Annotated in this window: 37 protein-coding genes and 5 pseudogenes; 24 read left to right on the top strand and 18 right to left on the bottom strand. The window is 70.3% G+C overall.

Going from position 1 to position 42,313, the window contains the following annotated elements; all coding sequences use genetic code 11:
* Positions 1-98 precede the first annotated feature (98 nt).
* Entirely contained in the window at positions 99-980 is an 882-nt protein-coding gene (locus AB0947_RS39880; RefSeq protein WP_366755282.1) for a TauD/TfdA family dioxygenase, read from the bottom strand.
* Positions 981-1,449: 469 nt separating this feature from the next.
* On the opposite strand from AB0947_RS39880, the gene AB0947_RS39875 reads away from it, so the two are divergent.
* From AB0947_RS39875 to AB0947_RS39825, 11 genes are all read left to right on the top strand, one after another.
* Positions 1,450-3,336 (top strand): non-ribosomal peptide synthetase, encoded by a 1,887-nt coding sequence (locus tag AB0947_RS39875; RefSeq protein ID WP_366755281.1) that lies wholly within the window; start codon positions 1,450-1,452, stop codon positions 3,334-3,336.
* The gene (locus AB0947_RS39870) at positions 3,333-4,628 is read left to right on the top strand and encodes a cytochrome P450 (protein ID WP_366755280.1); all 1,296 of its coding nucleotides are present in this window, start codon (positions 3,333-3,335) and stop codon (positions 4,626-4,628) included. Before AB0947_RS39875 ends, AB0947_RS39870 begins: the two co-directional genes overlap by 4 nt.
* 67 nt (positions 4,629-4,695) lie before the next feature.
* Positions 4,696-5,478 carry a thioesterase domain-containing protein gene (locus AB0947_RS39865; protein WP_366755279.1) on the top strand — a complete coding sequence of 261 codons (783 nt, stop codon included), beginning with the start codon at positions 4,696-4,698 and terminating at the stop codon, positions 5,476-5,478.
* On the top strand, positions 5,472-7,046 hold the full coding sequence (locus tag AB0947_RS39860) for a carbamoyltransferase C-terminal domain-containing protein (protein WP_366755278.1): 1,575 nt from the start codon (positions 5,472-5,474) through the stop codon (positions 7,044-7,046). Before AB0947_RS39865 ends, AB0947_RS39860 begins: the two co-directional genes overlap by 7 nt.
* 72 nt (positions 7,047-7,118) lie before the next feature.
* A complete protein-coding gene (locus AB0947_RS39855) occupies positions 7,119-7,955 on the top strand; it encodes a hypothetical protein (protein WP_366755277.1) in 837 nt (278 codons plus the stop codon).
* A gap of 525 nt (positions 7,956-8,480) precedes the next feature.
* Positions 8,481-9,482 (top strand): cytochrome P450, encoded by a 1,002-nt coding sequence (locus tag AB0947_RS39850; protein WP_366755276.1) that lies wholly within the window; start codon positions 8,481-8,483, stop codon positions 9,480-9,482.
* 257 nt (positions 9,483-9,739) lie between these two features.
* Positions 9,740-10,024 carry a hypothetical protein gene (locus AB0947_RS39845; RefSeq protein WP_366755275.1) on the top strand — a complete coding sequence of 95 codons (285 nt, stop codon included), beginning with the start codon at positions 9,740-9,742 and terminating at the stop codon, positions 10,022-10,024.
* A complete protein-coding gene (locus AB0947_RS39840; protein ID WP_366755274.1) occupies positions 10,021-10,842 on the top strand; it encodes a thioesterase domain-containing protein in 822 nt (273 codons plus the stop codon). Before AB0947_RS39845 ends, AB0947_RS39840 begins: the two co-directional genes overlap by 4 nt.
* Positions 10,843-10,845: 3 nt before the next feature.
* Positions 10,846-11,538 (top strand): nucleotidyltransferase domain-containing protein, encoded by a 693-nt coding sequence (locus AB0947_RS39835; protein WP_366755273.1) that lies wholly within the window; start codon positions 10,846-10,848, stop codon positions 11,536-11,538.
* 254 nt (positions 11,539-11,792) lie between these two features.
* The gene (locus AB0947_RS39830; RefSeq protein ID WP_366755272.1) at positions 11,793-11,999 is read left to right on the top strand and encodes a hypothetical protein; all 207 of its coding nucleotides are present in this window, start codon (positions 11,793-11,795) and stop codon (positions 11,997-11,999) included.
* A 121-nt stretch (positions 12,000-12,120) separates the two neighbouring features.
* On the top strand, positions 12,121-13,494 hold the full coding sequence (locus AB0947_RS39825) for an ATP-binding protein (RefSeq protein ID WP_366755271.1): 1,374 nt from the start codon (positions 12,121-12,123) through the stop codon (positions 13,492-13,494).
* A gap of 43 nt (positions 13,495-13,537) precedes the next feature.
* On the opposite strand, the gene AB0947_RS39820 is transcribed toward AB0947_RS39825, so the two are convergent.
* From AB0947_RS39820 to AB0947_RS39795, 6 genes are all read right to left on the bottom strand, one after another.
* On the bottom strand, positions 13,538-13,855 hold the full coding sequence (locus AB0947_RS39820; RefSeq protein WP_366755270.1) for a hypothetical protein: 318 nt from the start codon (positions 13,853-13,855) through the stop codon (positions 13,538-13,540).
* Positions 13,856-14,121: 266 nt separating this feature from the next.
* Complete coding sequence (locus tag AB0947_RS39815; protein ID WP_366755269.1) at positions 14,122-14,715, bottom strand: hypothetical protein; 594 nt, start codon at positions 14,713-14,715, stop codon at positions 14,122-14,124.
* Between the two features lie 35 nt (positions 14,716-14,750).
* Positions 14,751-15,104, bottom strand: a complete 354-nt coding sequence (locus AB0947_RS39810) for a PadR family transcriptional regulator (protein ID WP_366755268.1) — start codon at positions 15,102-15,104, stop codon at positions 14,751-14,753.
* A gap of 1,067 nt (positions 15,105-16,171) precedes the next feature.
* The gene (locus tag AB0947_RS39805; protein WP_366755267.1) at positions 16,172-16,549 is read right to left on the bottom strand and encodes a GNAT family N-acetyltransferase; all 378 of its coding nucleotides are present in this window, start codon (positions 16,547-16,549) and stop codon (positions 16,172-16,174) included.
* Positions 16,550-16,646: 97 nt separating this feature from the next.
* Positions 16,647-17,141, bottom strand: coding sequence for a helicase associated domain-containing protein (locus tag AB0947_RS39800; protein ID WP_366755266.1), 495 nt, complete (start codon positions 17,139-17,141; stop codon positions 16,647-16,649).
* A gap of 284 nt (positions 17,142-17,425) precedes the next feature.
* The gene (locus tag AB0947_RS39795; RefSeq protein WP_051813750.1) at positions 17,426-17,905 is read right to left on the bottom strand and encodes a hypothetical protein; all 480 of its coding nucleotides are present in this window, start codon (positions 17,903-17,905) and stop codon (positions 17,426-17,428) included.
* 659 nt (positions 17,906-18,564) lie between these two features.
* Between AB0947_RS39795 and AB0947_RS39790 the strand changes: the two genes are divergently transcribed.
* Positions 18,565-19,215, top strand: coding sequence for an HAD family hydrolase (locus AB0947_RS39790; RefSeq protein WP_366755265.1), 651 nt, complete (start codon positions 18,565-18,567; stop codon positions 19,213-19,215).
* A gap of 95 nt (positions 19,216-19,310) precedes the next feature.
* Here the strand turns inward: AB0947_RS39790 and AB0947_RS39785 are convergent.
* A pseudogene (locus tag AB0947_RS39785) lies at positions 19,311-19,634 on the bottom strand (ATP-binding protein); the annotation flags it as partial.
* Positions 19,635-19,714: 80 nt separating this feature from the next.
* Between AB0947_RS39785 and AB0947_RS39780 the strand changes: the two are divergent.
* Both AB0947_RS39780 and AB0947_RS39775 read left to right on the top strand, forming a co-directional pair.
* Positions 19,715-20,263 carry an SMI1/KNR4 family protein gene (locus tag AB0947_RS39780; protein ID WP_366755264.1) on the top strand — a complete coding sequence of 183 codons (549 nt, stop codon included), beginning with the start codon at positions 19,715-19,717 and terminating at the stop codon, positions 20,261-20,263.
* Between the two features lie 207 nt (positions 20,264-20,470).
* On the top strand, positions 20,471-21,433 hold the full coding sequence (locus tag AB0947_RS39775) for a PIN domain-containing protein (protein ID WP_366755263.1): 963 nt from the start codon (positions 20,471-20,473) through the stop codon (positions 21,431-21,433).
* 2,931 nt (positions 21,434-24,364) lie between these two features.
* Here AB0947_RS39775 and AB0947_RS39770 read toward each other — a convergent pair.
* The 4 genes and pseudogenes from AB0947_RS39770 to AB0947_RS39755 all read right to left on the bottom strand — a co-directional run.
* Complete coding sequence (locus AB0947_RS39770) at positions 24,365-24,838, bottom strand: transposase family protein (protein WP_366755262.1); 474 nt, start codon at positions 24,836-24,838, stop codon at positions 24,365-24,367.
* Positions 24,839-24,882: 44 nt separating this feature from the next.
* Complete coding sequence (locus AB0947_RS39765; RefSeq protein ID WP_366755261.1) at positions 24,883-25,596, bottom strand: hypothetical protein; 714 nt, start codon at positions 25,594-25,596, stop codon at positions 24,883-24,885.
* Between the two features lie 188 nt (positions 25,597-25,784).
* Entirely contained in the window at positions 25,785-26,585 is an 801-nt protein-coding gene (locus tag AB0947_RS39760) for an alpha/beta hydrolase (RefSeq protein WP_366755260.1), read from the bottom strand.
* A gap of 30 nt (positions 26,586-26,615) precedes the next feature.
* Positions 26,616-26,819: pseudogene (locus tag AB0947_RS39755) on the bottom strand (IS256 family transposase); the annotation flags it as partial.
* Positions 26,820-27,311: 492 nt separating this feature from the next.
* On the opposite strand from AB0947_RS39755, the gene AB0947_RS39750 reads away from it, so the two are divergent.
* Positions 27,312-27,857 carry a lamin tail domain-containing protein gene (locus AB0947_RS39750; protein WP_366755284.1) on the top strand — a complete coding sequence of 182 codons (546 nt, stop codon included), beginning with the start codon at positions 27,312-27,314 and terminating at the stop codon, positions 27,855-27,857.
* A 471-nt stretch (positions 27,858-28,328) separates the two neighbouring features.
* On the opposite strand, the gene AB0947_RS39745 is transcribed toward AB0947_RS39750, so the two are convergent.
* Positions 28,329-28,775 carry a peptidase inhibitor family I36 protein gene (locus AB0947_RS39745; protein ID WP_366755259.1) on the bottom strand — a complete coding sequence of 149 codons (447 nt, stop codon included), beginning with the start codon at positions 28,773-28,775 and terminating at the stop codon, positions 28,329-28,331.
* Positions 28,776-29,279: 504 nt separating this feature from the next.
* Here AB0947_RS39745 and AB0947_RS39740 point away from each other — a divergent pair.
* Positions 29,280-30,173 carry an IS982 family transposase gene (locus AB0947_RS39740; RefSeq protein WP_366755258.1) on the top strand — a complete coding sequence of 298 codons (894 nt, stop codon included), beginning with the start codon at positions 29,280-29,282 and terminating at the stop codon, positions 30,171-30,173.
* Positions 30,174-30,197: 24 nt separating this feature from the next.
* Here AB0947_RS39740 and AB0947_RS39735 read toward each other — a convergent pair whose 3' ends face one another.
* The gene (locus AB0947_RS39735) at positions 30,198-30,998 is read right to left on the bottom strand and encodes an SDR family oxidoreductase (RefSeq protein ID WP_366755257.1); all 801 of its coding nucleotides are present in this window, start codon (positions 30,996-30,998) and stop codon (positions 30,198-30,200) included.
* 97 nt (positions 30,999-31,095) lie between these two features.
* On the opposite strand from AB0947_RS39735, the gene AB0947_RS39730 reads away from it, so the two are divergent.
* Positions 31,096-31,653, top strand: a complete 558-nt coding sequence (locus AB0947_RS39730) for a TetR/AcrR family transcriptional regulator (RefSeq protein WP_030399878.1) — start codon at positions 31,096-31,098, stop codon at positions 31,651-31,653.
* A gap of 620 nt (positions 31,654-32,273) precedes the next feature.
* Here the strand turns inward: AB0947_RS39730 and AB0947_RS39725 are convergent.
* Entirely contained in the window at positions 32,274-32,954 is a 681-nt protein-coding gene (locus tag AB0947_RS39725; RefSeq protein WP_366755256.1) for an SMI1/KNR4 family protein, read from the bottom strand.
* 361 nt (positions 32,955-33,315) lie between these two features.
* Positions 33,316-33,501 carry a hypothetical protein gene (locus AB0947_RS39720; RefSeq protein ID WP_366755255.1) on the bottom strand — a complete coding sequence of 62 codons (186 nt, stop codon included), beginning with the start codon at positions 33,499-33,501 and terminating at the stop codon, positions 33,316-33,318.
* Between the two features lie 73 nt (positions 33,502-33,574).
* On the opposite strand from AB0947_RS39720, the gene AB0947_RS39715 reads away from it, so the two are divergent.
* The 4 genes and pseudogenes from AB0947_RS39715 to AB0947_RS39700 form a co-directional block, all read left to right on the top strand.
* Positions 33,575-34,411: an ATP-dependent DNA ligase gene (locus tag AB0947_RS39715; protein WP_366755254.1), complete on the top strand. Its 837-nt coding sequence runs from the start codon at positions 33,575-33,577 to the stop codon at positions 34,409-34,411.
* A complete protein-coding gene (locus AB0947_RS39710) occupies positions 34,408-34,557 on the top strand; it encodes a hypothetical protein (protein WP_366755253.1) in 150 nt (49 codons plus the stop codon). Before AB0947_RS39715 ends, AB0947_RS39710 begins: the two co-directional genes overlap by 4 nt.
* Before the next feature lie 197 nt (positions 34,558-34,754).
* Positions 34,755-34,949: pseudogene (locus AB0947_RS39705) on the top strand (DciA family protein); the annotation flags it as partial.
* A 75-nt stretch (positions 34,950-35,024) separates the two neighbouring features.
* Positions 35,025-35,430 (top strand): annotated as a pseudogene (locus AB0947_RS39700) (hypothetical protein); the annotation flags it as partial.
* A gap of 2 nt (positions 35,431-35,432) precedes the next feature.
* Here the strand turns inward: AB0947_RS39700 and AB0947_RS39695 are convergent.
* On the bottom strand, positions 35,433-37,385 hold the full coding sequence (locus tag AB0947_RS39695; RefSeq protein ID WP_366755252.1) for an Ig-like domain repeat protein: 1,953 nt from the start codon (positions 37,383-37,385) through the stop codon (positions 35,433-35,435).
* A gap of 141 nt (positions 37,386-37,526) precedes the next feature.
* Positions 37,527-37,722: pseudogene (locus tag AB0947_RS39690) on the bottom strand (amidohydrolase); the annotation flags it as partial.
* Positions 37,723-38,575: 853 nt separating this feature from the next.
* On the opposite strand from AB0947_RS39690, the gene AB0947_RS39685 reads away from it, so the two are divergent.
* The 3 genes from AB0947_RS39685 to AB0947_RS39675 all read left to right on the top strand — a co-directional run bounded on the left by AB0947_RS39685 (position 38,576) and on the right by AB0947_RS39675 (position 42,073).
* Positions 38,576-40,132, top strand: coding sequence for a glycosyltransferase family 39 protein (locus tag AB0947_RS39685; RefSeq protein ID WP_366755283.1), 1,557 nt, complete (start codon positions 38,576-38,578; stop codon positions 40,130-40,132).
* Positions 40,133-40,601: 469 nt separating this feature from the next.
* Positions 40,602-41,249 (top strand): tetratricopeptide repeat protein, encoded by a 648-nt coding sequence (locus AB0947_RS39680; protein ID WP_366755251.1) that lies wholly within the window; start codon positions 40,602-40,604, stop codon positions 41,247-41,249.
* 56 nt (positions 41,250-41,305) lie between these two features.
* A complete protein-coding gene (locus AB0947_RS39675) occupies positions 41,306-42,073 on the top strand; it encodes a hypothetical protein (RefSeq protein WP_366755250.1) in 768 nt (255 codons plus the stop codon).
* Positions 42,074-42,313 lie beyond the last annotated feature (240 nt).

The raw sequence follows: 42,313 nt of genomic DNA, 5'->3' as shown, positions 1-42,313 counted from the left end.
ATCCAGCCCCTTCAACGAGAACGTGTGTCCGTGCAGGTGCATCGGGTGCCACATGCCCGTGGCCAGCTGTGCGGCCCCCGCCCCCGTCTCCCGCCTGGTCATATCGCGTGGGCGTCCACCCGTTCCTGGTCGTATCCGTGCTCCTGCCGCTCGCGGGCCGGGCGCGGCCGTGGTGAGCGCACCAGGACGCGTTTGAGCCAGCGGTCCGTGCCGTCGTACCGGGGCGTGAAGGCCAGCCTGCCGTGTACCACGGCGTCGTTGTCGATGATCAGCAGGTCGCCCGGTTCCAGCGGGACGACATGGCCGTTGGCCTCCAGAGCATGACCGAGCCGGTCGAAGGCGGCGTTGAAGGCCGGGTCGTCGGTGAGCCGATGGGTGTAAGAGGGGTCGTAGCGGATGCCGAGAGCGCCCTGCTCGCGGTGCCAGAGCGTGGCGATCCCGACCGGCGGGCGCAGCTCCGCGTCCCGGTCGCCGTAGCTGTCGTCGGGCAGCACGACGGCCAGGGGCCGCTGCAGCTGTTCGACGTCGGCTGCCGTCAGGGAGGCGGTGGTGGCGCTGGAGAGTCTGCTGCCGACGTCGTCCGGGTTGCGCACGCAGGCCAGGAGCAGGACGTCGGCCCGGTTCGGGTGGAAGGCGTCCTCGGTATGCCAGGCGAGCGGGACCACGCTGCCGGCGCCGACCTGGAGGCGCTCCTGACCGGGGGTGGGGAGGATGTTGTGGACGATCCGTCCGTCCTGCTGGTTGCGCCAGCCGAACACCCGCCCGAGACGGGAGGCGATCAGGGCGAGAGCGATGTCGAGGCCGGCGTTGCGCCGGGGGTCGCTCGCCCGCCAGTGCAGAGGCGTGGGACCCGGGTCACCGCAGTTCAGCAGTCCTTTGACGACACGGTGACCGATGTGCGGATCGGGAGACCGGACGAGTTCGTCGAGGCCTGCGGCCAGACTCTGCGGGAGCCGCCCCGCGTCAGGAGCGGACAGCACAGTGTCGCCTGTGGCGCCGCCGGCAGCCAGCGTCCGCGCCGCTCGTAGGAGGTCCTTCCCGAGCTCCCGGTCCGCACGATGTATTTCCTGCACCGGCATGCGGTCTACCTTTCAGGGACCTTTCAAGAATGGAGGTCGTTCCGGCAGGAACCGACCGGTCGGTGAATCGGTGACGAGGCCAGTTTGACCCTGCTCCAGGGATCAGCTTCAGGTCCCGGCGATACACCGGTCAAGGGATCCGAGGCTATTCCGCACTTTGTCATCACCACCCTCGCGACTTCAATGCGACGGCACCAACAGAATGCTGATGAGGGCTCAGCGGAAGATGTGTACCGGGTTCGATCGTTCCACGGATTACCAGGCCGCCGGCGGCACCTAGAGTCATTTCACGGAAGCCGATTCCGCCGGAACTGCACCGGGTCGACCCGCCGGCGGACCCGCTCTTCGGAGGGTGAAAGGTGGTCTGGAGTTGATCGACAGCACTGTGGCCGACACCACGGCGGAGTCACACTCCGTGTCCAGTCGCTCCGGCCCGCACGCGCCCGAGGCCCGCGAGGCGTTGCTCCACGAACGCATCGCCGCCCACGCGCACCGCCTGCCGGACGCGCCTGCGGTGACCTGTGAAGGACAGACGCTCACTTACGGAGAGCTGGATGCCCGCGCTGAGCGGCTCGCCGCCGGCCTGCGCACCCGGGTGCACGGCGAGGACGCCGTCATCGCCGTGCTGATGGACCGTTCGACGGACCTGATCGTCACCCTGCTCGGCGTGCTGAAGGCGGGCTGTGCGTATCTGGCGCTCAACACCGCCGACCCGGACCGGCGTCTGGCCGAGCTGGTCGCCGACGCCGGGGCACGTCTGGCCGTGGCGGCACCCGAGCACACCGGACGGCTGCCCGACACCGTTCAGACCCTGACACCGGCCACAGTGTCCTCACCCACCGGCCAGCCGGACGTGTCCCCGGCCGCCGCGCGGGGCGACCGCGCAGCCGCAGACCGGGCACGCACGGCCGACGACCTGGCCTACGTGTGCTACACGTCAGGCTCCACCGGCGCGCCCAAGGGCGTGGGTGTGACCCATCGCGGCGTGCTGCGTCTGGTGGTGTCGCAGGACTGGCTGCGTCTGACACCCGAGGACAGCGTGCTCCAGGTCTCCTCCGTGTCCTTCGACGCGTCGACGCTGGAGATCTTCGGAGCGCTCTGCGCGGGTTGTCGCCTGGTGGTGCACCCTGGCGGAGGACCGATCGACCTCGATGCTCTGACCGCCACCGTCACCGGCCACGGGGTGACCGTCGTCAACCTGGCCACCGGCCTGCTCCACCAGCTGATCGAGAGCCGGTTGTCCTTCTTCGCCGGTCTCCGGCACGTGGTGACGGGAGGCGACGTCGCCTCGCCCGCTCTCGTGGCCCGGCTCCTGGCCGCCTGGCCGGGCCTGACGTTCACCAACGGCTACGGCCCCACGGAGAACACCACCTTCACGACCTGCTGGACCACCAGCGGGCCGCCGCCGGACGCCGTTCCCATCGGTACGGCCGTCACCGGCACCGGGGTCGCCGTGCTCGACGACGCGATGCGCCCGGTGACGGTGGGTGGCGCCGGCGAGATATACACCTGGGGTGCGGGCCTGGCCCGCGGCTATCTGGGCCGGCCCGCGGCCACCGCGGAGCGCTTCCTGCCCTGCCCGTTCGGGCCGCCGGGGTCGCGCATGTACCGCACAGGCGACATGGCCCGGCTGCTGCCGGACGGCAACCTGGAGTTCGCCGGGCGCATCGACCGGCAGGTCAAGGTGCGCGGTCACCGGGTGGAGCCGGGTGCCGTCGAGGCGGCCTTGGCCCGGCAGGCCGGCGTCGACCGGGCGGTCGTCGTGGTCGAACAGGACGACGCCGGCCGTAGACGGCTGGTCGGCCATGTCGTTCCGAGCGGCGCCCCGGACGAGGGGCTGGGCGCACGGCTGCGCGCGTCGCTGGCCGCGGAACTGCCCGGCTACGCCGTGCCGGACACCATCCTGGTGCACACCACGCTGCCGGTCACCGCGCACGGCAAGGTGGACCGTTCCGCCCTCACGAACGCGGGCCCCCGACCGCGCGCAGTGGCCAACCCCTACGTTCCTCCCGCCACGCCGCTCCAGCGGCGCCTCACCGAACTGTGGAGCGCGCTGCTGGACATCGCGCCCGTCGGGATCGACGACGACTTCTTCGACCTGGGCGGCCACTCGCTGCTGGCCGCCGAACTGCTGGACCGCATGCACAAGGAGCTGGGCGTCGAGGTACCGGCCACCGCGCTGTATCTGCGCTCCACCGTCGCCGAACTGAGCGAGGCCGTGGACGAGACCCTGGCCGGAGGGGAGAGCCGATCGTGACCGTCTCACCGCACCACACGGCGCCCCCGTCCGTCACCTCCGGATGCCCGGCGCACCAGGACGCAGCCGGCCTGGGAGCCCTCGCCGACCTGGCCGATCCCGCGCTCTACCGCGACCGCGACCCCCATGAGACGTGGACCGAGCTGAGGCGCCGGGCACCCGTCGCCCGGCACGAGAAGGACGGCCACCCGTACTGGTCGGTGACCCGGTACGCGGACATCGACCGGGTGCTGCGCGACCACGCCACGTTCACCTCGCAACGCGGCACTTTGCTCTACCTTCTCGGCCGGGGCGACCCAGCGGGCGGCCACCAGATGGCGGCGACGGATCCACCGCGGCACACGTCGCTGCGCGAACCACTGCAACGGGCATTGGCCGTCAAGCCCACCATGGAGCGGCGGGAACAGATCCGCGCGGTGGTGACGGACCTGCTGGCACCGTTGGCCGACGGAGGCCCCTACGACCTCGCGGCCCACGCGAACCGGCTGCCGATGGCCGTGGCCGGCGTGCTGATGGGGCTGCCCGAGGAGGACTGGGACCGGCTGGTCGACCTCACCACCGCGTCCGTGGCACCTGAGGACCCGCGCTACCGCGACGAGCGCGGCATCGACCGGGTGCTCAACACGGCCCACCGCGGCCTGTTCGCCTACTTCCACGAGATCGTCCACGAGCGGCGCGCGCACCCGGGCGATGACCTGATCAGCCTGCTGCTGAGGATGGAGATCGACGGCCGCCCGCTCAACGCGGGCGAGGTCATCTCCAACTGCTACAGCCTGCTGCTCGGCGCCAACGTGACCACGGCCCAGGTCCCGGTGAGCACCCTCGCGGAACTCATGGGCACGCCGACCCTCCAGGCCTGGGCCGACCGGCCGGACCTGATCATCAGCGGAGTGGACGAGGCGCTGCGCTGGGCCACGCCCACCACCCACTTCATCCGCTACGCCACCAGGGACGTGCACCTGCGCGGCACCCGTGTGGCGGCGGGCGACGCGGTCGCCGTGTGGCTGCCGTCCGCCAACCGCGACGAGGACGTCTTCCCCGACCCGTTCACCTTCGACATCGCCCGTCGCCCCAACAAGCATCTGGCGTTCGGCATCGGCCCGCACTACTGCGTGGGCCACACCGTTGCCAAGGTGACCCTGCGGCTCTTCTTCTCCGAGCTGTTCAGCCGGTTCACCGACATCGTCCCGGTCGGCCCGGGCAAACGCCTGTACTCCAACACGATCTACGGCTGGACCGAGATGCCGATCACCGCCCGCACGCGGCCGCGGGCTCGCCCGGCCGCCTATTGACCAGTGGCCGCCCGCCGCCCGCCGCCGGGCGACCGTCAGCCGAACCGAAGGTGAGGTCCACCAGCCGATGCCGACCGCCGGCCGACCCCCACGCTGGTTTCTCAGAGAACCGCTTCCCGACACCCGAGCCCGGGTGTTCCTGCTGCCCTATTCGGGATGCGGCGCGTCCATGTACCGCCAGTGGCCGTCCGAGTACCAGGGCGTCGGCTTCGTGCCGGTACAGCTGCCGGGCCGCGAGAACAGGCTGCGGGAGCAGCCCTTCGAAACGTACCAGGAACTGGGCCGCGTCCTTTCCGAGGTCCTCGAACCCCATCTGAACGTCCCCTACGCCCTGTTCGGCCACTGCAGCGCGGCGCTCGCAGCATACGAGACCGCCGTGCAAGCGGTCGGCCGCGGCGCACGGCCGCCACAACGGCTGTTCGTCTCCTCCGAGGTGGCCCCGCAGGACGGTCCGTACGGCCGTCACCTCCAGATGGACGACGAGGAACTGGCCGAGGAGCTGCGCGGGCTGATCGTGCAGTTGGGCGGCACTCCGCTGCCCACGTTCGTCAGCATGACCCTGGGTGTGCTGCGGCGTGACATCGAGGTCAATCGCCGCTACCACCTGGCCGATCCGCCGAGACTGCCGTGCCCGATCACCGCGATCGGTTGGAGCGGCGACATCGGGATGGAGCCGGAGCGGATGACCGGCTGGGCGGCATGCGGCGACATGGACCAGGTCGTCTTCGACGGCGGCCACTACGGCTTCATCGAGGGCCCTGAGAGGCTGCTGCGGCTCTTGGCCGACGGCGTCACCGCAGACCGGCCGTCCACAGGACCAGCCGGCGGAAGGAGTGAAGAGGCATGTTGATCCTTTCGTTCAAGGAAGGACACGACAGCGCGGTCTCGGCGATCGACGACGGCCGCCTGCTGTTCTCGCTGGAGGCGGAGAAGGACTCCTTCCCGCGCTACGACTCGCTCACCGCGGAGGTGCTGCTGGCCGCTGCGGAGCGGCTTGACCGGCTCCCGGACGTGGTGGCCGTCGGCGGCTGGGTGAAGGGCACGTACTCCGATGAGCCGCCCTCGCTCACCGGCTACTTCGGCGTCGGCGAAGGGTCGGTGTCCGACCGGGCCGGCCGGTTCTTCGGCAAGGACGTGCGGGTCTTCTCCTCCACCCATGAGCGCTCGCACATCATGACCGCCTACGGGCTCTCGCCGTTCCCTGCGGGGCAGCCCTGCTACTGCCTGGTGTGGGAGGGCAACATCGGTTCCTTCTACCGCATCGACGAAACCGGTGGCGTCACCCACCTGCAGCACGTGATGTCCGACCCGGGCAACAAGTACGCCTACCTGTTCGCCCTGGCCGACCGGAAGTTCACCGCCAACAAGGGCGTCCTCCGGCTCCAGGACGCGGGCAAGCAGATGGCCCTCACGGGCTTCGCCCGGCGCACCGAGACAACCGCGGAGGAGCGGGAACTCATCGACTTCCTGCTCGCGCAGGAGCGGATCATCACGACCCTGGGCAAGGACGAGATGGACTGGACGCCGTTCCGGAACATCGGAGTCGAGTCGCAGGAGTACAAGGACCTGGCGGCCAAGTTCTCCGACGCCATCTTCGACCGCTTCCACGCCTACGCCGCGGAGCATCTCACCGAGGGACTGCCGCTGCTGATCTCCGGCGGCTGCGGGCTGAACTGCGAGTGGAACCGCCGCTGGGCCGAATGCGGCCTCTTCCCGCAGGTCTTCGTGCCACCGTGCCCGAACGACAGCGGCTCCTCGCTGGGCACTGCCGTCGACGCCCAACTGCACTACACGGGCATGGCGACCGTGGAGTGGGACGTCTACGCCGGCGACGACTTCGTGGAGGACACCGCCTTCGATCCGGAGCGCTACGAGACCCGGCCACTGGACTACGGGGAGGTGGCGCGGTTCATCGCCGACGGGGGCATCATCGGCTGGGCCCGCGGCCGGTGGGAGATGGGCCCCAGGGCGCTGGGCAACCGGTCGATCCTGGCGGCGCCGTTCAGCGCGGAGACCACCGCCCGGCTGAACAAGATCAAGCAGCGGGAAGGATACCGTCCCATCGCCCCGATCTGTCTGGAGGAGGACGCCGGGCAATGGTTCGAGGGCTCTGTCCCCGACCCCTATATGCTCTACTTCAGCACCGTCCGCTCCGAGGCGCTCAAGGCCGTGACACACGTCGACGGCACGGCGCGGGCCCAGACCGTGACCCGTGAGCAGAACCCGGCCATAGCCTCCTTGCTGGAGGCCTTCCGCGGCGTCACCGGGTTCAGCGTGCTGTGCAACACCTCGCTCAACTTCTCCGGCCGCGGCTTCATCAACCGCACCAGCGACCTCATCCGCTACGGCGAGCAGCACGACCTCGACGGCTACGTGGTCGGGGACACCTTCGTCACGCCGCGCGCCCCGCGGTCCTGAGCCGGCAACGCGCGTTCCCGGACCCCGCGCTCCCGTGGCAGCACTCGTGTACGTGTGAAAGAGGGAACACCCATGCAGCAGAGCAAGGCAAGGCTGAACGGACGACAGGCCGATCCGGAGTTCTTCCGCTTCGAGGAGCGCAGCGACCTCGACTACGGGCTCGTCCTGGACGTCCTGCACGGCCGCCGACTCGGAGTGATCTTCCGGGACGTCATACCTCCGGCCGCGCGCAAGGAACTGACCGAGCGGTTCTGGGCGAGTCCCGCACGTCAGCACCGGGAGGGCGAGCCGTCGCACTACGTCGGCGCCTACCACTGGAACAAGAGCGCCGACACGTACCTCAGGGAAGCCGCGGAGGTGGCCGACCACGTGCAGGAGGTGATCGACGCTCCCGGCTCGCCCTGGCACACCTTCCGGCAGGGTGTGAACGAGGCCCTGGGGCAGGAAGGCGCCTCGCTGAGAATCGCGGAGATGGGCGGCCGCTCGGCGTCCGCGGCCCTCATCCGCGCCTGGGACAAAGAGGGCGACTTCTCCCTCGACCCGCACGAGGACGAGGCACAGTGCAAGGATCCGCGCCAGGCGGGATTCGAGATCCAGCGTGTGCTGGAGCACGACATCTGCGCGGTGAACATGTGCATCGAGCACACCGCCGGAGGACGGCTGGTGATCTGGAACATCCGGCCCGACGACGCGACACGGCGCGCCCTGGGCATCGAGCTGACCGGCCTGCCCTACACGGCCGAGGCCCTGGCCGGCTTCGAGGAACTGCGCCTGGACATCCACGAGGGCGATGTCTACGCCTTCAACGGGGCCTTCGTGCACGCAGTGGACGCCAACAGCGGCAACCGCACCACGGTGTCCTTCATCATGGGCTTCACCGACGCCCAGACGGTGGTGAGCTGGACCTGAGGCCGGCACGGCCGACGGCCCCCAGCGGCCGTACCGGACGCCAGGGCCCGCCTTCCCGAGCGTGCGCCGACTCCGCGCGACGCCGTCGATGCCCCGACGGGGAGGGCGGACCCTGGCCGTGCCCGTGTCGCTGAGACCAAGGGGAGGCAGGAAGAGGTGAACGTGGACGACCAGCTCGAGTCGTACCGGCGTGACCGGCCGGGCCGGATTGCCGGTTCCGGCTCCAGCGTCGGAGGAGCGTACGCCAACGGGTGTCCGTACAGCGGCGCGCGGGCCGGGAGCATCGGCGGCGCCGGGCGCGCCGGCGGTGCGGACTCGGGCACCGAGGACTTCGACAGTCATGACCCGGCCTTGGCCGAAGACCCCTTTCCCTCCTATGCGCGCCTGCGATCGCGATGCCCTGTTTCCTGGAGCCGGGCCTGGGGTGGCTTCTGGGTCGTGGCACGGCATGCGGAGGTCTCGGAAGCAGGGCGCGACGGAGTGTTCCGCACCGGGCACGTGCTGGCCGACGGGACTCTTCAGGGCGTGACCATTCCGCCTCTGGGACAGACCGGCAGGCTGATTCCGCTGGAGGAGGACACACCGCGGAACCTCAAGTTCCGCAAGTTGCTGTCGTCGTTCTACTCCGCGGGCAGGGTGCGGGAACGGATGCCGGAACTTCGCCAGGTGGCCCGGGAGAGCGTGGACGCCGTCATCAGCGAGGGCGCCTGTGATCTGGTCACCGCGCTGACGCTGCGGGTGCCAGGCATCGTCACCATGCGCGATCTCGGACTACCGGACGACCGCTGGTTCGAGATCGACTCGCTGGTCCACCAGGCGCTGCTGGCCGCACCGCACGATCCCGCCGGGGCACGCGCCCACGCGCAGCGCATCACGATGGCTCTGGTGGAGGAGCTGGACGTACGCCGAGAACACGGCACCGACCCCGCGGACCGCAGTCTGTTCCCGCTTCTCCTGGCGGGCAGGGTGGACGGCGAACCCGTGTCCGACGAGGACATCCTGTCGATGCTGTACCTCATCCTGCTGGGCATCGACCCGGTGTCCTCCCTGACCGCGACGGCGCTTCTGCACCTTGAGGAGCATCCGTCGCTCAGGGCCCGCCTGATCGCGGAACCGGCCCTCATCCCGCGTGCCGCGGACGAATACCTCCGGTGGATGTCTCCGGTACAGGGCACCGGCCGCACCGTCGCCGAGGAGATCGAGCTCGGGGGCCGTACGCTGCGGGCGGGCGAGAGGGTCTTCGTCAGCTGGGCCTCGGCCAACCGCGACGAGACGGTCTTCGCCGACCCCGACACCGTCGACCTCGGCCGCGACACCTCGGGACACCTCGCCTTCGGCGCCGGCTCGCACTACTGTCTGGGCGCCTCCCTGGTGCGGGCCCTGTTCACCGTGATGCTGGAAGAGGTGCTCAGCCGGATCCCGGACTACCGGGTGAGCGACCGGGATGCCGTCACCTGGTTTCCCGACATCACGTCCTTCTACGGCGTCACCTCCCTCCCGGTCCGTTTCACCCGGCGGTCCGACTGAAACCAACAGACCGCTGACATGGAATGCGCTCAATTCCAGCGCTTCGGCTTCGGGGTGACCGACCCTCTTTCCGACGGCACCGCAGGACATGGACGGACAGGGGGACACGGGGCGGACTTCCGCTCTGCGGGTCTTCGGGTCCGCCGAAAGGTGCGGCGCATCCCGTTCCCGGGAAACGTCGGCGGCCGTGACGAACGGCACGACAGCCGCCTGGCCGGCGGCCGAGATCCCTGATCCCTCCCTCGACAAGGACGCCCATGACCGAACGCATGAGCCGGCGGGCCGTATCGCGGCGCGTGACGGCGTCGCTCGCCCTCGTTTCCTTCGCCGCTGCGGTCCACCGGGGCACCGGCCGGAACGACGTCACCGTCGACCGTCACGTCTCCGGCGACGGCACCGCGGGCGACGGCGCCGGCGACCGCACGCCGCAACCACCGCGCCGCATGCACCGACTGGTTGCCGAGCGGGCCGCCGCGCCCCTCGCGCCGCCCGCAGTGTCCTCGGCGGGTCTCCTGCCCCCGGCCACGGGGCACCCGCGGTGAGCGACACGGCTTCCACCGTCGCCCGTCAGGACCGCTGGGTGCGGCGGCTGAGTTCCGGCGACGATCCGCGCTGTCGGCTGTTCTGCCTGCACGCCGCGGGCAGCGGACCGGGCATGTTCCGAGACCTGCCGGTTCATCTGCCCGACTGTGTCTCCGTCGAAGCGGTGCTGCTGCCCGGCCGCGAGAACCGGATCGCAGAACGCCCCTACGACCGGATGGGACCCTTGGTGGAGGCGCTGGCCGAGGCGCTCTGCCGACGGCTCGACCTGCCCTATGCGTTCTTCGGCTACAGCATGGGCGCGCAGGTGTCGTTCAACCTCACGCACGCCCTGCGCGACCGCGGACTGCCGCTTCCCGTGGGCCTGTTCGTGGCCGCGAGCCCGGGACCCTACCTGCAACGCGAGGTGCCCGCCTGGAACGAGTCCGATGACCGGCTGGTCGAGTACCTCCGCGAACTCGGCGGCACGGCACCGCACGTCCTGGACGACCCCGACCTGCTGGACCTCCTGCTCCCCACCCTCCGAGCCGATCTCACCGTGATCGCGACCTGGCCCTACCGCACGCGGCCCACACTGCCGGTAGCCGTCCGGGCGTTCTCCGGAGCCGAGGACGGGCCCGCTTCTCCCGAACGGATGGGGGCGTGGCGGATGGAGACGCACGGGGTCTTCCGGCAGAGCGTCCTGCCCGGCGGCCACTTCTTCATCAACGACGCGCTGCCAACCGTCGCCGACGTCATCGCCACGGACCTGACGTCGATGCTCGGCCTTCCTGCCGCGAGCACCACCCGGACGGGCACGGGCAGACCACCCCACCCCTAGGGAGTGTCTTTCCGATTCTCAGGCCGCAACCCCCACAGCGAGCTGCGACGGCAGCTGGCCGGCCGCAGCCGCGGCATCCAGTTCCAGTTCGACACCCCCCAGCGTCGCCAACTCGAGAGCCAGGGCGTGCCCATGCTGCGACTGTGGCGCCGCGGCGACACCCTCCAGCACGCCCTGAGCATCCTGCACGCCATCCAACCGGATCCTTCAGCGGGGCGCGCACCACGCGACGACATGATCGAAGAATTCGAGGGCCTGGACCGCGCCATCCCCCGCCCAGTCCGCCACGACCTGATCACCTGGCGCGACGCCGGCCAGATCACCATCAACCGCATCACCCTGCCCGACCAGCCCGCCGAACCCGCCGATGCTCAGATCGTCTGCGACCTGCGAGAACGCTGGGTGGACCACAGCCCGCTGCGCCGCGCTGCACTCGCCGCTCTCCAGCACCTTCAAGACCAGGACGTCGACCTCAGCGACGTGGAACTCTCCGGCTACCGCTTGCCAACCCCCAGCCGCATGGCCGGCCGCCTCGAAGAGCCCCGCTGGTGGGTGAACTGGAAGTGGCAGCACTACCGGTCCATCCCGTACTGCCTGGCCGATGGCGACGGCTGGCTCGAAGTCCTGGCACCCACCCGCACCCGTCCCCTGCATGCCCTCCTATTCGCCCCCGGCCCCACCCCTGCCCAGGCGTAGCAAGCCCAGGGCACAGCATCACGTCGGCAGGCGAGAACTGACCGCGCCTCGGGCACCACGGGCCCCAGCCATGACATCACCGGGGCCCGGCTTTATGGAGTCCTCTGCTCCAACCACCCCGAGACTTCAACCTCGCGCCTCCCCGCGGCAGTTGCACCACAGCAGGGGGAACGCCGCCGGGAACCTGCTGTACACCAGAACCATGAGGACCCAAGAAGCGTTCTGCGTGCGATTGCGGCAGCGCAGACACCTGGGTGACCCGCCTCGACCAGACCAGCGCGGACGGCGACTGCCTTCGCTGTGACCGACCCTTCCACGCCACCCCGTGCCAGAACTGCGGCGGGTTCCGCATCGACGGCTCCTTCGGCGTTTCCGGCACCCGGTTCGAAAACCTCCCCGAGACCGTGAAGTGCTGGGACTGCGGCCACCGCAACCCGCTGCGCGACCCCGGCCCGGAGTAGGAACCTTTCCCACACAGTGCGGCAGGCTGGTCCTGCAGCAGTGAAAGACCCCGGGCTACACGCGCCCGGGCCTGCCCCGCCTTGCGCAATCACGTGGTGGCGGCCTTGTCACCCCGTTAGCGTGATCTGGCTGACGGGCGTCAGCAGCATGTGCGAAGACCCTGGAGTACCGATGGCTCTGCCGGCCCGGCTCACCGCCGCCCTGGGGCGGCACCCCGATCACCTCACCGAGGACGATCTGCAGCGCGCGGTCGACAGCCAGATACCCGAGAGCGTCGACCTCGACTGGAAGAAGGACTTCTACCAGGGCACCGACGCAGGCAAGAAGGAGCTCGCCAAGGACGTGTCCGCCATGGCCAACACCGCCGGCGGCATGGTCGTCATCGGCGTCGACGACGGCAAGAAGGACCGCGCACACGACCTGGCCCCCACAGAGCCGGTCCCGGGCCGGGGCGAGGAGTGGATCCGTTCGGTACTCGCCAACTGGATCCAGCCTGTCGTCCCGAACGTGGGCGTGCGACCGGTGAAGTCCACTCTCCACGAGGACAAGATCTACTGGATCCTCACCGTGCCCCCGAGCACCCAAGCTCCACACGCCGTCGCGGCTCCGGGCAACGACTACAACTTCCGCGTCCACGTCCGGCACGGCACCACGACCCGCACCCTCGCCGAATCCGAGATCGCCCAGCGCTACCGTGACCGCTTCCAGGCAGCCTCCGACGACATCGACCGCCTGCGACAAGTTGCCGACGCAGGCCGTGGCTACCTGTCGGACTACCTGACCACAACCGTGGACGGCGGCAGCGCTCCGGTGACCTACTACCCGGGATGGGTCAGTCTTGCCGCAGTGCCGGCCGTACGCGGCACCTATCCGTTGACCACCAGGGCCGATCGCGACGCTGCCTTCAACCGCTTCCACGACCTCGCCTGCCACGGAGTGACGCTCAACGCGCGGCCCCAGCACCCCCCGCTGGTAGGCCGCCGACAAGTCCGCTTCGAAGGCCTCCCCACCGGACAACTCCATCAGGACGGCAGCTTCTACGCCGCACAGACCATCAGCCTCAACAACGATCAGTTCGACGCTGACGGCCCCCAACAGATGTCCCAGCGCGCATTCGAACTCGACCTCGTCACCCTGGTGCAAGCAGCCGCGGCCTGGGCAGCAGAGACCGGAGCGGCCGGCGACCTGATGCTGTCAGCCGCACTGCACCGCTACAACGGCAGTGACAAGCTCGTCCGACTGGTCGTGACCGAAAGCACCTTCCAACGCGGCCCGGCCCTCCCGTTCCCCACCGCTCCCGCGCAGATCACGGGTGATCTTGCCGCCATCGTTACCGACAAGCGGGAGGCAGTTGTCGTGGCCTGCGCTCTCGCATCGGACCTGCTGGCCGACATGGGAGCCCACCAGCCGCACATCCTGACCCCTGATGGAGACATCCTGACGGACCGACTCAATGACGGATTCCGTCATCAGCTCACAGGCTGGGAGTCGTAGTGCGGCTGGACAGAGGCGAGCGTGGCTGTGATCGCCGATGCGGTCACGTGGGTTCGTGCGGCCACATGTGGTCGATGGCCCAGGCGGCCAGTGCCCATTCGGCTGGGATGTTCCGGTCATAGGCCTCGTCGGACGTCAGTACATATGCGGGAAAAAGGTCGGGATCCTCGTCCGGAACCCGAAGAGCGTCCCACTCGCAGCGCACTTCGAGGGTGGACGACCACTCTTCCTTCGACAAGGTGAAGGTGGCTGTCCAATGAGGATCTCCACCGCTGTTGGTCGCCACCGCGGTCGGGCGCGTTCCGTGCGCGGTGAACAACTGCAGCCGGTACGTTTCCGGCAGCCCCGGTGCGGTGAGCATGTGGTCGTCCGCGCTGAGCCGGCGCGGCGCGGTCGGTGCGCGCAGTTCGTTCTGGCCATGCGGTGCCGACTCGGAGGCCGGGGCCGGCGGGGAGTGATCAGTCAGGCTCCGATCGTTTTTGACCCGGCGGCGTACCGGTCGTCGTCGGTCGTTTCCTGTCGCCTGCGTCCCCTGGCAGCCTCGTCACCACGGCGGCACGGCCGTCCGCACCTGGGGCTCGTCCGCCTGCTCGCACACGGGCGGTCCACCAGGGGCACCGGATGCGCCTACGAGGCGGTTTCCGCGAACCAGGCCCGACTGCTTGGTACATGAAGGAGGGTCAGCACGGCTACGGAGAGGAGCACGCCGAGGACGCCTCCCGGCTCTCCTCGCATCACGTTGGTGGCTTCGCCGATGAAGTAGATCCCGACGGTCACCGTGAGGGTGGCGCGCAGGACGCTGCGCCCGGGCTGGAGGAAGAAGACGTGGACGGCGCTGACCAACGAGGGCAGAAGCAGAAGTGTCTGGAGCCAGACGGGGCCGGGGTAGTACCCGAGGGCCGTGCCTATCGTGGCTATTACAACGACGGCGGTGAGGATGTAGAGCAGGACGCGCAGCGCCGTGACAGTGCCCGGGCGCTTGGCCTGCGGCCGCTGGGGGGCCGTGGGGCCGGACTCCAGGGCGGTGGCTGCGATCGTGCGCGGGTCGCCGAGCTCGGCCAGGATCGCCTGTTCCTGCCCGGGGCGTTCGGAGAGGGCGACCTCGATGTGCTCGGCGAGGTCGGCGAGCAGTTCCTGGCGCCGGTCGGCCGGGAGTGCCGATGTCTCACGTTCGACAGCGGCAAGGAAGGCCTGTACGGAGGGGGAGGTGCTGAGGCTCATGGTGAACACGGTTCCGGTTCGATCGGGGACGGAGGTTACGGGGCGAGGAAGTCATCGACTGCATCGCGAAAAGCGGGCCAGATCCGGGCGAAGTCCTCGAGGGCGGCCAGCCCGGCGTCGGTCAGCCGGTAGTAACGGCGGGGCGGCCCGGACGTCGATTCCTTCCACGTGGTGGTGACCAGATCGGCGCGTCGGAGCCGGGACAGCAGGGGGTAGATGGTCCCCTGGCTGGCGGCAAGGGCTCCGCTCGCCTCCAGAGACTGCACCAGTTCGACCCCATAGCGGGGTTCGTCCCGCATCAGGGCCAGTACGCAGTACTCCAGCACGCCCTTGCGGAGCTGGCTTTCCACCTTGCCTAGGTACGAATCACCGGCACTGCCCTGTTCCATGCAGTACATGCTAGGCAACCGGTATGTTGTTCCGCAAGGTACCTGGCGCAAGTGCGGCGCGGTGGCCATCCGATGAAGGTCCATGTCCACCGTCGTCAGCCGGGCCAGGTGGCCGCCTGTCCCACCGGCATCGGTGTCGGCGACGCCGAGATGGCGGCCTCCGCGCCCTTGCCCGTACGTCGGTGTTCGAGGTCCTCTCCGCCTTGCGCGTCTGCCGCCAGCCAGGAGGCGGGCCCGCGTTCTGGCGCATGCGGGGGGCGGTGTAGTGGATGGGAAGACGTCCGTTCAGGGGGGCGGTGCAGGTGCTTGCCGAGACGGGTATGCCCCTGGGGGCCCTCTGGTCGTGCGAGGACTGGAAGGGGGGCCGCCTCTTCGTCGCCCGCAGTCGGCCGCGCAGCCGCGCGAGCTTTACAGGCCCGGCCGGGCGGTGGCCTCATCTGTGGTCCCCGCGCGCGCCCGCCGCCGCGGACGGCACCGGCTGCGGCCCCGGGCCGGGCGCTGCTCCTCTGTGCTCGGTGACGGCTCTGGACTCGATCAGGAGCGCTCGCCGGCAGGCGCCTGCCGCGGCGGGGCCGCGACGAGGGGGTACCTGAGCGTGGAGACCACAGGACTCGCCGCTCCCTCAACGCTCGCTCCGTTCCTGGGTCGTTGACCGGCCGGGTCGGTCGCCGCCGGGTTGCCCGCCCCCCGCCCGGTTGCCCGCGCCCCGACCCCCGCCGTGCGGCCGCTGTGCCCGCGTCTGCGCTCGCCGGTCGGGCCGTGTGCCGCTGTCCCGCCCGGCACAGCGCGGGTCCCGCCCGCGCTGTGCCGGGCGGGGCGTGCGGTGTCGTGTCGGGAGGCCGTGCCGCGTATGGTCCGGCCCCTCCACCGTCCGCCCCCGCCCTTTCGGGCGCCGCCGCCTGCCGTTGTCCAGCCCGCGTGCCGCTGCCCGTCCGCGTGCCGCTGCCCGTCCGCGTGCCGTTGGCCGTCCGTGCCCGCGGCCCGCCGGGCCGTGCCCCGGCTGCCGGCCGGACCGCCGTCCTGTCCGCGTCGCGCGTCGGTCGGCAAGCACCGCGATGCCCGGCGGCTCACGCCCGCCCTCGCTCCCCGGCCCAAAGTTGGATGCGTTCTTTCTCGCCGCAGCCGCAACCATCGCGCGCCGCCTCAGGCGACATGGCGGGTCGGATCATGCGGTAGGGATCCCGCGAGCTGGGCTCGGGGTGAAAGCCGTGGCGTGTGTACCAAGTGCGCAGGTCGTCGTGCAGCAGTCCTGGCTCACGCCAGGAGGGAAAGGGTGCTGCCGTCAGAGCAACGGGTGTGGCTGGAGCGTGCGCCAGCACGGCGTGCAGCAGCCGGGTGGCGTGCCCAAGGCGCCGGTAGCGCGGATCGACTCCGATGTGGCTCACCCACAGGAGGTCGCCGTCCAGGGCGTCGAGGTAAGCGACCCGCTCGGTCTGCGTGTGCAACTCCCAAACCAGACGCGGGGCGTCTGCGCTGACCCGGACCAGACGTACCCGGTCAACCACCTGTTACCCCCCTTCTCGATTCCACGTCCGGTTGGGGTTACCAGCGCATGCCCAGCTGGTCCAGCGCATCGCGTCGTTCGGGGGTGAGCTTGTCGGCCCGCCGCCGGGTGTTGTCCAGGAACGTCCCCAGCTTATCGACCGCTTCGCCATCGACGTCCACGCGCTCGATGTGCTTCCGCCCCGGGCACAGGTGTCCCTCACGGTCATGGAACTGCTGCCGGGTCGCACGCAGGTTGAGCGCCCACTTGTCGCCTGCGGTGCGCTTCCCGGGCCGGGCTGCGGGGCCGGCGGGCTCCAGTCCGAGTGTGCTGTCCAGGAGCCACTGCTGTGTGAGAGACAGCTTGTCCCACCCGCGCCGCTGCGCCGCCGTCCACGCCCCGGGGTCTTCGCCCTGCACGACCAGTTCGCCGGCTGCCTCGGGGAGCGCGCCCCCAGCCTGGACGTGGATGCGGGCGAGGGTGAAGTAGCGCTGCCATGCCACGGTCCACTCCAGCGGGCACCATCCCGGATCGATGGCCTGCAACGCCGCCATGCGGCTATCTGGCAGCTCCCCAGCGCCCACGGGCACCCGCTTCACCTGCCGGGCTGTCGTTGACAGGTGTAGATGATTATTGGGTGGTGCTGTGACCTGCGGGTGTTCAGGTAGATCGAGTGGCCGGGATGGGTATCTGCTCAGGATTCCTGGTCAAGTGATGATGACTGCCCTGGCTGGACAGGTCTGTGACCTGCGGGGTTTGTGTGTTGCTGGTCGGGTGTGCAGATGGGTTGGATGGGTGTGCATCTTCGCTGGTCTTGGGGAGGTGGGGGGAGCGGGTGCTACTCGGTTTTCCACCATCCTTGCTGGGTGTGCCAGTCCCTTGCCCAGCTCAGGAAGTCGCCGCCTGCCTGCTGGGAGGGGGTGTCATCGGCATATGGTGCGGCGCAGCCGTCGCGTAGCCACCACACCTGGCCGCGTTGTGGGCCGGTCACGACCAATGTCCAGTACTGCCCCGGCTGGTCGCTGCCCAGGAGTACCGAGCCGTGGGTGTAGGTCTGGTGCAGCAGCGATGAGTGGAGGCTGTGGTCGTAGTAGTCGTACTCCCACTGCCATTCCTCTGTCAGCGGGAAAGGCTCTTTGAACGGCCGTGGTGCGGTGGCGTCGAAGGGGTCCGGGCTCATCCAGTACTCCGCTTCCCACACGGCCCAGTTTGGCGGCTTGGCGCCCACCGGCAGCAGACCTCCCGCGTCCGGCGGGCCGTCGTCGGTGCCGTTCGCGATCTCGGCCACGAAGGTGCGATACGGCTCCGGCAGCACCACACCGTGGCCTTCTTCCCAGGCGTGAAGCGCTGGCCAGCCCAAAGGACAGCGCCGGACACCGGCAGGAAAGACTTCCTCCAGGAGGGCTATCGCATCCGATATCGCATCATCCACGCCCTACAGGTATCACCGACCGCCGACACCCTGCCCCGGCCCGCACGGAACGCAGGCGAAGTGCCGAGTTCACGCTGCCTCACGCCCTGTGTCGTTTGAGTGGCCCAGGTGAGGGCGGGGACGTGCAGGAGGACCGCGCTCGCGTCGCCTTTCCGGCTCCCCAGCCATCGCTGTAGTTCGCCACGTGTGTGTCGGGCGAGCCAGCGGGCGAGGGGCTCGACCTCGTCGACAGGGCCAGCGCCGGTGCGCGTTCGGAGTGCGTCGGCCAGCAGGCCGGCCAAGTGCTGTTCGGACACGGCGTGCTGGCGACCGGCGGCGGCCGTGAGCGTCTCGGTCAGGGCGAGGGTTTCGGGGTAGGTGACCAGGTCGCGGGCGATGATCCGCAGCACCCGTCTCGTCGACCTGGTGAACAATGGACCCCAAGCTCGTCGCCGCCGCCTTCGGCATGGACCCCCAGGCCACCCTCATCTACCTCGCCGACCACGTCGACCCTGGACAGGAAACCCACCTGCCCCGAGATCATCGCCTGTGATCTACTGCCGATCATGCCGTTGCTGATGCTGGACCTCGACAACACCCTGGTCGACCGCGACGCCGCCTTCCGGGACGCCGTGACCGCATTCCTCACCGAGCATCGCCTGCCCGACACCGACCTCACGTGGGTGATGGCTCTCGACGCCAGCGGCTATACCGCCCGCCCCGATGTCGCCGCGACCATGACCGACCGGTACCGGGACACGGTGCCCACCACGGCCATCCATGCCCTGCTCGACCGTGGCGCTGCCGATCGCGTCGTACTGGCCGACCTCTCTCGCGAGGCCCTGGACAAAGCAGTGGCCGACGGCTGGACCTGCGTGATCGTCACCAACGGCCGCACTGCCCAACAGGAAGCCAAGATCCGCCATTCCGGACTGGACCAGCTTGTTCAGGGCTGGGTGATCTCCGAGGCGGTCGGCCGCAAGAAACCCGAACCGGAGATCTTCCACGCTGCCGCGGATGCCGTCGGACTGCCCCTCATGGGCGCATGGGTCATCGGCGATTCCCCGCATGCCGACATCGCCGGCGCCAACGCGCTCGGGCTTCGAAGCGTGTGGGTGTCGAACGGACAGACGTGGGCCCAGGACTCCTACCAGCCCACCCATGTCGCCCAGGACGTCGCCACCGCGATCGACCACGTCATCAGAGCGGCGAGCTAAGGCACGACCGACCCACTTCGTTGTCTCAGCAAGGCCGAACCTGTGAAACTTCACCGCCACCTCGCACAGGTTCACCGGAACAAGTGCGCTTTGCCGAAGGACTCGTTGGAGGCGATGGCGACGCTGTCCTTCTCCTCGCGTTCGGTCAGGACCTGGAAGAGGAGTTCGGCGCCGTGGCGGTCGAGTTCCATGTAGCCGAGTTCATCGATGCAGAGGAGATCGACGCGGCCGTAGCGGGCGATGGTCTTGTTCAGCCGCTTCTCGTCGGCGGCCTCGACCAGCTCGTTCACCAACTTGGTGGCGAGCGTGTAGCGGACACGGTAGCCATGCATCGCGGCCTCGGTGCCCAGCGCAATGAGCATCTGGGACTTGCCGGTTCCGGAGTCGCCGATGAGGCAGAGCGGTTGGCTCTTCTTGATCCGATATTTATGGCTTCGGGCAGCACAGCTGCGGGGTGGGGGCCGCGATCTGCTGTCAGCCCTTCTGCCAGCATGCTGCCGTGACAGCCACACATGATCAGCGTCCTGCCGAAGCCACACTCGAGTTCCTGCACGCTGCGTTTCCGCCGGAATGGCGCGAACCAGCGCTCGGCCACGATGCCGTCGCACAGTGGGAGGAGGAGAACCGCGTGGTCCTTCCGGAGCCGTACAGGACCTTCGTCGCGGAGATCAGCAATGGGTCTAGCCTCGGTCCCGCCGGCGACGGCGGTCTCCAGCCGCTCGGCTGGCTGCCCGACACGTGGCCCGACCTCGGCCCGCGGCAGCCAGGGGAGCCCTTCCCCCTTGCGGCGGCCTGGAACTGGGAGGACGACGAGAGCGTCGACCCCGAGTCCCCGGACCTGCGGATCGACGCCGTGTTCAGCAAGGGATCCATCGTTCTCGGGTCCGAAGACGGGCAGTCGTTCTGGCTCCTGCTGACCACCGGTCCCCGCCGCGGCGAGGTGTGGATGGTAGCCGACGTCGGCGCCATCCCTGCGCCTGGCGACCAGGCATGGGGCTTCGAGGAGTGGGTGCGGCGCTGGCACAGCGGCAACGATTGGTGGGAGTGAACGGACCATCCTTCACAGCCGCAGCTCGAGGACCCCCGAAGCGGTGAACGTCTGCTGTCTGTTCTCATCGACAAAGCCAGGTTCTTCAGGGCAGAGGCCGCTCCCTGCCCTCTGCCGGGCTGCAGAGGGGACGTCGTGCTGTCCGGTGCCGGCGGGAGGTGGGCACCGATATCGCGACCGTCCGTCTCCGCCTGGCAGGATCAACGCATGCTCATCACGCCCCGCCCGGGAGTTGACCGCAGGAACCTCCGCAACGTGCTCCGCGAGACCCGTGTCAAAGCCGAGAACCTCCGAGGCCCTTCCGGGGGCGCCTTCGACAGGCTTCTGCGATACCTGGAATGGGCCACTGACGCGGCACGCATGCTGCGCTCCCAGATCAGCGACAGGGACCTCGACCACCTCGTCCTCACCCGCCGCTATCAGGCCCTCCTCGGCAGCTGCGGCACGCTCGCCGGCACCGACCAGCAGCGACTCGTCAACGGCCTGGTAGACCTCGAAATCACCGAACGCATCCAGGCGTTCGAGGAAGCCGAAGCCGCCCTCGAGGCGCAGATAGGCCGCTGGAACGGCAGGGAGTGGTTCGTGGTCGCGGACTCCAGCTTCTACATCCAGAATCCCGACAAGTTGGCGGACGTCGATCTGCACAAGGTTCTCGGCCTGCCGAGCGGCGAGCACATCCGGCTACTGTTCCCGATCGTCGTTGTCGACGAACTCGACGGTCTCAAAGAGGCCGGCAAGCAGCGCGCCCGCTGGCGTGCCTCCCACACGCTCGGCCTTCTGGATGAAACCCTCGCCGGTTCCACGTTCGGGGTCCTGCGCCGGGAGGACCTTGTCTCGCAGGACGGCGAGGTGCGCGGTGAAGTGACCGTAGAAATCGTCCTCGACCCACCCGGGCATGTACGCCTTCCCATTCCGGACGACGAGATCATCGACCGGGCCGTGGCCATCCAGCCGCTTGCCGCACGCGATGTCCGGCTGTTGACCTGCGACACCGGGCAGCACACGCGCGGGCGGGCCGCTGGCCTGAAGGTGACGAAGGTCCCGGCGAAGGATCCCGGGCCGGAACCCGACTGGGAGGCGCTGGACAAGCCGGGCACCGGTGTGCGAGCTCAGCGTCGCGAGAGGCAGGCCGTCCGCGAGGCCAATCCCGACGCCTCGTCCGGTACCTGAAGAAGTCCGGCGCAGCTGCTGATCGCTGCGAAGCCGTGTGAGGGGCGCTTGATCTCACCGGTGGCGGCGCATCCGATCATGAATGCGCTGTAGTCCACCGATTCCCAGCCCCTGCCCGGGCAGGTATTGCAGTTCGTCATCGTCAAGGGCGCGGCGCAGATCCGTCACGCTGTGAATCTGGTTGGAGTACAAGGCCCGGGCGTCCTGGCCGCGCCGGGTCGGTTTAGTACGGGCGACCGCAGGTGCACCGCCCCGGCCGAGCGGCGTCTGACCGCCGCCTGTCCGCCGTCCCGCTGCCTGCCTGGCGTCCTGGGGGCGGCGAACTGCTGGCAGGCCGGCCGCAGCTCTGCGGCCGGGTGCCGGTCTCCCGGTCGCCGCCGCCCGGCCGCGCTGGTGGTCCTGGCCCGTCCCTTCTGCCCCCGCCCGCGTCCCGTCTGCGTGGGCCGAGCTGGCTGTGCCGATCCCGTCACCGCCTCTACCTGGCCGTCCCCTGAGCCTGCGCCGGGCTGTGTCGCCTCTTCCCTCTGGGGCCTGTCCCCGCCCGCTGGCCGGCCGCCGCCCGGCTGTCCCAGTGGTGGCCGCGTCCGCCGTGCCGTGTCGGGCCGTATGCCGCCGGCCGGGCCTGCGCGGGTTCCGGCCGGGCAGGCCCGGCCGGCGGCGGTCTGCGTCCGGCCTCCGGCGCCCGTCGGTGGTCTGCCGTCCCGAACGTGCGGACGTGACCGGCGAGTGCAAGGGCTGTTGGCGCGCGTCCGGCCTCCGGTCGCCTGCTGCCGTCTCCTGTCCCGTGGCCGCGCCCCGCCCGCCCCGCCCCCGCCCGCCAGCCGCCCTCGCCCGCTGGTCGTCCTGGGCGCCGACCGTCCTGGGCCCGGGTCTGCCGCCGTACTTCCTGTGCCTCCGCGCTGCCCCCGGCGCACCCCGGCCGTGCTGTGGCCGCGCGGCGCCGTGCCCAAATGGTGACCTCCCGCCGGCCGTCCGCCCCGGCCTCCGGCCGCGCGCCCTGGCCACCGCGCCCCGCCCGCACCGGCCGTCCGTCGGTGGCGCCCGGCCGTCTCGCCCACCGCGGCCGCGCCGGTCTCTGGCCGTTCGGAGGATTGCCGCCGAGCTGTACGGCGTCCTGGCGGCTCGGTGTCCGGCCGTGCGGCGCCGGGCCGCCGTCCGTCCAGTGTGCTGCTCCCCGCGTGTCCGCTGTTGCGGAGGCCGGGCCGCCGGCCGTCGCCCGTCCCGCCGTCCGCCCCGCATGCTGCGCCCGCCGCCGCGCCTGCCCCACCCGCTCCGCGCCTCGGCGCCGTTCCCCGGCGGTCTGGCGGGCCCGCTCTCGTCCCGCCGTGTTCGTGCGTTCCCGCCCGCGCCGGTGTGCCGTGTTCCCGTCCGCTCGTGGACGGGCCGCCGCGCTGTGCCGGCCTGCGGCGTCTCGTCCCGCCGGTCTTGGGCCTGCGTGCGCCGTACCGTTGCCGCCTGTCCGGCCGCCCGAGCCGCTGCCGCGCCCGGGTCGCCGCTGCGCTCGTGCCGCGCCGCCGACCCGCTTCCTCCCGGCCGCGCGCCAGGCCGTCTCGCCGGGCCGCTGGTCGGGCCCGGCCCCCGCTGCGCCCGCCGGCCCGGCCCGGCCGCGCCGCCTCCGCGCCCGTCGCCGTCTCCTCCGCGCCGTTCCCCGGTCGCCTGGCGGGCCCGCGCCCGCCCGCGCCGGGGCGCGCTGTTCCCCGCCCGCTCGTGGACGGGCCGCCGCGCTGTGCCGGCCTGCGGCGTCTCGTCCCGCCGGCCTTGGGCCTGCGTGCGCCGTCCCGCCCGCCGCCTGTCCGGCCGCCCGGGTCGTCGCTGCGCCCGAGCCGCGCCGCCGTGCCGCGTCTTCCCGGTCGCCCTCGGCAGTCCGGCCGCCACCGCCTGCGCCGTCGGCCACCGGCCGCTACTGCCCGCCGCGGCCCGCGTCGCCCGTCGTCGGCTGTCGGCCGTGAGCCGTCGGACCATCGGCTGCCGGCTCGGGGTGCCTGCCGGGTCCTGTCGCCACCGTCCGCCCGGCCGCCGGTGCCGTGCTTTCGTCCTGGCCCGTCCCTCCTGTTTCCGCCGGCCACCGCGCCGCGTTGGTCGCTGGCCGTCCGGAGGCTTGCGCCGGCCTGCGGAGACCAGGCCGATCGGCCGTCCCGCGTCCTGTGGCCGTGCCCCGCCCGTCCCGCCCGGGCCGCCGTCCCGCCCGCCGCGTGTCCGCCCGCCGCGGCCCCGGCCTCGCCCGAGCCGTTGCTGCGCCCGCGCCGTGCCGCTGCGCCACCGTGCCGTTTCCTTGCGGCCGCCCTCGGCAGGTCCGGCGGCCACCGCCGCCCGCCGTCCGGTCCTCCCCGCATGGGACCGGACCGCCGGGCTGCGTCGTGCCCGCACCGGCCTCCCGGCCGCGCGCTGAGCCGCCTGCCGCGCGCTGGGGCTCGCGCGTGTCCTGACCCCGCGTCCGCTGCGCCCGGTGGCCGTGCGGTGCCGTGTCCGCAGGCCGCCCGTTGCCCGGCCCGGCCCGGCCTGGCCGCGTTCGCGCCCGCCGCCGTAGTTCCCGCGCCCGTAGCCGTACTCCCCGTGCCGGCCGTCCTGTCGCGGCCACGTCGCGCTCGCGCCATGCCCGTCCCGCGCCCCGCGCCCGGCCGCCGCCCCCGCCCGTGCCCTGCACCTGGCCGCGCCCGGGCCGCAGTGTCGCTGCCGCGTTGTGCCGGCCCGCGCGCCCCGTCGTGCCGCTGGGCCTTGCGGTCGGGCCGCCCGCGCCCATGTGGCTGCTCGTCGTGCGCCCCGTGCGCGGTCCCGGCCGGGCCGTCCGCTGGGGCCGCCCGGCTGTCTCCGGCAAGCTGAGTCTGGCCCGTGGCCTGGTGCCGGGGTGCTCGGGTGGGGCGGTCAGCTGACGCAGGCCCGCGGCTGCCGGCCGCCGCCTGAACCTTCTTGGAGGCCCCCGCCCGACCACGCTCAGGCTGCGCGGGCCGCGCCGCTGCACCACGCCGCGCGGTCCCGTCCCGGTGGTGATCCCCCGCGCCCGGGTATGCACCTCGCCGGCTTCCGGACTGGCTTGGGGCGTACGGCGGCCTCGGCGCCCGCGCCCGCCCGGCCTTCTCCTCGCCGGTACCCGCGCTCCAGGCGCGTGCGAGGACGGTGTACCGGATCGGGGCGCAGGCCGAGTCGCTCCAGCACGTGGGGCGGGGCGTCCGCGATCCACTCGCCGACTGCCAGCAGCGAGGTGGCGCCGGTCAGCACCGCGCAGCCGGTCAGCGTGAGGACGACGGCCAGGGCATGGCGCACGCCGCGCGGATCCGGCACCCGAGCCAGCCACTCCAGCAGACCGGGCACCTCCCCGGGCCCCACGTCGGAGTGCTCGCGGAGCAGGTCAAGGGCAGGCGGAATCAGGGATGCGTCGGCAGGCACGGTCTTCCAGGCACGGGGCATAGAGCACTCCATGATCACGGGAACCTTCCTCGCATCGTGCCCGGTCATAGCAACGCTGCAGCCTCGCCTGCCACCCAGGTCTGCCAGACATGACGGGTGTTCGGCAGGTCAGGGCGGTCAAGGAGCCAGAGCACATACCCGGCGTGGCACCGGGCCCAAGGATTGTCCGAATCGGCTGCCCGATCGAGCCTGTCCCGTAGGTCAGCGTTGTCGACAGCCCGGGCGACCCGCACGTATTCGCGGTCCTTGCAGCGATACGCCCGGTGGACGATGATCTCGACCAGGTCAGTGAGCTTCGTTTTGGTCGCCTCCTCGTGGCGAGCGCGGGCCACCTTCCGGATCAGGTTCTGCTTCGTACCCCACGCCTTCGCATGCTGGGTCCACTCCAGCGGGTACCTCGCCTCCCACTCCAGGAAGAGCAGGACATAGGGCAGCCCCTGCCACGCCGCCAGATCCCCGTCCACAGGACCACCCCACACCCCATCGGGCAGCGAACGCTTTTGGGCTTGCTGGTGCCTCCGGCGTGCCTGCAGGAAGGCCGACTCCTGGTACTGCTCGTCCGTTCCCAGGGGCCGCGTCAGCAGCCACATCTCGTTGGACCGGGCGAGCGCGTCCGCGACCTTCCTCTGGGCCTCCGCCAGATGGACGAGCGCTGCACCTCTCGCAGCGGGATCCTCTGCTATGAGCCCGAACGCCCAACCCAGTCGCTCAGCCCATGCGCAAGCGTCGTCCGCGTCTGCACCTGCCTCTTCAGCCACGCACGGGATCATCTCCTAGCGCAGTCGGCTCGCTCCACCCGACGGTATGAGGAGACGCAAGGGCTCCGGGGCGCAATGGACATGAGCAGGAACCGCCCACTCTCCCTCTCGTTATCTCATGTGATCATGAAATGGACGCCCGCCGACTACGCCGAAGCCCTGGGTGTCGTTGTGACCGCGTAGGGGTTTCAGGCGAGGCCCTCGAGGAAGTCCGCGAGCGCGGAGTGCAGGATCTCGGGCTGTTCCAGGTGCAGGTCGTGGCCGGTGCCGGGGATGCTCATGGCCATGGTGGCGGGTCGCTGCCGGAGCATCTCGTCGGCTTCCTGCGCGGGGATGAAGCTGGATTGGGCCAGGACGACCAGGGTTGGGCAGGTGACCTGCCCCCACTCGAGCCGGAAGGAACGTTGGGCGTTCTCCGCCAGCAAGCGGACCATCACGTCCCGGTCGAAGCGGGGCCACCATCCGTCCTCGCGTTCCTCCAGCCCGGCTGCCCAGCCTACGCCGACCGGTCCGCCGCCGAGGAATGCGGCTGCCGCTTCGCGTGAGGGAAATGGTGTCGGCCATGAGTCGAGCCATCCGCCAATGTCTGCGGGGCCGTCCGGGTTTGGGCCGCCGGGTCCGGCCTCGATGAGCACGAGCGCGCGGACACGCTCGGGATGTGCGGCGGCGGTGAGCATGGCGGTGTGCCCGCCCAGCGACTGGCCGACCAGGACGGGCCGCCGCAGCGCCAGCTGATCGACAATGGCGATGACGTCGGCGACGTAGGCGGCGCGGGAGACGTCTTGCGGGTGGCGCTCGCTGGCGCCGTGCCCGCGCTGGTCGACCGCGACGACCCGGTATCTGGAGTTCAAGCTCCGTGCCAGCACATCCCATTCACCCGCGTGACCGGCCAGGCCGTGCAGCAACACGATGGGCTGTCCCGGACCGCCCCAGTCCCGGCAGGCAAGCCGGACGTCGTCTCGCACCACCACGTGTTCAGACCATGCCACGTCGGCCCCCAGGGAATCGGCTGGCCTCGATCATGCCGCAACCGCCTCGGGGCGTTCGACGAGCTGGCTGCATTCGCAGCGGGCTCCGGCGCGGACGAGGGCGACGAGGTGGGGCGCGTTCACGGCCCGCCACGGGACCTGGGCGGAATCGACGAGCTTCAGGACCATGGCCAGGGCTGCGGCGCGGGAGCCGGCGCCGCGGGTGACCTCGGTCCGCAGCCGGACGGTGGCGAACCGCCCGTGCTTACGGTAATCAACGAGGACGACACCACGCCAGCGGCAGCTCGCTGCTGGAGCCCGCCACCGGGCCGGAGTCCGGCACGTATCCGACGGGGTGTCGTGCCAGAAAGGCTGTTACTCACTTTCGGGTGAACCGGCTCGCAGCGGTGGGGTGGCGGACCTCGGCGATGCGTTGTCTGAGGCCAGCAATCTCAAGGGCAGTGGCCTCCGACACCCCCGTCAACTTGCCGTGAAAGAGACTTCGATGGCCATTGCAGGCGAATGTCACAGAATTTTGCAGAAACTGTAATGCCCTTCGCATTTCCCTCACAGGGCGAGGCGCGGGCTGCAGGGTGTGGGTGCGCGGCCGACCGGCTGCGCACCAGCACAACGCACCGGGCTGAACCGTGGCTTCGATGCCGCGGGTTCGGTTGGGTGTGCGCACCTTGAAGGGGGACCTTCGTGTCCGTTTCTTCTTCCGTCCGTCGTGTGACCGCCGTCGCCGGTGTGGCTGCTGCGGTGGTGGGGGCGGTGGCGCTGCCGGCGTCGGCCGCCGACCACCACCACGGCCACCATCACCGCCCGGTGGTCTACATCAGCGACGTGCAGTACGACTCCCCGGGCCGGGACGACCGTTCCAACCGCTCGCTGAACGGGGAGTGGGTGGAGCTGACCAACGACTCGCGGCGGGCGGTGAACCTGGACGGCTGGACCCTCTCCGACGAGGACGGCCACACCTACACCTTCGACCACTACCGGCTGAACGGCCGCGCGACCGTCCGCGTCCACACCGGCATCGGCCGTGACACCAGGTCGGACGTGTACCAGGACCGGCGGGCGTACGTGTGGGACAACCACTCCGACACCGCGACCCTGCGCAACGACCGCGACCGGTTCGTCGACGAGGTCTCCTGGGGCTACGACCGAGACCACCGCAGTGACGACCGGCGCCACCGTGGTGACCACCGCGGTGACGACCGGCGTCACGGCGGCGGCCACCGGGGTGACGGCTGGCGTCATGGCGGCGGCCACCGCGACGGACACCGTGACTGACCTCGCACGGCGGTAGATGACGTCGGCCCGCAAGACGGGCGCTGTCCAGGGTGGGTCGCCTCGTGCGGGGGCGGCCCACCTTCCGCACGCTCGCGGCGGGGTCAGCCGGGTGTGGTGGGCCGTTCCCCCCTGTTCCTGCGCGCGTCGCGTCCTGGGGCGGCGCCCGGGGGTGCCGCGGCCGCTGGCCGGGGCGCGGATGCCGGTCCGCCCGGTCTGCGGGGTTCGGCCCGTTCCGGCGCCCTGCCGTCCCGCCGGACGCCGTGACCGGCCGCTGCTGCCTCCTCCCACCGCCGCTGCGGGCCTCGGCGCCCGGCGGGTCGGTCTACGGGGTCAGTCCCCAGGAAGACTTTCGTGTCGGGGCCATGCGGCCGGCCCCTGGACCAGGCGGTTGAACCGGCGTAGGCGGAGGGCCGAACCCGAGGGCCTGCCGGCCGGCGGCCGGCAGACGGTCGGACCTGTGCAGGGCGGTTATCAGGCGCCGCAGGGGGTGTCGTTGTTGCGCAGGCTGTGAGTGCTGTCGTTGAGCTGGTAGGAACGCAGGTCGCCGATAGTGCCGCCCTCGCGTCCGACGCAGACGTGCCGGCCGAAGTAGTTGTCCTTCTGGTAGACGCGTGCGGTGCGGCCGCTGTTGTTGATGATGGAGCTGCCCTTGCCGCGGATGTAGTCGGGCAGGTGCCGCACCGAACCGTCGACGGCGCGTTTGACGTAGGGCTGGCCGTTGAAGTTGATGTCGGGGTAGATGCAGACGAACCCGCGCGGGCACGCGATCTGGTCCCGGGCCACGGCGGCGGAGCCCGGGGTGGTCGTGGCGTGGGCGGGTGCGAGGCCGGTCAGTGATGCGGCCAGGACGGCCGGGACGGCAACGGCGAGCAGCGCGGTCCTGCCGGTGCGGGGCCGTGGTGTGGGCAGAAGTCTCATGGCATCGGCCTGTCCTGGCGGAACGGTTCGCCATTCCGCTTCGCGTCGATGTTCATTCAGACGAGCGAGTCGGCGCTGGGCGGCTCTCGACGGCGTCGCCTCCCGGGCCGCACTTCTGAACTTCGACGTCCAGCTCGGTCTCCAGATACGCCGTCGCGGTCATGCTGACCGGGCGATCAGCCCTGACTCTGCGCTTCGCGGGCGGCACCACGTGGGAGAAGACCCGCCGCCTGACCCAACCTTCCGCGCACGAGGAGGACCTGCGCACTGTCGCTACCAGTTGATGGGGCGCCGCCGGCCTGCAACGCGCCCGCCTGACCGGGATCGCGCTGAAGGGCGAGGACCTGATCGACGTCGGCCAGTCACCTGACAGATCAGCCTGGACGGCGCCCGGGAGTCCCGCCTGGTCGCCGCCGGCGACAGCCCCTGACCTTAGGGCCGGCCTAGACGAGTTGATCCGAAGTCTCGGCCCGTCAAAGGGGCGAGGGTGTCCAAGATCCGTGTGTGACGACAGACCTGAACACCCTCTTGACCGCACTGTATGTGAAGATCGACGACGAGATCGGGGGAACCCGATGCATGGGCAGGCCGCCGCTGCTCAGCGACTCCGAACTCGTCTGCCTGGCCGTGGCCCAGGCCCTGCTCGGCTACCACTCTGAGTCGCGCTGGTTGCGCTACGCGAACAAGCACCTGACGGGTATGTTCCCGTACCTGCCGCAGCGCGCGGGCTACAACAAGCGGCTCCGCTCCACGCTCGGGCTGGTTAAGCGCATGATCCGGGAACTGGCGATGGATAGCGACTTCTGGTTCGACAACCTCTGGATCACCGACTCGACTCCGGTGCCGTGCGGGATGTCGCGCCCGACCGTGCAGCGTTCCAATCTCGCGGGCTGGGCCGGCTACGGCTACTGCGCCTGCCACTCCCGGTTCTTTTGGGGCCTACGCTTGTACCTGGTGTGCACCCCGACCGGATTGCCGATCATGTGGGCGCTGGCCAACCCGAAGATAGGCGAGCGCGAGGTCCCTGCGGCGATGCTGGAGGTCGACGCCGACCTGGTCGCCGACCGCGAGGGCATCGTGCTGATCTCGGACAAGGGCTTCGCGTCCAAGCCATTCGAAAAGGCCCTCGCCGGGCGAGGCATCGAGCTGCTGCGGCCCTCGCGCAAGCGGGAGAGGCAGCGGTACGGCGAGCCGGTACTCAAGAAGGTCCGCCAACTGATCGAGTCGGTCAACGACACCCTCAAGGGTCAGCTCGACCTGGAGCAACACGGTGCACGCACCATCGAAGGTGTGGCGGTCCGCGTCGCCCAACGCGTCCTGGCCCTGGCCGCAGCGATCTGGCACAACAACAAGACCGGTGCAACCGTCCCCCGATCACTGATCGCCTACGACCACTGAACCGATCAGGAACTTCGCGCCTGGCTAGACCGTCGGAATGCTGCCGCCGTCGACGACGTACTGGCTGCCGGTGAGGAACGCCGCGCGGTCGGAGGCGAGGAACGCGACGAGTTCGGCGACGTCGGCGGGCTGGCCGGGGCGCCCGAGCGGGATGCCGACCCGGTCGATCAGCTGCCGGCGGGCCGTTTCGGCGTCCAGGCCGCTGTCGGCGGTGATCTGGTCCAGACGCCGGGTGACGGCCGGGGTCTCGATGAGTCCGGGGACGACGGTGTTCACCCTGATCCCGTGCTTGCCGACCTCGTTGGCCAGGCCCTTGCTATAGACGGTCGTCGCAGCCTTCGCCACCGCGTACGGGAGCGACGCGGGGCCGGGCAGGCGCGCTTGGCCCGACGTGACGTGGATGATGACCCCGCGGTTTTGCGCGATCATCCCCGGCAACAGGGCCCGGTCCAGGCGGACCGCGGACATCAGGTTGGTGTCGAGGTCGCGGTACCAGTCGTCGTCGGCCGCGTCGAGCGCCCCGCCTGGGATGTACGTCTGGCTGCCGGCGTTGTTGATCAGGACATCGATTCCTCCGAGCAACTGCGTCGCCTTCGCGGCGAGGATGGCGGTCCCGTCGGCGGCGGCGATGTCGGCGGCGATGAACCTGCCGGCCAGCGGCTCGTCGACCGGCGTGCGGGCCGCGACGACGACATCGGCCCCGGCCTCGGCGAACCGGACCGCGACAGCCGCGCCGATTCCCTTCGTGCCGCCGGTGACCAGGACTCGAACGTCGGCGAACTCGCCAGCTGGCCCAGAGGCGGATGTCACGGTGGTGGATGTCATGAGACACAACTCCTTCGTCGGACGGCGCCGCTTTCCGAGAGCCGGCGGCGGGTTAGGATGGGCCTCACTCTATAATAAAACGAGAGGTCGTTCTTTTATGCCCAAGGTTACCCAGGAGCACCGCGACGCCCGGCGCCGGCAGATCTTGGCCGCCGCCCGCGAGGTGTTCGCGGCCAAGGGCTTCGCCCAGACCTCCACCGGTGAGATCGTCGCCGCCAGCGGACTGTCCACCGGAGCGGTCTACAGCTACTTCCCCAGCAAGAACGACCTGGTGGCGGCCGTCTGCGAGGACGCCGTGGATAACCTCATCGACCTCGCCAGCATCCGCGACGCTGCCGAACTGCTCGACCGGGTCCGCGCCCGCCACGGCGGCCACGCCCGGCTGATGGCGCAGGTCTGGGCCGAGGCCGCCGTCTCGCCCGACCTCGCCGCCCAGATCCGGGCGCAACTGGCCAAGGACCAGGAGAAGGTCGCCGGGCTCATCCGCCAGGACCGCTGCGCCCGCGGCCTGCCCGACTCGCCGGACCCCTCCGGCGTGGCCGGCGCACTGCTCGCCATGCTCACGGGATATTCGCAGCGCCTGGCCATCGGCCAGGACATCGACACCGCCGCCTTCCGGCAGGCCCTCCAGACCCTGCTTGGCGACGCGACCTGAAAGCACAGATCTGGGCAGACGGCGCCGTATCAGCTGCTAGTGACCAAGACTGAGGCGAAGTGGATCAGCCCTTTTACCCCGGCAACATTAGGAACAACTCGTCTAGAGGGCCAGCAGGCGCACCACCTCAGCCCGGACCGCACCGCGGCCGGGAAACCGGCCACTGAGCGGACCCGATGGCGCGCACCCGATGTCGTGGTGCGCACCGACGATGTCGGTCCACTCCACCTGGCAGACCGCCCCCTCGAAGCAGGCGGCGCGCTGCGAGCTGCGCCAGCTGGCCCGTGCCCGGTAAGCCGTCCGGGCCGCATGATCCTGCGCCCCGGCTACCAGGGCCTCCCGGGCTCCTTGCGCTGGGGGCGGCAATGCGCTGTCCAGGGCTTGGCGGACCACCCGGCGGTGGACCGCGTAACGGCGGGCCAGCTCGCGGAGGGGGGCGTTCTTCAACCGCCGGTCGCGACGGATCCGCTCCAACAACTCTGCAAACCCGGCCTTCTGACGCGGCCGTGATCACGAACTCGCACAGCGTGATCCCGGTCGTGAATCCGGGAATACCGCACTACTCCTAACGAGTGCACGAGCCTCTGATTGCCCGTGCACGGTGGGGCGACTCCGGGTGCTCAGCTTGCTTCCAGCGCTGTGCGCTCGGCGTGACGCAGCCAGTCGGTGTACCAGCGAGCGAAGGTCATTGGAGTCCCGTCCTCACCCCGAAGGGGGGCCAGGTCAGCCTCGTCCGCACGATCGTCGGTCCATATCGTGCCTCGGTGCGCGCCGCTGATCACCAGCCAGTTACGCAGGGCGCAGCCGCGGTGGGAGATGACGATGGCGCCGACGGTGCGATCAGGGTTGAACATGACAGCGTCCCAGCGTTCGTCCCACGCCTCGATGGCGTCGTCGAACTCTTCGATTTCGTCGAAGTCCTCTTCCTCGGGGCACTGGGCCGCCAGTTCCTCCAGTAGCTTCGGGTCTGGACCCTGCTCGGGAAACGGCTCGGCAAGCCGGGAAAGATCTGCCAGCTCGGCGCCGTCGCCCTCCCACCGCCAGCGGCCTTGCACTCGCCGCACCGGGAAAACGCCATAGGCGGGCCCAGCGCCACCCGCGCCGACACACAGGAGGAAGGTTCGGAAGTCCTCCGGCAGCGTCACCTTCATCTGCGCCTCGAGCTCTGCGAGCTCGGCGTGGCTGAGCGGCTGCTCCAGAACCCATTTGTGCCCCAAGGCCCCGAACACGTCGTTGCTCGCAGGGGACGTCCTCAAAGCCTCGACGCGTTGACGGATGCCCACCCACTGCTGATCAATCATGAGCAAAAGGTAGGTGCCGCCACCGGCATTGACGTCGACGGGGCCTCCTGAAAGCCAGGTGGGGCCAATTTGAACCGTTCCTACCCGGGGCCAGACGAAGCCGTCACAGCGGGGCCAAAGAAGACCGTCCTAGACACCCCCCGCTGCCCCGAGACTTCGCCCCCGGCCACGCCGTCCCCCCGGGCAGCCGGTCCTGGACCGCGCCGAGGTGCCCCGCCGCCGTGTCCACCGCCGCCCCGCGCCGGCCCCGGTCGTGTCGTCGGCGCGGCCGGGGCCGGCTACGCCGACCGAGAACGTTGCGAGCACATCCCGCCCGGCCGCGTTGAGCACGACCTGCCCTGTCCGTACAGTGGTGCGCGGTTCAGCGGCGCGGGGCCGGCAGCTCGCCGGGCTTCACCTCAACTCTCTCGATGTCACCGGCCCCAGCCTTCTCCAGTTCGTCCCGCCGCCGGCCGGCGGAGACCTCGTCGTAGGCGACGGCGGAGGCGCGGGGGGTGCCATCGGGGTCGGTCCAGGTGAAGCTGTAGCTGCGCATGGTGATCGTCATAAACGGCATCATCGCTGGTGGCACTGACAGCGGCCCGGGTGCGACCGGTGCCCGTCCGGCATACACCGGGACTGTGCTGTCTCCTCCCGTCCAGCCGATGCTCGCCGAGGCCCGCCCCGGGCTCCCGCCCGAGCGGGCGCTGCCGGGCGGGCTGGCCTTCGAGCAGAAACCCGACGGCTACCGCGCGGTGCTCTTCGCGGGTCCCGGTCGCGCGTACCTGCAGTCCAGGAACGGCGCCGACCTCAGCAGTGCCTTCCCCGAGATCACGGCGGCCGGCCGAGCCCTGCCCGCACCGCTGGTCCTCGATGGCGAGCTGGTCGTCGCCACGAAGGGCCGCCTCGACTTCGGCCGGCTTCAGGCCCGGGCCCGCCGTCGCGGCGTCGGTGCCCGGCAGGCCGCCCGGACCGCGCCGGCGCACCTGATCGTGTTCGACGTCCTCGACACGGCCGACGGCCCGCTTCTCAACGCGCCCTACCGAGCGCGGCGCGCGCTGCTGGAGGAGCTGTTCGCCGAGGAGGTGCTGGCCGCGCCGTTCGTGCTGTGCCCGGCCACCACCGACCGGGCGACCGCCGAGGACTGGCTCGACCCGGTGTGGGGCGCGGCCGGCATCGAGGGCGTCGTCGTGAAAGGCCTGGCCCAGAAGTACCAGCCGGGTCGTAGGGGCTGGATCAAGGTGCGTGCCCGGGCCAGCGCGGAAGCGGTCGTCGCCTCGGTGACGGGTCGGGTGACCGCCCCGTCGACGCTCCTGCTGGGCCGCTACGACGAGTCGGGCCGACTGCGGTTCATCGCGCGAACGGCACCGCTGTCGGCGACTGCCCGGCGGGAGGTCGGCGGCCTGCTGTACCGGGCGGCGCTGACCATCCCTGGCAGCACCGCCGCCTTTTGGCCGGGTGGGGCACCTGCGAGGTGATCGACCACCGGCCGGTCGTCCCCGACGTGGTGGTCGAGTTCGCCGGGGACACCGCGGTGGACGAGGGCCGCTATCGGCATCCCGTCCGCTACCTGCGCGTTCGCGACGACCTGAGCCCCCAGCAGCTGCCGCCCCCGGGGGTCTAGCCCGAAGTCACGCCCGTCGCTGCCGCGGGCGGCGGCGCCGTGCCTGCACCTCTCGGGCCACAGCTCCACCCGGGCCCAGGCCGCCGCGCCCGGGTCGCGGCTTCCCCGCAGTTGACACGACGGTATTTTCGGCCGGGTCGGGTCCCATGGCGTGAGCACACCTCGCCTCGTAGAACGGCCCGAGGAGGGCGCGAGGCATGCCCCTTACTCAACCGGAGTGGTTCGGTGATCTGGATGCCTGGTGGTCTCCCGCAGTCGGCGATGACGTGGCCCGGCACGTGGAGCCGGTCGGCGTCGACAGTCACGCGCGCCCGCACGTGCGCTGTACAAGCCCCGCCTGGCGCACCCAGATCCGACTGATCGGCGCGTCGCTGACGGCGCGCGTCAACGAGCTGCTCGCCCACCGTGCGGAGATAGCGGGCATCGTTGCACACGTTGCGGCGATGCAGCGGTACGGGGTGCCCACCGCCATCAGTGCCGCCGTCCAGGCCGGCCGGCATGCCGACGCCGACGCAGTGGCGGCCCGACACGAGGCCGTCGCCGTCCGCTCCCGAGGGCCCGCCTCGGAAGCGGCCCTGCACAGGAGCGAGGTCCGCGCGGACCTCGCATGTTCGCTGGGGACCCGGTGCGCAGCTGCCGGGCCTGGCTGGCCGTGGCCGGGGTGCGGCTGGAGGCGGGGCAGGCGGTGGATTCGCCTGCCGTGGAGGCGGCGTGGACCGGGCGCCCCACCGGTGAGCCCGGATCACGGACCCGGCGCGGACCCGTGAATTGGGGCCCGCAGTGGCCCAGTTGCGGCTGCGGGTGCCGCGCCGCCGGCGCGGCGTGCTGGAGAACGTCCAGCGGCAGCTGCGCCAGCTCCAGGCGACCCGCTAGGGCTACTTCGTGAACGTGAAGTACTTCCAGGCGCCGTGCGTCGTGGAGTTCACGGTGTCACCGGAGGTGCCGTCGACGTAGGACGAGCGGACACGGAAGCGCCAGCCGACGTCCTTGCCGTGGTCGCCGGTGATCTGCACCCGGGAGACGCCGTCGCCGCCCAGCTTGAAGTACGCGGGATCGCCCGGGTACCACTTGCCCTGGTAGTACACCTCGAACTCGAACTTCTGCGCCCGGCCCGGGAAGTACGTCATCTTCGTCGTGATCAGCGGGTTCTTGGACTTGTGGAAGAAGTAGTAGGTGTGGCCCCACGTGCTCTTCGCCTTGTACTGGCCGCTCACCGAGGTGGAGACGCTGACCCGGTCCCCGACCGTGCTGACCGCCGAGGCCGGGTTGTAGCGCGAGTCGCCGCCGAACTTCGCGGTGAGCTTGGTGTCCCGGTACAGGTTCACGGTGACCGACAGGTTGCCGTGGGAGTCGACCTTGCCGGACTTCACCAGCTTGTTCGGCCGGTCGGAGCCGAAGGGGTCGGCCCAGATCCCCACGGTGCGGTTCTTGTACGTCGTACCGAGGTGGGCGGTGAACTTCACGGCCTTGCCGTAGTCGTATACCTTGCCGTTGTTGGTCAGCGTCAGCGACGCCTTGCCGCGGGAGACGGAGACCGCGTCGGCGGCCTGCGCGGCGGTGTGCGCGGCGTCGCCCGCGTACGTCACCGTGTACGTGACCTTGCCGCCGGCCGGCGGGGTGTCGGTGAAGGAGAAGGTGCCGCCGCTGCCCAGCGGCTTGGTGCCGAGGGACTTGCCCTTCGGCGAGTCCATGTCGGTGCGGGTGACCTGGAGGGGGGTGCCCGCGGGCAGGGACAGGCCGGAGGTGAGCTTGCCGGTCACCTTGAGGGACTTGGCCCGGGGCGCGGTCGAGGGGGCGTCGACGGTCAGGGCCGTCTCGTACTTGCGCGGCTCGTCGATCCGGTGCAGTCCCATGGACCCGCCGGAGCCCGTCTGCACGAACAGCCTGCTGCCGTCCGCCGACCAGCTGATCGCGTGCGTGCCCGGCATCCAGTTGTGGGAGACGTTGCGGACGCTGGGCTTGTCGGGGCCGCCGGTGAAGACGTAGGTGTCCCCGATGTCGTCGGTGTCGAGGACGGTGGCCGCGATCGTGCCGTCCGGGGCGATGCTCACCGTTTCGGGCTCGTCCTTGACCGGGTAGGTGCGCACCACGGACAGGTCGGAGAGCCGGTACTCGGTGAGGGCGCGGGTGCCGGGGCCGGCGACCACGATGTCCTGGCCGTCGGGGGTGAGCGCGGCGTCCTTGTAGAAGCCGCCCTTGTCCTCGGTGACCCGGATCACCGGGGTGCCGGAGGAGACGTCGTAGACGATGACCGGGCCCGAGCTGATGCCCGCGTCCAGCGCGACCAGCGTGCCGGGGTTGTCCGGGTCGGCGTACACCTTGGGCGGACTGGCGTAGTCGTGGCCGGCGTTCAGGTCGAGGGTGACCGTCGGGGTCGCGGCGGTCAGGTCGACCACACCCAGCCCGGAGTCCCACTGGTCGCCGTAGCCGAACCAGATCCTGCCGTCTGCGTAGGCCAGGTGGGAGGGCGTTGTGTGGGCGCCGGTCGGGTACTCGGCGGTCTGCTTGAGCTGCGCGGTGTCGATCGCGACGATCTTGTCGGCGCCGTAGACGGCTGCGTACAGGGTGCTGCTGTCGGGGCTCAGCACGAGGTCCCTGACCTGGGGCAGGCCGGTGATGGTGCCGGTCACCTTGCCCGTGGAGTCGGTGACCACGATCTGGTTGTGGGAGCTGTCGGCGAGGAACAGGTGCTGGTGGACGCCGTCCGCCACCGTGTAGCCGGCGTCCGAGAGCGGAAGGGGCAGGTTGGCGTCGGCGTACGACGGTGTGGCGAGCGCCAGCGAGCCGATCGCCGTCGAGCCGATGAGGGCCGCGAGTGCCGCGGCCACGGGAAGAGTGCGTATGCGCACGCTGATTCGAACCCCCCGGAACGAAAGAAGAGTGGGCGCCATGCGGGCACGCACGCCGATCTGACCGCGCGTGGTGTGAGCTGACCGTGTGCCTCGTGTGGCGGGTGCGCAAAGACTAGGTCATGCCACCGACAACAGCGCCAGGGCCCCGGAGACGAGCGTGCGGACACCGGGGGCGATCACGGACAGATCGGGTGCGAAAAATGGGGGCTGTGGTTGCTCGGGACGGCCGCGAACTTCTCCGGGAGGGTGTCGCCGGGCGCCTGCTCTCACACACGGGCGCCGGGGTCGTGGTGACGAACCAGTACGAGTACGGGCGGGCGGTTCGGGCTCGGCCGTCCGTCGCTGTCCAGATCCGTTCGGCGGTCGCGGGCCGTCTCGTCGGGCTCGCAGGCGGGGGCCCGTGCCGGTCACACCATCCGCCCGTACCCGCCGCCGGCTTCATGCCCCCACGTGCCCATGCGACGGTTGCCGCCCTCCCGCTGCTCTCGGTCTTCGGCTGTGCCGCACCGCTGCGGCCGCGCGCTGGCCTCTCGGTCGACCTGGCGCCCGGCCGCGCCGGTTCCGTGCCTCCTTCCCTGGCCGTCCGGCCCTGTCCTGCGCCCGCGTGGGCCGCGCCGCGTCTCCCCGCTTTCCCGCCCTGTTCCGCGCCGTCGCCTGCGCACCAGCCCGGGCCGCAACGTGGTCTCACGGCTTTACCGAAAGGGGTCGCTGCCGCCTTCGCGTCACCGTAGGTGCCGGACCGGGGCGGGCCGGGAGTCTCTACCGGACCCGTGCCGGGAGCGGTTGGCTTGCGAAGCAGAGCCAGCCTCGGCGAACCACTTCCCAGCCCCAGGGCGCGCCGTGATGGCCCCCCGTGCGGTGGCCTGATCATCTTCGGCATGCGGGACGCCACGCGCCGCAGTGTCGACTATCCGAGGTTGAACCATCGAAGACGCGGGGTCGCCGGTGGGACTCGGTCAAGGCTCCCGAACACGGACTCAGGACTGGGGGAGCCGGTATGTTCCGGCAGGTGCAGGTTGACGGCACAACTCGGTTGAGGACGGTGGAGGTTGATCGTGAGGGAATCTGTTGCGCCGGTCGTCGAGCTCCGGCGTTATCGGTCTTTACTCGTGCGCTTAGGGTTGTTGCTGTCTCTGCTGCGGGATGCTGGGGCGGCGGTGTTCAGCATGCTGGAGACTCGGGCGGCGCACGACCTGCAGCATCCGTTCCATGACGAGCATCGTCTGAACCGATGGTGTCGGCGGCTGCTCACGGTCCTCCTCGTGTCGCTGGTCGGGCTTGTATGTCTGTGGAAGCTTGACCGTGACGCCTCGTCCTGGCGGGACGAGACCGTGAGCTATGCGGTGGGAAGACGCTCCCTTGGCGAGTTGTGGCATTTGGTGCACAACATCGATGCTGTCCATGGCTTGTACTACTTCCTGGCGCATCTCGTGCTTGCGGTGTGGGACGACGGTGTCCTGTCGCTGCGAGTGCTGTCGGTGCTCGGAACGTTGACCGCTGTTGTGGGGGTCCAGGCCATCGGTAGCAGGCTCGGTGATCCGGTGACCGGGTTTGTGGCCGGGGCAGCGTTCCTGTGTGTCCCGCAGGTGCAGTTCTACGCGCAAGAGTCCCGCTCATACGCTTTGGTGAGTGCTGCGGTCGTGTGGGCGACGTGGTTCTTCGTGCGCGCCCTGCAGGACGAGCGACGACGCTGGTGGGTCGGGTACGCAGTGTTGCTCCTGCTGGGCGGTTGGCTGCACGTCTTCGCCCTGCTGGTCGTCCTCGCCCACGCCGTGACGCTCTGGAGCAGTGGCCGCGTGCGCCGCCTCGGGTGGCGCTGGGCGTGGGTGATCACCTGTGTCGGTTGTGCCGTGGCTCCGCTGGCCGTGGTCAGCATTGGTCAGGCGTCCGCGCAGCTGGACTGGCTGGGCCGTCCGAGTCTGCAGGACTGGCTGGGATTCGTGGTTCCTGCCGCCGTGACGACCGCCCTCGGAGTCTCGCTTCGCCGGCAGGACCGTGGGTCGCCCCGGGCAGTGACGCTTCCGGCGATCGGTGTGCCGCTTGTGACCGTCCCGGCCGGGTTCCTGCTGACCGTGTCCCTCGTCCACCCGTGGTACGTCGACCGCTACGTCCTGTACGGCATGTCCGGGCTGGCGCTCCTGGTCGGCCAGGCCGTACGGCACTGGCAACGGATCGTGCGAACACAGGCGGATCCGGTGCGCAGGCGGCACCGGCTGTACGCCGCAGCAGCCGCGGCCTTCGCCCTCTTCTCATCACTTGGCCCCTGGTACTGGCACCTGCGCTCCCCGGCCAGCCGCACCGACACCGTGGAGAGCTACTGGGGACTCACCGTCACCGTCCCCGGAGATCCCGAACCGGTCCTCTTCCAGCCCGCGCGCCGCCGCGCGTGGGTGCTTGCCCGGCCCGCCGCCTTCGGGCCGCTCGACGACATCGCGCTGCGTCAGACGCCAGCGGCCTCAGGCACGTTGTACGGTGTCGAGGCGTCCCCGGACGTCATCCGCCGGCGCATGCTCAGGCATCGTGAGATCAACGTCCTGCGTGACCGCCCCGGCCAGCCCTTGGACCAGACCCCGGCAGAAATCACCAAGCGGGACGTTCTGCGCCGGCACTACCGGCTCTGCTGGGTGATCCCGGTGAACGGCGGCGAATCGGCGATCTTCATCCGCCGTGACGTCGCGGCGACGAACCCTTTGTGCGCACCCGAGCGTGACATCTACGACTGATCGGCTCAGCATCAGTTCTACCCCCGTACGCTGCGCCCGTTCCGGGCCAGGCCGCAGGATCCCGCCCGACCGACGGCACGATGATACGGACCGTGCTGGTCGGCCTGATCGGCCGCGGCGTCGCGCGGTGCGCGCCGGCTCCGGGCTGGGGGCCGACGCCAAGGACGGCACGGCCATGACTTCTACCCACCCACGTAAGTGGCCGCAGCGGCGCAACGAGATCCGCTGCAGTCCACCGGCCTGCAAGGATCTGGTGCGTCATGCACGGGACGAGATCCGCTCCGACGTGGTAGGCCTGTTGCGAAAGCCTTGGACGGCTGGCCTCGGCTGCCCAAGCCAGACTCTCCGAAAGAGGCCGACGGCCAGGTTGGGCGCCGAGGGGCGCGCGCGGCCGCTAAAAGCTTCCGTCTTCCACGGTGACCTGAGGATAACCTCGGCGCTGCCATGGTCCAACGGGAGGGGTAAGGGCATGCAGGGACAGGGCTCGGTCGAACGTGCGGGAGAGCTGTTCGAAGCGGCGATGTTCGGCGGGGACACGTCCGCGCTGGAACGGTCCGATGACCTGCTGAACGCGGTCGAGGCGCCGCTTTGCATGGCGCGCGGCAAGGTGTTGCACGTCCGCTTCCTGAACGACCGCGAGGAGAACAGCGAGGAACTCGCGTTGTTCGAGCGCGCGGCCGAGTTGTACGAGCGTCTGGGGGATGCGTCGGGTGAGGCGGACGCGTTGTTCTGGGTTGGCTGCTGGCACCAGGTGGTCAAGGGCGACGGCACCACCGGCAGGCCGTACTTCGAGCGGTCATACAGACTGGCGAAATCCGTCGACGACCGGATGACGATGTCGTACGCGATTCGCCACCTTGGCTTCGCCGACAAAGACGCAGGCCACTTCGATCAGGCCCGCGAGCGGCTGACCGAATCGGTGACCCTGCGCCGGGAGATCGGTTTCAGGCCAGGGGAAGCTGCCGGCCTGGTGGCGTTGGCCTACCTCGCGGCCGAAACCGGCAACCCATCGGCGGCGTTCGATCACCTCGACGACGCCCAGTCGGTTGCCGAAAGCTGTGGCGCCAACGCCGTGTCGGGATGGATCGAGCGAGCACGCACGCTCATCCGCTCCTAACCTCCGATGAGGAACTGCGCGACGACCTCAGCCCCCAGCAGTAGGCTGCGCTGGCCATGAACACGCACACCTCCGACCGGAACGGCCTGCCGGACGAGCCGCCAATCCGGCGGGTCTTCCGGGACGTCATCGCGGACCGTCTGACAGACCCGCGGCCGCAGCAGGCCGCGATGTTGTTCCAGTCCTCGGTCGACCCGTTCTGGACGGACGACAGGTCCTTCCTCGGCGACTTCTACAACGAGATCCTCCACCAGGACACCTGCCAGCCCGGCACCGCCGACGGCGTCCCTCTGCTGGCGGCCCTAGCCGTCGATGACCGGGTGCCACCACAGCAGCGGTTCGAAGCGATCGACCTACTGTTCAGCACAGCCACCGTCACCGACCGCCACCTGGCCGACTGCTGGCCCAACTCACCGCGGCATGCAGATCCGGAGAGCGAGGACCGAGCCCGCGAGGCGGTCCGGTCTTGCACACCGGACCTGCTCGCCCGATGGGCAGCCGAATGCCCTGCGGTCCGGCTGGCACTCGCGGGACTCGCCGTGGTGTTCCCTACTGCCCGCACGCTGCCCGCCTTGATCCCACGGCTTCGGGGTTTCGTCGAGCAACACCCACAGGGGACCGACATCGGCGACTACGTGCGTTTCATCCTGGTACTGGCTGCCGAGAACGACGACCACACCCTCGCGACCGTCGAGTCGCTCACCGACGCCTACTGGAAGGGCACCTCCCGCGGAGCACCGACACCAGCCCGAGCTCTCCATCTGCTCGGCCAGATGCTGAACCGGGTCGGAACGGGCCTCACACGATCACGCCCTGGGGAATAACGTGACCGTGGACGTGAGGCATTACGTGAACGTCCACAGTTGCTCTCCCGGGCCCGACTCTGACCCCGCCGAGCGCCGGCCTGTCCCGCCCGCCGCGCCGCTGGCGAACGCTTCGAGCTGGCACCCGCAACACGTTCGCCGTTCTGGGGGGGTGCCTCTATGTCTTTCGTCAAGCCAGGCGTGGGGTTCTGGGTTCGTAGAAGGTGCCGTCGCGGAGCATTGCGAACAGCACATTGATCC

The sequence above is a fragment of the Streptomyces sp. NPDC047841 genome, assembly GCF_040704085.1.
Classification (GTDB): Bacteria; Actinomycetota; Actinomycetes; order Streptomycetales; family Streptomycetaceae; genus Streptomyces; species Streptomyces argyrophylli.
Note: the sequence above shows the minus strand (reverse complement) of the source record. Positions and strands in the feature narration are given on the sequence as shown.

Bases quoted from the DNA above. Each gene is read 5' to 3' on its own strand.
- AB0947_RS39810 (WP_366755268.1), bottom strand. From the start codon at position 15,104: ATGGAACAGGGCAGTGCCGGTGATTCGTACCTAGGCAAGGTGGAAAGC.
- AB0947_RS39675 (WP_366755250.1), top strand. From the start codon at position 41,306: ATGAACACGCACACCTCCGACCGGAACGGCCTGCCGGACGAGCCGCCA.
- AB0947_RS39680 (WP_366755251.1), top strand. From the start codon at position 40,602: ATGCAGGGACAGGGCTCGGTCGAACGTGCGGGAGAGCTGTTCGAAGCG.
- AB0947_RS39800 (WP_366755266.1), bottom strand. From the start codon at position 17,141: ATGGCGGCGTTGCAGGCCATCGATCCGGGATGGTGCCCGCTGGAGTGG.
- AB0947_RS39685 (WP_366755283.1), top strand. From the start codon at position 38,576: ATGCTGGAGACTCGGGCGGCGCACGACCTGCAGCATCCGTTCCATGAC.
- AB0947_RS39855 (WP_366755277.1), top strand. From the start codon at position 7,119: ATGCAGCAGAGCAAGGCAAGGCTGAACGGACGACAGGCCGATCCGGAG.
- AB0947_RS39770 (WP_366755262.1), bottom strand. From the start codon at position 24,838: ATGCCCCGTGCCTGGAAGACCGTGCCTGCCGACGCATCCCTGATTCCG.
- AB0947_RS39720 (WP_366755255.1), bottom strand. From the start codon at position 33,501: ATGACGATCACCATGCGCAGCTACAGCTTCACCTGGACCGACCCCGAT.
- AB0947_RS39745 (WP_366755259.1), bottom strand. From the start codon at position 28,775: ATGAGACTTCTGCCCACACCACGGCCCCGCACCGGCAGGACCGCGCTG.
- AB0947_RS39815 (WP_366755269.1), bottom strand. From the start codon at position 14,715: ATGAGCCTCAGCACCTCCCCCTCCGTACAGGCCTTCCTTGCCGCTGTC.
- AB0947_RS39775 (WP_366755263.1), top strand. From the start codon at position 20,471: ATGCTCATCACGCCCCGCCCGGGAGTTGACCGCAGGAACCTCCGCAAC.
- AB0947_RS39735 (WP_366755257.1), bottom strand. From the start codon at position 30,998: ATGACATCCACCACCGTGACATCCGCCTCTGGGCCAGCTGGCGAGTTC.
- AB0947_RS39860 (WP_366755278.1), top strand. From the start codon at position 5,472: ATGTTGATCCTTTCGTTCAAGGAAGGACACGACAGCGCGGTCTCGGCG.
- AB0947_RS39730 (WP_030399878.1), top strand. From the start codon at position 31,096: ATGCCCAAGGTTACCCAGGAGCACCGCGACGCCCGGCGCCGGCAGATC.
- AB0947_RS39820 (WP_366755270.1), bottom strand. From the start codon at position 13,855: ATGCTCACCGCACCGGGGCTGCCGGAAACGTACCGGCTGCAGTTGTTC.
- AB0947_RS39865 (WP_366755279.1), top strand. From the start codon at position 4,696: ATGCCGACCGCCGGCCGACCCCCACGCTGGTTTCTCAGAGAACCGCTT.
- AB0947_RS39790 (WP_366755265.1), top strand. From the start codon at position 18,565: ATGCCGTTGCTGATGCTGGACCTCGACAACACCCTGGTCGACCGCGAC.
- AB0947_RS39725 (WP_366755256.1), bottom strand. From the start codon at position 32,954: ATGATTGATCAGCAGTGGGTGGGCATCCGTCAACGCGTCGAGGCTTTG.
- AB0947_RS39845 (WP_366755275.1), top strand. From the start codon at position 9,740: ATGACCGAACGCATGAGCCGGCGGGCCGTATCGCGGCGCGTGACGGCG.